Annotated in this window: 45 protein-coding genes (1 of these 45 running past the window's edge); 28 read left to right on the top strand and 17 right to left on the bottom strand. The window is 46.4% G+C overall.

The window, feature by feature from the left end; genetic code table 11:
* From Q4E40_RS12900 to Q4E40_RS12875, 6 genes are all read left to right on the top strand, one after another.
* Window positions 1-1,339 carry the 3' portion of a protein kinase domain-containing protein gene (locus Q4E40_RS12900; RefSeq protein ID WP_303412700.1) on the top strand. The gene continues 164 nt to the left of window position 1, outside the view, so the window shows 1,339 of its 1,503 coding nt (coding positions 165-1,503); the start codon falls outside the window, past its left edge; it ends in the stop codon at window positions 1,337-1,339.
* Between the two features lie 80 nt (window positions 1,340-1,419).
* The gene (locus Q4E40_RS12895; RefSeq protein ID WP_303412698.1) at window positions 1,420-2,895 is read left to right on the top strand and encodes a DUF5687 family protein; all 1,476 of its coding nucleotides are present in this window, start codon (window positions 1,420-1,422) and stop codon (window positions 2,893-2,895) included.
* Between the two features lie 57 nt (window positions 2,896-2,952).
* On the top strand, window positions 2,953-3,648 hold the full coding sequence (locus Q4E40_RS12890) for an ABC transporter ATP-binding protein (protein ID WP_303413095.1): 696 nt from the start codon (window positions 2,953-2,955) through the stop codon (window positions 3,646-3,648).
* A gap of 381 nt (window positions 3,649-4,029) precedes the next feature.
* Window positions 4,030-4,803, top strand: a complete 774-nt coding sequence (locus Q4E40_RS12885) for an MBL fold metallo-hydrolase (RefSeq protein ID WP_303412697.1) — start codon at window positions 4,030-4,032, stop codon at window positions 4,801-4,803.
* Between the two features lie 14 nt (window positions 4,804-4,817).
* On the top strand, window positions 4,818-5,210 hold the full coding sequence (locus Q4E40_RS12880; protein ID WP_303412695.1) for a DUF1622 domain-containing protein: 393 nt from the start codon (window positions 4,818-4,820) through the stop codon (window positions 5,208-5,210).
* Between the two features lie 549 nt (window positions 5,211-5,759).
* Window positions 5,760-6,443: a hypothetical protein gene (locus Q4E40_RS12875; protein WP_303412694.1), complete on the top strand. Its 684-nt coding sequence runs from the start codon at window positions 5,760-5,762 to the stop codon at window positions 6,441-6,443.
* 61 nt (window positions 6,444-6,504) lie between these two features.
* Here the strand turns inward: Q4E40_RS12875 and Q4E40_RS12870 are convergent, their stop codons facing one another.
* A complete protein-coding gene (locus Q4E40_RS12870; RefSeq protein ID WP_303412693.1) occupies window positions 6,505-6,630 on the bottom strand; it encodes a hypothetical protein in 126 nt (41 codons plus the stop codon).
* A 630-nt stretch (window positions 6,631-7,260) separates the two neighbouring features.
* Here Q4E40_RS12870 and Q4E40_RS12865 point away from each other — a divergent pair.
* From Q4E40_RS12865 to Q4E40_RS12840, 7 genes are all read left to right on the top strand, one after another.
* On the top strand, window positions 7,261-10,383 hold the full coding sequence (locus Q4E40_RS12865) for a SusC/RagA family TonB-linked outer membrane protein (protein ID WP_303412690.1): 3,123 nt from the start codon (window positions 7,261-7,263) through the stop codon (window positions 10,381-10,383).
* Between the two features lie 15 nt (window positions 10,384-10,398).
* Window positions 10,399-11,817 (top strand): SusD/RagB family nutrient-binding outer membrane lipoprotein, encoded by a 1,419-nt coding sequence (locus tag Q4E40_RS12860; RefSeq protein WP_303412689.1) that lies wholly within the window; start codon window positions 10,399-10,401, stop codon window positions 11,815-11,817.
* A gap of 328 nt (window positions 11,818-12,145) precedes the next feature.
* Window positions 12,146-12,457: a putative quinol monooxygenase gene (locus tag Q4E40_RS12855; RefSeq protein ID WP_303412688.1), complete on the top strand. Its 312-nt coding sequence runs from the start codon at window positions 12,146-12,148 to the stop codon at window positions 12,455-12,457.
* A gap of 17 nt (window positions 12,458-12,474) precedes the next feature.
* Window positions 12,475-12,831: an outer membrane beta-barrel protein gene (locus Q4E40_RS20425; RefSeq protein ID WP_368411171.1), complete on the top strand. Its 357-nt coding sequence runs from the start codon at window positions 12,475-12,477 to the stop codon at window positions 12,829-12,831.
* On the top strand, window positions 12,801-13,124 hold the full coding sequence (locus Q4E40_RS12850; protein ID WP_303412686.1) for a porin family protein: 324 nt from the start codon (window positions 12,801-12,803) through the stop codon (window positions 13,122-13,124). Before Q4E40_RS20425 ends, Q4E40_RS12850 begins: the two co-directional genes overlap by 31 nt.
* 207 nt (window positions 13,125-13,331) lie before the next feature.
* Window positions 13,332-14,177, top strand: coding sequence for a carboxypeptidase-like regulatory domain-containing protein (locus tag Q4E40_RS12845; protein WP_303412683.1), 846 nt, complete (start codon window positions 13,332-13,334; stop codon window positions 14,175-14,177).
* Window positions 14,178-14,201: 24 nt separating this feature from the next.
* Entirely contained in the window at window positions 14,202-14,816 is a 615-nt protein-coding gene (locus Q4E40_RS12840; protein ID WP_303412681.1) for a carboxypeptidase-like regulatory domain-containing protein, read from the top strand.
* Window positions 14,817-15,037: 221 nt separating this feature from the next.
* Here Q4E40_RS12840 and hemA read toward each other — a convergent pair whose 3' ends face one another.
* The 13 genes from hemA to ric all read right to left on the bottom strand — a co-directional run bounded on the left by hemA (window position 15,038) and on the right by ric (window position 28,695).
* Window positions 15,038-16,300, bottom strand: coding sequence for a glutamyl-tRNA reductase (gene hemA, locus Q4E40_RS12835; RefSeq protein ID WP_303412680.1), 1,263 nt, complete (start codon window positions 16,298-16,300; stop codon window positions 15,038-15,040).
* 95 nt (window positions 16,301-16,395) lie between these two features.
* Window positions 16,396-17,457 (bottom strand): response regulator, encoded by a 1,062-nt coding sequence (locus tag Q4E40_RS12830; RefSeq protein ID WP_303412679.1) that lies wholly within the window; start codon window positions 17,455-17,457, stop codon window positions 16,396-16,398.
* A complete protein-coding gene (locus Q4E40_RS12825) occupies window positions 17,454-18,686 on the bottom strand; it encodes a hybrid sensor histidine kinase/response regulator (protein WP_303412677.1) in 1,233 nt (410 codons plus the stop codon). The genes Q4E40_RS12830 and Q4E40_RS12825 overlap by 4 nt, the downstream gene beginning before the upstream one ends.
* 217 nt (window positions 18,687-18,903) lie before the next feature.
* Complete coding sequence (locus tag Q4E40_RS12820; protein ID WP_220624822.1) at window positions 18,904-19,350, bottom strand: response regulator; 447 nt, start codon at window positions 19,348-19,350, stop codon at window positions 18,904-18,906.
* Window positions 19,351-19,356: 6 nt separating this feature from the next.
* On the bottom strand, window positions 19,357-20,901 hold the full coding sequence (locus Q4E40_RS12815; RefSeq protein ID WP_303412676.1) for a sensor histidine kinase: 1,545 nt from the start codon (window positions 20,899-20,901) through the stop codon (window positions 19,357-19,359).
* 41 nt (window positions 20,902-20,942) lie between these two features.
* Window positions 20,943-22,553 (bottom strand): L-aspartate oxidase, encoded by a 1,611-nt coding sequence (gene nadB, locus Q4E40_RS12810; protein ID WP_303412675.1) that lies wholly within the window; start codon window positions 22,551-22,553, stop codon window positions 20,943-20,945.
* Between the two features lie 102 nt (window positions 22,554-22,655).
* Window positions 22,656-23,699: a quinolinate synthase NadA gene (nadA, locus tag Q4E40_RS12805; protein WP_303412674.1), complete on the bottom strand. Its 1,044-nt coding sequence runs from the start codon at window positions 23,697-23,699 to the stop codon at window positions 22,656-22,658.
* An 18-nt stretch (window positions 23,700-23,717) separates the two neighbouring features.
* The gene (locus tag Q4E40_RS12800) at window positions 23,718-24,191 is read right to left on the bottom strand and encodes an RrF2 family transcriptional regulator (RefSeq protein WP_303412672.1); all 474 of its coding nucleotides are present in this window, start codon (window positions 24,189-24,191) and stop codon (window positions 23,718-23,720) included.
* 30 nt (window positions 24,192-24,221) lie between these two features.
* Window positions 24,222-24,542 carry a metal-sulfur cluster assembly factor gene (locus Q4E40_RS12795; protein ID WP_303412671.1) on the bottom strand — a complete coding sequence of 107 codons (321 nt, stop codon included), beginning with the start codon at window positions 24,540-24,542 and terminating at the stop codon, window positions 24,222-24,224.
* 44 nt (window positions 24,543-24,586) lie between these two features.
* Entirely contained in the window at window positions 24,587-25,903 is a 1,317-nt protein-coding gene (locus Q4E40_RS12790; protein WP_303412670.1) for a hypothetical protein, read from the bottom strand.
* 167 nt (window positions 25,904-26,070) lie between these two features.
* A complete protein-coding gene (locus tag Q4E40_RS12785) occupies window positions 26,071-26,889 on the bottom strand; it encodes a DUF2249 domain-containing protein (protein ID WP_303412669.1) in 819 nt (272 codons plus the stop codon).
* A gap of 2 nt (window positions 26,890-26,891) precedes the next feature.
* Window positions 26,892-27,398: a hemerythrin domain-containing protein gene (locus Q4E40_RS12780; protein WP_303412667.1), complete on the bottom strand. Its 507-nt coding sequence runs from the start codon at window positions 27,396-27,398 to the stop codon at window positions 26,892-26,894.
* 340 nt (window positions 27,399-27,738) lie between these two features.
* Entirely contained in the window at window positions 27,739-28,695 is a 957-nt protein-coding gene (gene ric, locus Q4E40_RS12775; protein ID WP_303412664.1) for an iron-sulfur cluster repair di-iron protein, read from the bottom strand.
* Window positions 28,696-28,886: 191 nt separating this feature from the next.
* Here ric and Q4E40_RS12770 point away from each other — a divergent pair, with 191 nt between their 5' ends.
* From Q4E40_RS12770 to Q4E40_RS12750, 5 genes are all read left to right on the top strand, one after another.
* Window positions 28,887-32,186, top strand: a complete 3,300-nt coding sequence (locus Q4E40_RS12770) for a vitamin B12-dependent ribonucleotide reductase (protein ID WP_303412662.1) — start codon at window positions 28,887-28,889, stop codon at window positions 32,184-32,186.
* Between the two features lie 173 nt (window positions 32,187-32,359).
* Window positions 32,360-32,704, top strand: a complete 345-nt coding sequence (locus Q4E40_RS12765) for a DUF6970 domain-containing protein (protein ID WP_303412661.1) — start codon at window positions 32,360-32,362, stop codon at window positions 32,702-32,704.
* A 209-nt stretch (window positions 32,705-32,913) separates the two neighbouring features.
* The gene (locus Q4E40_RS12760; RefSeq protein ID WP_303412659.1) at window positions 32,914-33,639 is read left to right on the top strand and encodes a hypothetical protein; all 726 of its coding nucleotides are present in this window, start codon (window positions 32,914-32,916) and stop codon (window positions 33,637-33,639) included.
* 48 nt (window positions 33,640-33,687) lie between these two features.
* Entirely contained in the window at window positions 33,688-34,104 is a 417-nt protein-coding gene (locus tag Q4E40_RS12755) for a hypothetical protein (protein WP_303412657.1), read from the top strand.
* 363 nt (window positions 34,105-34,467) lie between these two features.
* Entirely contained in the window at window positions 34,468-34,983 is a 516-nt protein-coding gene (locus Q4E40_RS12750) for a hypothetical protein (protein WP_303412655.1), read from the top strand.
* Here the strand turns inward: Q4E40_RS12750 and Q4E40_RS12745 are convergent.
* Window positions 34,964-35,830, bottom strand: a complete 867-nt coding sequence (locus tag Q4E40_RS12745; RefSeq protein ID WP_303412653.1) for a hypothetical protein — start codon at window positions 35,828-35,830, stop codon at window positions 34,964-34,966. The two genes, Q4E40_RS12750 and Q4E40_RS12745, sit on opposite strands and share 20 nt — an antisense overlap.
* A gap of 527 nt (window positions 35,831-36,357) precedes the next feature.
* On the opposite strand from Q4E40_RS12745, the gene Q4E40_RS12740 reads away from it, so the two are divergent.
* The 7 genes from Q4E40_RS12740 (at window position 36,358) to Q4E40_RS12710 (ending at window position 45,595) form a co-directional block, all read left to right on the top strand.
* The gene (locus Q4E40_RS12740; protein ID WP_303412651.1) at window positions 36,358-37,137 is read left to right on the top strand and encodes a polysaccharide biosynthesis/export family protein; all 780 of its coding nucleotides are present in this window, start codon (window positions 36,358-36,360) and stop codon (window positions 37,135-37,137) included.
* A 13-nt stretch (window positions 37,138-37,150) separates the two neighbouring features.
* Window positions 37,151-39,484 (top strand): GumC family protein, encoded by a 2,334-nt coding sequence (locus Q4E40_RS12735; RefSeq protein ID WP_303412649.1) that lies wholly within the window; start codon window positions 37,151-37,153, stop codon window positions 39,482-39,484.
* Window positions 39,485-39,603: 119 nt separating this feature from the next.
* Window positions 39,604-41,073: a lipopolysaccharide biosynthesis protein gene (locus tag Q4E40_RS12730; RefSeq protein WP_303413093.1), complete on the top strand. Its 1,470-nt coding sequence runs from the start codon at window positions 39,604-39,606 to the stop codon at window positions 41,071-41,073.
* 77 nt (window positions 41,074-41,150) lie between these two features.
* Window positions 41,151-42,146 carry a glycosyltransferase family 2 protein gene (locus Q4E40_RS12725; RefSeq protein WP_303412647.1) on the top strand — a complete coding sequence of 332 codons (996 nt, stop codon included), beginning with the start codon at window positions 41,151-41,153 and terminating at the stop codon, window positions 42,144-42,146.
* A 75-nt stretch (window positions 42,147-42,221) separates the two neighbouring features.
* The gene (locus Q4E40_RS12720) at window positions 42,222-43,130 is read left to right on the top strand and encodes a glycosyltransferase family 2 protein (protein ID WP_303412646.1); all 909 of its coding nucleotides are present in this window, start codon (window positions 42,222-42,224) and stop codon (window positions 43,128-43,130) included.
* A gap of 34 nt (window positions 43,131-43,164) precedes the next feature.
* The gene (locus Q4E40_RS12715) at window positions 43,165-44,469 is read left to right on the top strand and encodes an O-antigen ligase family protein (RefSeq protein WP_303412645.1); all 1,305 of its coding nucleotides are present in this window, start codon (window positions 43,165-43,167) and stop codon (window positions 44,467-44,469) included.
* Window positions 44,470-44,488: 19 nt separating this feature from the next.
* Window positions 44,489-45,595 (top strand): glycosyltransferase, encoded by a 1,107-nt coding sequence (locus Q4E40_RS12710; RefSeq protein ID WP_303412644.1) that lies wholly within the window; start codon window positions 44,489-44,491, stop codon window positions 45,593-45,595.
* Window positions 45,596-45,851: 256 nt separating this feature from the next.
* On the opposite strand, the gene Q4E40_RS12705 is transcribed toward Q4E40_RS12710, so the two are convergent.
* Together Q4E40_RS12705 and Q4E40_RS12700 are read right to left on the bottom strand one after the other, a co-directional pair.
* Window positions 45,852-47,012: a glycosyltransferase family 4 protein gene (locus tag Q4E40_RS12705; protein ID WP_303412643.1), complete on the bottom strand. Its 1,161-nt coding sequence runs from the start codon at window positions 47,010-47,012 to the stop codon at window positions 45,852-45,854.
* A 259-nt stretch (window positions 47,013-47,271) separates the two neighbouring features.
* Window positions 47,272-48,489: an alginate lyase family protein gene (locus tag Q4E40_RS12700; protein ID WP_303412642.1), complete on the bottom strand. Its 1,218-nt coding sequence runs from the start codon at window positions 48,487-48,489 to the stop codon at window positions 47,272-47,274.
* Between the two features lie 1,247 nt (window positions 48,490-49,736).
* On the opposite strand from Q4E40_RS12700, the gene Q4E40_RS12695 reads away from it, so the two are divergent.
* The 3 genes from Q4E40_RS12695 to Q4E40_RS12685 all read left to right on the top strand — a co-directional run.
* Window positions 49,737-53,549, top strand: a complete 3,813-nt coding sequence (locus tag Q4E40_RS12695) for a malectin domain-containing carbohydrate-binding protein (protein WP_303412641.1) — start codon at window positions 49,737-49,739, stop codon at window positions 53,547-53,549.
* A gap of 167 nt (window positions 53,550-53,716) precedes the next feature.
* Window positions 53,717-56,983, top strand: a complete 3,267-nt coding sequence (locus Q4E40_RS12690) for a malectin domain-containing carbohydrate-binding protein (protein ID WP_303412639.1) — start codon at window positions 53,717-53,719, stop codon at window positions 56,981-56,983.
* Between the two features lie 230 nt (window positions 56,984-57,213).
* Window positions 57,214-57,671, top strand: a 458-nt coding sequence (locus tag Q4E40_RS12685) for a hypothetical protein (protein ID WP_303412637.1), incomplete at its 3' end; no start/stop codon positions are given.

Genomic DNA, 57,671 nt, shown 5'->3' with positions numbered 1-57,671 from the left:
TAGTCTGGAGCTGCTGCAAGGGGAGCAGGAAGAGCGGGCTTTATTGCAACACCCCCATCTGCTTATACCTACGCATTTCGGCGTACATGAAGGTATACCTTTTGATGTCGCACCCCAGCAGACACAGCATACCTTGTCGCAGGCTGCGCCGCTACCAGAGCGGGAAATTGCCCGACTGATTTCCCAGGTGGGCAGTGCCCTGGCGTACTTGCATAGTAGGCAGCCCCCTTTGCCACATCGGCAAATCAACCCTGACAATATTATACTGGATGCACAGGGGAATTACATCCTGGCTGTGCCGGCCTTTAGCAGCCAGTTGCGGACCCTCTTGCACCGCGCTACCGGCACCCCGCTGGCACAGGGCACCCCCTATGCCGCACCGGAGCTGTTTGGTCCACACCCAAAGCGCACAGCTGCGAGCGATGTATTCGCACTCGGCGTGAGTTTGTACGAGCTGTGTACCGGCGAAACACCATGGCTGGGTAATGGCGGCTTAAGCCTAAGTCAGGGGGCAGAGATTCCGATCATTCCCGATCCATACTCCCGGGTGCTGAGCAACCTGGTACGCGCCTGCCTGCATCCCGATCCTGAGAAAAGACCCTCGGCACAGGTGCTCGTTGAAGAGGCGAATTATTATCTGGAATACGGCAATTGGAAACCCTATGGCACTTTTGGAAATGTGACGGCTGAGTCGATCGTATATAAACGAAGGACCTGGCTTTGGCCGACCATACTGTTCCTATTGCTGATAGCTGCGCTGGGCGCCGCTTATTACATTTTAGTTTGGAATAAACCCGGCAAGGAAATGGCTGCCGATACCGATGTAACCACCAATCTCCCAGTCATGCCCGCCATTACTGACTCATCCGTAGCTGATAGCACGACAGAAATAACCGACAGCACACCAGAAGTGGTGAAGCCGGTCACGCCAACCAAAAGGCAGCCCAGCAAGCAACCACAGGCTGCTCCGCCACAAGCGAGTCCGGCCAAACGACAAGCCCCTCCGGTTACCAAACCCGCTCCAGCACGCCCGGCGCAGCCTGCTTATCCTCAGCCAACCAGTCTGGAAGGGTACCTGAATGGCTTGCTCAACGATGAAATACCACTTCAGGTCCGTGACCGGTGGCGAACGCCCATCAAAAAGTACTTCTCCCCGGATGCCATCATCTATGCCCGAATGTATGACGCTCCTTTAGGGAGCTTCGGTGTCGGTGAGTTTATTGACATCCTGTTAAGCACTGAAGAAGGCAACAGTATTGTCATTGACAAAATCATCTACGACCCAGAGGAAGAAGGCGCAATAGATGAGATCAACGTGAGTATTATCGCCGTCCAATAATTTCTCGTTCATAAGATTCACAGCTTTTGGCTTTTTAAGGATTTTTTATAATATTTAAAAAGCTATATATCGTGTGCCTTATGTTTGGAACTCTTCTCGATCTGCAATGGAAGCAGACCCGCCGGTCGCCGGCTTATCAGAAAAGCTTGGTAGTAAAGATTATACTCGGATTCTTCATCATCTATTTTGCGCTCATATTTATTGCGCTCGGCTTTTTTAGCCATAAAATACTCGCCGAGGTTTACCCGGACCAAAGCCCAGTTGTCTCGTTCAACAGCTTCCTGCTCTTTTACTTTCTGATAGACCTGGTTTCGCGCTTCATGCTGCAAGACCTGCCGGTGCTGGCCATCCAGCCTTTCCTGCACCTGCCTGTGAAGCGGAACAAGCTCGTGCACTTTGTGCTGCTGCGCTCCATACCTAGTGTGTTTAATCTGCTAATGCTACTGGTATTCGTACCGTTTATGCTGCGCGCGGTCGTGCCAGCGCATGGCATAGGTATAGCGCTGGTATGGCTGGCCTCCCTCCTGCTGCTCACGTTCATTAACAACTTTATTCTTATCTACTTTAAGCGGCAGCTTACCTCAAACCCAAAGATCACGCTACTGCTTGCATTAGTGGTTGGAGGCCTCATGCTGCTCGATTACTGGCAGGTGCTGTCACTGCGCCAAGTCTCTTTGGTGGCTTTTGGTGCTTTGCTGCAGCAGCCCTGGCTCATTCTCGTGCCTTTGCTGGGATTGGTGGGTGTATACCTGCTCAACTACCGGTTCCTGATGCAGCACCTTTATCCGGAAGAGATCTTCATCAAGAGAGTAGCCACAGTGGAAGGCAGCGACATGGCGTTCCTGAACAGGTTTGGCGATACCGGGAAGTTGATCGCACTGGAATTAAAACTGATCTGGCGCCATAAACGGCCAAAGTCCATGGTCATGATTTCAGCTTTTCTGCTGTTTTACGGTCTTATTTTCTATACCAACAAGGTATACCTGGAAGGCTGGGGCATGCTAATCTTTGTGGGCATTTTCGTGACGGGCGCCCCGATGTTCAACTATGGCCAGTTTGTGCCGGCGTGGCAAAGCGCGCATTACGATGCCCTGCTCACCAGGCCGATCACGACTTACCAGTATGTAAGGGCAAAGTACCTCATGTTTGTACCTTCTATCCTGCTGGTAACCGTCCTGACACTCCCTTATGCCTTGTTTGGCACGAAAGTGCTTCTCATCAACCTGGCCAGCTGCGTGTTCAACATCGGCGTGAACTCCATTGTAGTATTATACTTTGCGGCGCTCAACAAAGAGCGGCTCGACCTGAGCAACGGTTCTGCCTTTAACTGGCAAGGCGTAGGCGCCTCTAAATTTGTGATGATGTTGCCCATGGTGCTGACGCCAATTGCCATCTTTCTGCCCTTTTCTTTGATGGACATCCCGCAGTGGGGCATCTTCGCACTTGCCCTGACTGGTGCGGTGGGAATCCTTTTCCACCGCCAGCTGCTTGGCATGATGGCCAAACGACTCGAGGATAGAAAGTATACCCTGGCTGCCGGTTTCAGACAGCATTAAGCAACTCCAATACCCAAAGACGAAAACATCAGCTATACCTGAAAAGAAATGAACATGATGATTGAAGTAAGAGATCTCGTAAAAGCGTACAGCGACGCCACGGTCGTGAACATACCTGCGCTGCACGTGGCGCCCGGCGAAACCATTGGTTTGGTGGGCAACAATGGTGCAGGCAAAACCACCCTGTTCAGGATGCTGCTGGACCTGGTGCGCCCCACGGACGGCGTTGTTACCTCCAAAGGTATACCCGTGGCCCACACCGATGCCTGGAAATACTATACCGGCTCGCACCTCGACGAGGGCTTCCTGATAGACTACCTGACGCCGGAAGAGTACTTTAAATTTATTGGCGACCTGCACGGCTTGTCCACCGGCGACGTACTGGAGCGCCTGCAGCCGTTTACGGATTTGTTCAACGGCGAAATATTGCAGCAGCGCAAGTACATCCGCGACTTTTCGAAGGGCAACCAGAAAAAAGTAGGTATAGCCGCCGCCGCGCTCTCGCACCCCGAGCTCCTGATCCTCGACGAGCCCTTCGCCAACCTCGACCCCAGTTCCCAGATCAGGCTGAAGAATCTGCTGCGCAGCCTGCACGAACAGCACGGCATGACCATGCTCATCTCCAGCCACGATCTCAGCCACGTCATCGAGGTGTGCAAGCGCATCGTCATTCTGGAGAAAGGGAAGATCGTGCAGGACATGCAAACCACTGAAGACACCTTGCAGGCATTGGAAGCGTACTTTACGGTATAGCTATCCCCTGTCTTCTCCTCAGGTATAAAAGCCACCGGTACACAAGCTGGTGGCTTTTGCTTTTTAATAGAAGCAGCACCGGAAGCTCATCGACCTAACAGAAAACTTTACGTTAAAACTTACAGTAGTTGAACGCAGCTAAGTTTTAGCTTGACTAAACAGGTATACCTAAGCGATCTTCCTCCATGAAAATATACCTTATCATTCTTCTATACCTGAGTCTATATCCTGCCCTGACGCAGCAGCCAGCCCGAAACGCACATCAAGCAGGAGTTGAAAAAAATAGAGAAAGTGAAATAGAACTTCACCATAACCAAAAGCCTCCTGACCTGTTAGGAATCCGAAACTTTGAAAAAATCTAACCACATTAATTTTAAGCCTATGAAATTAAAATCCATCTTTCTGCTGGCAGGATTGCTGCTGATACTGACGGCTCAGGCACAGCAAACAAAGGGCACCGATCGAATTGAAACCAAAAAAGGGCCTCTCCTCATACAACCCGTGCTACATGGCACGCTGGCGCTTACCTGGGATGGGAAAACGATCTACGTTGATCCGTATGGCGGGGCAGCAGTATTTAAAGGTATAGCTGCGCCTGACCTGATTCTCATCACCGACATCCACCCCGACCACCTCGACCTCAAAACGCTGGAAGCCATCAACACGAACAAAGCCACCATTGTAGTACCGCAGGCTGTGGCCGACAAGCTGCCAGAAAACATGAAGAAGCGGGCTGTGGTGATCGGCAACAACGATCATACCGAGCAGTACGGCATTTCCATTACGGCGCTGCCCATGTACAACCTGCCTGAAACAGAAGACTCCCGCCACCCCAAAGGCCGTGGCAACGGCTATGTGTTGAAGTTCGCTGACAAGACCGTATACCTGTCAGGAGACACAGAAGATATACCCGAGATGCGTGCGCTGCGCAACATCGATGTGGCTTTTGTTTGCATGAACCTGCCTTATACCATGGATGTGGATCAGGCGGCCGCTGCAGTACTCGAATTCAAGCCTGCCATCGTGTACCCGTATCATTACCGGGGTCAGGAAGGCCTAAGCGATGTGGAAGCTTTCAAGCGAAAAGTAAATGAAGGAGATAAAAATATTGAGGTGCGCCTGCGCAACTGGTATCCGGAAAGCAATAAGAAGTAGCCCAAAACAACCATATGATTACCATGCACGACTTCAGGCTGTACATTGAGTATGCTGCCCGTGCCATAGAAGCGATTGGCGTCCTGATCATTGCGATCGGGACAGCCACTGCGCTCTTTCACTTTATTTTTCCGCTGCGCCACAACTCCCGCCGCTCTTACAAAGTGCTCCGCCATGAACTCGGCAAAGCCATCCTGCTAGGGCTGGAGATACTGGTCGCTGCCGACATCATTGCCACTGTGGTTACAGAGGCCACCATGGAGCGTGTGCTTACGCTTGGTTTGATCGTGGTGATCCGTACTTTTCTGAGCCTCTCGCTGCAGGTAGAACTCGAAGGTCGTTTCCCCTGGCAGCACACAAGACCTGAAGCAGAACCTCCCTTAAGCACTCCACGAGATACCCATTAACTATACCTAAAATCGTAGGTATACCCTGCCTGCCTATACCCCTCCTCTAACGCACCGCAATCCTTTATTTCTTTGAAGACAACTTCTTAGTTAACATGCCGCAAACGGACCGCACTACGATATCAGACAAAATCTTCCTTTTTATTCAGAGGATGACTATCTTCCAGATCAGCTTTGATTTTCGAGACTTACAAGCGTAGCAAGGCAAATTAAGAAAACTGTCATGTGTCCATCAAACGTCATGAAATCATCTCAGCCACGGGTGCTGGCGATGGTATCACGGACTACCTGTCACGCATTCGGCACTAGCACTCAGAACTTTAACCGGATGGCATGTGTTACCCGTGAATGAAAAGCCGATGCGTCAGCCTGATGAACAGCACAACAAGCAGATCATTTGGGGCCTGTGTTAGCAATAAAAAATAAACTTTTGAAGTTAGTGTAAAAAGGTTTGTGGATTTACAGCATAAAATCAGCTATTCGACTTTCTCAAAAAAATATTATTTTTATATTTACCGCAATTCAACTTTTACCATTATTCCAAAAAACATGAAAGCATTCTTTCTTTCCTTATTGATTGTGCTGACCACAGCGGCACCAGCAGTGCAGGCACAGGGAACGGCTAAAAATGAGAACAAGTCGGCCACTGCCCTAACCGGACAGTTTAACGATCTGAAAAGCAAGTCCAACTCCTACATGGAGGGCAGCAGAGAGTATAAGGTAGTGAATGTCGGTCTGCTTAACTCATTCTGGCAAAGTGTGCAGGCCACGATCAAAGAAGTGGAGCAAAAGCAAGTCAAAGACCTGAACGCAACTCGTCAGGATCTGGAAACGGCACAGGCACGCATCACGGAGCAGGAGAAGGAAATTGAGGCCCTGAAGCTTGACAACGCGCAAAAAGAAGCTGCTGTGCAGCAAAGCGAGGATGCCGTGAACAACCTGCATGTGCTGGGCATTCCGATTCACAAACAGGTTTATGTGATCATCAACACGGCCATTATCGCCCTGCTCCTTATCGCACTGGGTGTGGTGTACACACAGTTCAAGAGCAGTAAGAAAGTGACGGACCAGAAGCGGAAAGAGTTCGACGATATTGACCGCGAGTTCGCTGAATTCAAGAAGAATGCCCGCGAGCGCGAGATCAAGATCAAGCGTGAGCTGCAAACAGAGATGAACCTGGTGGCAGAACTGAACGATCAGGTTGCTGCCCTCCAAAAGAAAGCACACGTGTAAGCAACGTATTACGAATGCCAATATGCAGAACAGGCTGCCCTACCATGGGCGGCCTGTTTTTTTATGGCCATAAGTGATCGTAAAACTTCCTTTTGCGCTTTGTTTTTCCACCCTTGCCATACATGTAGTACACAAAGTAACCGACAGCATAAAGGATGAGCACCAATGCGATGATAATGATCTCCATGATCCTCTATACGTAAAACGTGCATAAATGACATCCAACTTTTGATCACATCTGCCCATTCCGCATCTCCCTGCTATACCTGCAGCTAATAGTTCAAATAAGCCAAAGCCGTGTGACAAACTCTTGAAATTGAACGGGGCACTCGCCATCGGCACTGTAAGTCAGCTGCATTCGGCAAATCTGATTGTAGTACCAACGTATTCTTCCTTTCAACCCTCCTTCCTGCCCGGTTACAGGCTTTCAAATCTGGTACTATACAAATATCAATTCAATCGCATCCGAACCAGCACAGAGCAAGTTCCGATTGCCAAAATTTATCGGGTTCAACTTAAATCTTGCAGTTAGCAGCATATTTTGTAGGTAGTTGCTTCCCCTTTCTGCGGCATCAACGTATATAAGACAAATTTTTTTTCATATACTCCTATAGTTGATTTTAGCTAACCTGACGGGCTTTCTTATGCTTAGCAACAGTATGCCAGATTATGACAACAACAGGCACACGTCCCGGTTGGCTATACCTTTCAGTTCAGGGTAAGCTGGCTGCGTGTGCACCTAGGCTACCCGATAGGCTGAATACCTGATTGTCATTGCGCTTTAAATAAATTCTATGATTCACCAAATGAGATCATTATGAAGAACACCTTTACACTCATTTTATTCATGCTATTTGTGCTTGGCACTTCAGGTGCCTGGGCGCAGCAGCGGCAAGTCAGCGGACGGGTAACCGCCTCTGACACAGGCCAGGGCCTGCCCGGGGTCAGTGTGACCATAAAAGGCACCACCACCGGCACGCCAACCGACACAGAAGGAAACTACCAGATTCAGGTACCCGACAACAACGCTATCCTCGTCTTTCGATTTCTGGGCTACCAGGCAAGGGAAGTGGCGGTAGGCAGTCAGGCTACGGTCGATGTCACTCTTAATGCCGACGCACAGCAGCTGGGCGAGGTGATGGTAACGGCCATGGGCATCACCCGCGAGAAAAAGGCGCTAGGTTATGCCGCACAGTCGGTACAGGCAGAGGAACTGACGCAGCACCGACAGCCCAACGTGCTCAACGCCATGCAGGGCAAGGTGGCCGGTGCTACCATATCCAGCACGGGTGGTGCACCGGGGCAAGGTACCAATATCCAGATTCGGGGCATCAACTCCATTGACCCTACACGGCCCAGCCAGCCGCTCTTCGTCATCGACGGCGTGCTGATGGACAACACCACCTCCACCTTTGGGGCGGGGGCGGAGCTCCGGGGCATGAGTAACCGCCTGGCAGATATCAACCCGGACGACATCGCGAGCATCAACGTGCTGAAAGGCGGCGCGGCCACCGCGCTCTACGGTCTCCGCGGCGCAAACGGCGTGGTGGTCATCACCACAAAAAGAGGCGAGGCAGGTGCTTTGCGGGTAAGTTTGACCAGCACGGCCGGCATAGAGGAAGTGAACAAATTCCCGAAGACGCAGGACACCTATACCCAGGGCTACACCGGTGTGTACGACCCCACCAGCTTCTGGCCTTCATGGGGGCCCACGGTGGAAGAGGCTCGGAAACTCGACCCGACCCACCCCGAAAAGCTCTACAAGCACTTTGAGGATGCCTATGAAATGGGCCATCAGTTCCGGAACTCGCTCTCTTTCTCAGGCGGCAACGAGACCATCACCTACCTCTCTTCCCTCTCCCACCTGAAACACGAGGGTGTGCTGCCTTTCACGGATTTCGAAAACTTCTCTGCCCGTCTGAACACCGACGTGAAGCTGAGCGACAAAGTACGGACAGGCGCCAACTTCAACTTCTCCAAATCAGGCGGAATGCGCTACAATGCTGACCGCTTCAATGAGATGCTCAGCTACTGGTCGCCGCGCTGGGACGTGGAGGACTACAAAAAGCCCGACGGCACCATGCAGAGCTACGGCAACGATAACGCGATCTATGCGGCCTCCACGAACAAGATGAAAGACGACGTGAACCGGTTCATCGGTAGCGTGCACCTGGGCTATGCCCCTCTCAAATGGCTGGACCTGAGCTACCGCATCGGGTTGGATAGCTATACCGATGACCGGACCCGCACCGCCCCGGGAGAGCGTGGCTTTGCCGATGAACGGGTGCTGGAGGACAACGGACTGGGCTTTGTGTATGAGTATACCACGAAATTCCGGTCCATCAACTCCAACTTCATTGCCACTGCGACTACGGGCTTCGGAGAGAATTTCAATGCGACATTCCGTCTGGGCCACGAACTCTACGATGAGCAGGTGAGAAGTTTCGGGGTGGAAGGCGATGAGCTGACCGTGTTCGACTTTTTTGACCTGCGCAACGCACGCGCCCTTACACCAAGGGATGACCAGTCAGAATATCGGCTGATGGGTGTTTTCGGGGAGGCCTCCTTCGATTACCGCGACTTCGTTTTCCTTACCCTGACAGGCCGGAACGACATCACCTCGACGCTCAGCAAGACCAACAATTCCTTCTTCTACCCGTCTGTCAGTCTGAGCTACGTGTTCTCGGAGCACTTTGAGTTGCCGTCCTTCATCAACCAAAGCAAGTTGCGCCTCTCCTACGCCCAGATTGGCAAGGATGCGCCCCGCTACGCCACCTCCTCCGGTTTCTCCCCCTACACGGGCTTCCCTACGGGCTTCACCGGCTATACGCGCAGCGCGCTGCTCGGCAATGTAGACCTCAAGCCCGAATTCACAAACACCTTCGAGGCTGGTCTGGAAATGGCGTTCCTGGACAACCGCCTAGGCTTCGACTTCACCTACTACTACTCACTGAGCAAAGACCAGATTCTGCCGATCGATGTGGCCGCGTCCACGGGCTTTGTGCGGGCCGCCGTGAACTCGGGTGAGATGCGCAACAAAGGGGTAGAGATTGTGCTGAACGCGACACCTGTCAGATCAAATGACTTCAGCTGGGACACCAAAGTGATTTTCTCCGCCAACCGTAACAAGATCCTGAGCATTCGGGAAGGTCTGGAGGAGATTCCGTACGCCTCCCAATTCGGTTACCTGAGTTCTACCGTTAGCATGAAGCTTATACCTGGGCAGCCCTACGGCAACATTTACGGCTCCAGCTGGCAGCGCTACTACGGTCCCGGAGAAGAGGAAGACCCGCTGTTCATTGACGAGGACAGGCCCTTGCTGATCGGCGAGAATGGCTTTCCAGTACGTGCGCCGCTCTCCAAGCAGAAGATTGTGGGCAACTCACAGCCTGACTGGATCGGGGGCTTCACCAACACCTTCACCTACAAAGGCCTGAGCTTGACGGCCCTGCTGGATGCCCGCGTAGGACTCGAGAAATACAACCAGATGGGCAACTTCTTCTCAGCCTTCGGCATTGCCGAGTATACCGAGAACCGCAACGAGTTCAAGGTGTTTGAGGGCGTGCTGGCCGACGGTTCGCCAAACACCAAACAGGTATGGCTGGGCCAGGGAGTGGGTCCGGATGGCGTCAACTACGGCGATGGCTATTACCGCCGCTTCCACCGGGGCGTGTCAGAGGAGTTTGTGGAGGATGCCTCGTGGGTACGCCTGCGCTCGCTCACACTCAGCTACGCCATGCCCTCCCAGTGGTTTGAAGACATCTTCATCCGCAATGCCTCCGTCTCCGTGACCGGCAATAACCTGTGGCTTTCCACTGACTATTCAGGATTTGACCCGGAAAACAGCTCCAACCCGAGCGGCAGTAACGTAGATGGGTTCGCTGGTTTTACCTACCCGGCCGTGAGAAGCTACCTGTTCACCCTGAACCTTGGGTTCTAAAAAGAGAGAAACATTATGAAAAAGATAGTTAGATACGCACTCGCCTTTACGATGCTAGGCGCTGCGATGGGTTTACAAAGCTGTGAAGACTACTTTGATCTGAATGACAACCCGAACCTGGTTCCTGTTGCGCCACTAAGCGCGCTGCTCTCCACTACGACCCACAAGACAGGTCTGAACAGCCAGCGGGTGGCTGCCACCACCTCCTTTTTTGTACAGTATCTGGCCAGCCCCACAGCCGGCAGTGGCACCGACACTTACCAGGTAACAGATTACACCGGCACCTGGGATGCGCTATACCTGGCCATGGCCGACATCTACGACATGCGGCAGAAGGGAATAGAGGAAGGCGCCTCGGATTACGTGGGCGTGTCCAACATCCTCATGTCCTATCACCTGAGCCTGGTGACTGACCTTTGGGGCGATGCCCCGTATTCAGAGGGTTTCGACAACAGCACCCTGACCCCGGGTTTCGACACGGAGGAGGAACTGTATGCGGAGTCGTTGCGCCTGCTCGACGAAGGTATAGCCGAACTCCAGAAAACCGATTCCAAGGTAGTGCTCGACGAGGATAACGACCTGATCCATGGCGGCGACAAGGAGGCATGGATTATGACAGCCAACGCCTTGAAAGCCAGGCTGCTCAACAAGGTGAGCAAGCAACCGTCCTACGACCCGGCCGCTGTGCTGAGCGCTGTTGAGAACTCATACAAGTCCAACGCCGATGATGCCGAGATGGCTGTATTCGCACTCCGCAACCCCTGGGCTGAAGTAGCACGGAGCAATGCCTCCCTCATACTAGGCGGCTGGCTGTCGGAGCAGCTGGTAAACCACCTCAACGGCACAACCTTCGGCGTAGTGGACCCCCGCATATCCCGCATCACGGACCCGACGGTGACAGGAACCTTCGTGGGCACGCCGAACGGGGTGGGCAACGTAGGCCCGGCTAACAACACGGTGAAGGATGAGGTATACATCTCCCGCAATTCCCCGCTCACCGGCGAGGCGTCTCCCATTACCATTGTCTCATATGCCGAGATGAAGTTTGTTGAAGCGGAAGCGGCTTTCCGTGCCGGTGACCGTACCCGTGCCTACGACGCTTACCTGGAAGGTATACGCGCCCATATGGATAAGCTCGAAGTGCCGGTAGCTGAGCGGGAAGCATACCTAAACAACCCTGCTGTGGGTGTAGGGGCCGCCAACCTGACCCTTGACCTGATTTTCAAGGAGAAGTATGTGGTGACGTACCTCAATCCCGAAGCCTGGAACGATGCCAGACGCTTCGACTACCAGTATGCCAGCTTCACGCTGCCTGCCAACGCGGCACTGCCTACCTACATCCGCAGACTGGCATACCCGCAGGGAGAATCCAGCAAGAACCCCAATACCCCGGATTCGCCTGTCTTGTCAGAGCCACTGTGGTGGGATCAGTAGGGCTTAGGGAATTTAAAAAGTTGAGAGGTTAGAAAGGTAGAAAGTTCGGCAGTGATGTGAGTTTTCTGACTTTAGTAGTAACAAAGGCAGCAGCTGACCGGGGTGGATCGGCTGCTGCTTTTTTTGTTCATCAACTGGCGATTAACTGAAAAATCATGAAATGCAGGTATAAAATGGAGCCAGCTAGCCTTGCGAAACATTTTAGTCGCCACTTCCTAAGTTACCGAACAACAATTACATAGATAATTTCTATATTTAATGGCTGTATCTTTTAGATTCCAGGTATAGCCGCAACAGAAACATACCTTTCACTCTTATACCTGTTTTTATGAGCAAATACGGTCTGCATGGAAAACTAGAGGCAACAGCTGGCAACGGCGCGCAACTTGCCCGGATTCTCTTGGAAGCCTCCAAGTTGGTTGCAAAGGCAAAAGGCTGCCGGCTATACCTGGTAAGCCAGGAAAACACTGGCTCTGAAGCCGTATGGGTGACCGAGGTATGGGACAGCAAAGAGGACCACGACAACTCCCTGCAGGTGCCCGGCGTGAAAGAACTGATCGCACAAGCCATGCCGCTGCTGGCCGGCAGGCCTGAGAAAGGCCAGGAACTGACGGTGCTCGGAGGGTATGTTTCTAAGTAAACTCTAGCCAATTGTTCATGAGGTTATTTTTACTATCACTTGCCTTTAATTTTATAATAACCGGCTTTTGTACTGCCCAGGTCAAGCCAACCTCTACTACTTACACAGGTGTTGGGTTGAAGGGCGGCTCCAGTTCCTCTTGGTTCAGCTTCGATCCTTCTCTAAATCAAGGTGGGGCAACTGGCTACACGGCAGGCCTGTTACTGAAGCATGCCGTACAGGTGCATGAGAATGAACCCATGATGGGGATACAGGTGGAGTTGAATTGGGTGCAGCGTGGTTGGTCAGACAAAATCGACTCTGCCACTACGTATACCCGGAGACTCCATTACATTGAGCTGCCATGTGGGGGCATAAGAATACCAAAATCATAGCCAATCTCGGTCCTTCTATCAGCTACCTTGTTTCGAACCGCGATAGCATACAAGCTATCTCAGACCTGGAGCATACTGGCTATTACCAGAAAGCGATTGAAAAGCCCTGGCTCGCAGGCCTCACCCTGGGGGCCGGCCTGCAGCACACCACTGCACTCGGCACCTTGCAATTAGAAGCAAGAATTACCCAGAGCCTGAACAGCATTATGACGGAGAGACAAAAAGTGGTTTCTGCCACTAATACCAATATCACAATTACAATGGCTTATTTGCTGGAGTTCCGCCCTAAATAGGGGAGCGTTTCCAAAGCAGTAATTTTAAAAAGCTTACTTAAAGTATAGCCTGAAGTACTGTAATTTATAGTACTAAACACCCTTCTCAAATCACTATTTGCAAAAATCGCGGCAGGCCTTGCAACTCATGTTACAGAAATTGAATCCTCTTGATAACAGCTATACCTAAATCGGGTTAGTTTTCAAAACCATCAGGAGATTCACAAGATGCCAAAAAGCAAACTGACCCGACTGCTTATCACCTTTTTCTTTCTGCTCACAAGCAGCATCTCTTTCGGACAGGGCTTTCAGCTAAGCGGCACCGTTCAGAGCGCCAGACAGCAGGAGGCTATACCTTACGTCAACATCGGCATCAAAAAGAAGAATATCGGCACGGCCACCAGGCCGGATGGCAGCTTCAGAATAACCCTGAAAGAGGAAAACCGACAGGACACGCTTACCTTTTCGGCCATTGGCTACAACGAGCTTTCATTGCCCGTTTCCTCCATCCTCTCCGGCAACATCACCCTATTTGAGCTCACCGGGAAAACCACAATCCTGCGCGAAGTAGTCATCAGCAGCAAGGCACCTAAAATCAAAAAAATCGGCACCAATTCGCGCAATCCGTTCCTTCACGGCTCCGCGGAGACCGTTCACTCAGACGATATTTCGGAACTGGGCAAGTTTATCAAACTGAACAACAAAACTTCTGAGCTTCTGTCAGCCACGGTATACCTGCGCAGCAATAAACTCGACTCTGCCACTTTCCGCATCAACCTTTATAAAAATGCAGCAGGTATGCCCGGGGAGCGGTTAGTCGAGAAGAGCATCATCCGGCGACTACCACTTACGCAAGGCTGGGTCACGATACCGCTTGAGCAGTATGGCCTGGTGGTGGACGAGGATTTCTTTTTAGGTATAGAATACCTGCCTGATTATAGCAAGCACGAGAAGTATATTTTTACTTACGGCGCCGCACTGGGTGGTAGCTTCTACTCCAGAAAAGCCAGCCTGGGAGACTGGAAAAAAGGTGTAGGCGGTCGGCTGGCGGCTTATGTAACGGTCAGGCAATAACGGATTCGGCTATACCTGCATCCTATGAAAAGAGACTCTATTTTCTACGCTGTTGTTCTTCTGCTTTTTGTGTTAACTGTCCGTGCCGGAAAAGCACAAAACCTGCCTGCTCCAAACAAACAGGTGATCCAGCTCTCCGGTATGGTCTACGCAAGCGATAATTTGACGGCATTGGAGGGCGTGGCCATCTATGTGCCGGGCACAACAAGAGGCACTCACACACGCACAAGCGGTTATTTTTCGATGCCGGTCGTGGCAGGCGACACGGTGGTTTTTGGTGCCTTGGGCTACGAAAAGCTATACCTGGCCATACCTGCTGAGACAAAAGAAAACAAGCTGACGCTCAAAATCGTGCTCGAAAGAAAAGAGAATGAACTGCCTACGGTGGATGTGATGCCCTGGGCGACGGAGTATGATCTGAAGCAAGCCGCACTGCGGACAAAACTCCCCGCGGAGCTTAAAGATCAACTCCCTGTTTTACCGCCACCTGTCGTGTACAAATCGATTACGGAAATGCCCGCTATGGATGCAAACGCCAACTTCCGCTATGGGCAAAGCATACAACAGAATCAGCGGGAGGCACGGTTTAAGGTGCCTGACATTCTGAAAATTTTCTCCATCCCGATCCGCTATTACTAAGCCTTGTCAGGTATAGCCTTAATGCCGTCAATTTAAGGAAAGATGTAATTAAAAAGCTGATTCGGACATCTTTGTCCGAATCTTAATCTGCTACGGACTTCCAAGTCCGCGTTTACCAGCGCACGGGGATGTGGACATCCCCAACAGTTAGCTTCGAGACATGGATGTCCCGAAGAGCATCTGCCTAACGACCAATGAATTTAAAGCTTTCCAGGTATAGCCTAAGCTTCCTGCTTATCAAGGTTAAAGAGTGCACTCAGGCCTTCCAACAGCGCCTCGGACTCACCACGCTGACAGGCCGCTTTCAGCTCCAGGGCAGGCAGTTTCACGATCTTGTTGAGGATGTTTTTGGTGATCGCCTCTACCAGCTCTTTCTGCTCATCGCCCAGCTTTTTGGTATAGCGGGCCAGCTCCTGCTGACGAATCTCTTCCAGGCGGCTTTTGAACTGCTGCAGGGCCGGCGACATCGCCATCTCGCGGGTCCAGGTGTTGAATTCAGTCATCGCCTCAACAATGATTTCTTTCACCTGAGGGATAGCGGCCATGCGCATGGTCAGCGCTTCGGTGGCACGGTTCCGGATATTGTCTACGTTGTATACCTTCGCGTTTGGCAAAGCTTCAATGGCAGCGTCGATGCTGCGCGGCATGGAAAGGTCCACAAAGAATTGAGGGGCATTTTCACCGAGCTGCGCTACATCAGCCTGCCCGATAAAGAAGCAGTCGCCCGGTACGGATGAGATCACCACGTCCGCATTCGCCATTTCTTCCCACACGTTTTCCCAATAGATCGCACGGGCATTTGTCTTTTGAGCCAGCTCCAGTGCTTTGTGATGCGTACGGTTGGCGATGGTGATGTTGCTGATCTTCGACTTGCCGAAGTTGTCGCACACATCAGCGCCTATCTCCCCCACTCCGATCATCAGCACGCGCGGGTCAGCCATGCCTCTGGTCAGCTCTTCTACCAATTCCACCGTGGCGTACGACACCGAAGCAGCGCCGTCAAAAAAGGCGGTCTGGTTGAACACCTGCTTGTTGGTAAAGAAAATGGTATGCATCAGCCTGTGCAGAAACGGGCCGGCCATGTTGGCATCAGCCGCCCACTGGTAGGCTTTTTTCACCTGGTTGAGTATCTGCATATCGCCTACCACCTGCGACTCCAGCCCCAGCGACACATAAAATAAGTGCTGCACGGCCTGCTGGTGGTCGGTGATGTGTTGGAAGTATGATGAGATCTCTTTTGTCGCGATAAAGCCTTTCTCAATAGCGATCAGTTTAATGATCTCGCGCGACAGGTCCTGCGCAGCGGTGTAGTACACCTCTGTGCGGTTACAGGTAGAAAGCACCATCACATCCTGCGCTTCGGTGAATTCGCTTATCTTATCGAGCAGGTTACGGCAGCCGATCTCGTTCAGCGATACGGCTTCACGAATGGCGATAGGTGCTTGCTTGTAAGATAATGTAAGGGCCTTAAACTGATTTTGCATGTCTTTCTCTCAGATACAATGCAAATTTCTTAAAAGCTGGGTTCGTAAAGTATGACATTCGTCATTTTCAGGCAGGAGAAATGTCAGTGTTTCCCCTAATTCCGCATCCGCTCTAGTTTCTGCGCATTCAGAATCGTGATCTTGCTGCCCCGGGTATCGATCAGGTTCTCCTCCTTGAAATCGGCCAGCGTGCGGATAACGGTCTCTTTAGAAGCCCCCACTATACTGGCCAGGTCCTCGCGCGTAATCGATACTTCTGACTTGTAGTTCGGGTCTTCCTTGTACTGCTTCTCCACAAAGAGCAATGCCTCTGCCACACGCTTGCGCACCGAGTTGTAGGCCAGCTTCAGCAAGCGCTCCTCCCGGTCGGCCAGGTTGTCGGACAGTATTTTGATGAACTTGCCGGCCACATCGCGGTTCTGGTAAAGCAAGGTATAGAAGTCCTCCCGCGGGATGATGTATACCTCCGAGTCCTCCAGCGCCATTGCCGACTCGCGGTAGGCTTTCTCTTCCAGCAAATCGAGGTAGCCGATAAAGTCACCGTCTTTGTAGAGGCAGGTGATGTACTCCCGGCCTTCTTCATTCGATTTGTAGGTCTTGATCTTGCCTTTGTTGAGGAAGTACAGGTTGCTTGGGTAATTGCCCTCTGAGAACAAATGCTGTTTTTTGCGGAACACCGTCACGCGGCGGTTTTCAGAGATCAGCTTGTTGAGCTCCTCGTAGCCTTTCGCCTCCTGAATGAAGTTGTCGAGCCCCTGCACATTGCGCTGAAACTCGGCCTTCACGATCTCGTTTTTCTTCAGGCGCATTTCTACCACGTCCAGCAACTCCACATCATCAAAGGGCTTGGTCAGGTAGTCGTCGGCGCCCAGGTTCATGCCTTTGCGGAAGTCGTCTTTCTCTGATTTGGCCGTCAGAAAGACAAAGGGAATACTGGCCGTTTCGGGGAACTTGCTGAGCATGTGCAGTACGCCGTAGCCATCGAGCTGGGGCATCATGATGTCGCAAATGATCAGGTCGGGGTGTTCTTTCTTGGCCAGGTCCACGCCGAGTTTGCCATTGGGCGCTTCGAGCACCTGGTAGTTGGCCAGCGTCAGGATCTCGGCTGTGTTCTCGCGGATCTCCTGGTTGTCTTCAATCAGCAATATCTTTTTCATATCTGTGCGGTATATGGCAAAGTGATGGTGAACGTGGTGCCGTGGCCCAGTTGGCTTTCATAGCGCAACTCGCCACCCATTATTTCAACGTATTTTTTTACAATATTAAGCCCCAGACCCGTTCCTTGTATATTGGTGACGTTCTGGGCTCTGAAGAAAGGCGTAAACAAATGCGTCTTGTCTTCGTCAGGTATACCAATCCCCTCGTCGCGCACTTCCAGCGTGATCACACTCCCTTCGATGGCTGTCATGAACCATATCGTGCGGTCCTCACCGGAGTATTTGCTGCCGTTGGAGAGCAGGTTGATCATCACGTTGCGCATGAGCTGCTTGTCCAGGTATACCGTCAACTGGGTGCCATCGTGCCGGTATTCAATGCGCTGCCCCTCTTTCAGGTAGCCCTGCATTTCGTCGACCACCTCTGCCGAAAAACTCTGCAGATCAAAGGTGCTCGGCACGTTGTGTATCTTGCCCTCCTCCATCCTGCTGATGGACAGAAAGTCGTTAAGGATGTTGGTCAAATTGTGAACCGCCGACTTGATGCGGCCCACATGCTTCAGGCGCTTTTCATCGTCTTCAGCCGTCTTGTACTTGGTGATAAGGGAGGCCGATGACAGCACGGTGCTAAGCGGGGTGCGAAACTCGTGCGAAGCGATGGTCACGAACCGCGACTTGAGTTCGTGCAGTTCCTTCTCTTTTTGCAGCGCCTTGTAGATTTCGGTCTGTGCCTTTTTCAGGGTGCGGTTCGCCTTCTCCAGGTTCTGTATGGCCGCGGCCAGTTCCTGTGTACGCTCCTCTACCCGTTGCTCAAGTTCCGTGTTCAGCTTCTGAATCTCGGCCAGACTCTTGGCGTGCTCAATGCTATATCGGATCGAGCGCTCCAGGTCATAGGGGTTGAAAGTGCCTTTCACCAGGTAATCCTGGGCACCGGCCCGCATGGCTTTCTCGTCAGTTTCGCGGTCGCTTTGGCCTGTCAGCAGAATGAACGGAGCGGCTATACCTTCGTTCACCGCCTGTGTGATCAATTCTAAGCCATCGTGCGCCCCCAGCCTGAAATCGACCAGGTATACATGGTGCCGCTGCTCCCGGATGATGTCGATCGCCTCTTTAAAGGACGGCGCCCACTCCAGCAAGTAGTTACGCCCGGGAATATCGTCCATAATATCCCGCGCAATGATGAAATCGTCTTCATCATCATCCACCAGCAAAACACGAATTCTGTCAGGCAAAGCTTTTCTTAGTTAAAAGTTGAGAGTTAAGAGTTAAAAGTGAGTAGAGTTCTGGGGTACGCCTGATTTTTCAACTCAACTACTGTTGAGGCGCGAGCCTACGAGAGCCAGCGAAGATGATAAAAATTCGAGGCATGTCGATTCATATTCCAGATTTCTCACTAGCGTTCGAAATGACAGGCAAGATAAAACTCATAACTTTTAACGCTTAACTAAACTACGGTTTCGGCAGTTCTACTATTTCGAACCAGTATTTGCTCAGGGTGCGCATCACGTCTACAAGTGAACTGAAAGTGACCGGTTTGGTGATGAATGAGCTCACGCCCAGGTCGTAGGTGCGCAAGATGTCCTCTTCAGCTTTGGAGGTGGTAAGCACTACCACAGGCAGCACGCGCAGGTGCTCGTCGGCCTTTATTTCCTTCAGCGCCTCGCGGCCGTCCTTTTTCGGCATGTTCAGGTCAAGCAGAATAAGGCCGGGCGTCTGGTACTTTTCCTTGTCGGTAAACCTGCCGCGGTTGTGCAGGTAGTCCATCAGCTCTTCGCCGTTTTCTACAAACTGAATGGCATTGCTCAGACGGTTCTCGTCCAGGGCCTCCTTAATGAGCATGCGGTCTTCGGCGTCGTCGTCGGCTATCAGTATCACAATAGGTCTATTCGATTTCATAGATGATTACTCGTTCAGGTGAGTTTTTGCTAAAGTAACAATAAAATGCGTACCCTCCCCCGGTTTACTTTTGGCTGTAATATCGCCCCCATGTCGGATCGCGATTTTACGGCAGATGGCCAGCCCTATACCGGAGCCTTCGTACTTCTGTCCCTCCAGTCGCTGGAAAATGTTGAAGATCCGGTCCAGGTATTTCTCCTCGAAGCCGATTCCGTTGTCCTCCACGTGCAGCTCCACCAGTTCGTCGCCCGGGGTGGAGGTCAGGTGGGCTTTCAGCTGCAATTCTTTGGCGTATACCTTTACCACGGGCTCCACGTCGTCTTTGCGGAACTTGATGGCATTGCTGATCAGGTTCTGCAATAACTGGCGCAACTGGGTAGGCTCTGCCTGAATGACGGGCAGCGGCCCCACCTCCACTTTGGCATGGGCGTTTTCGATGGCAATCTCCAGATCCGATACCACGTCGTGCGCAATCTGGTTCAGGTCCGTATCCACAAACGGCTTTGACTTGGAGGTAACCCTGGAGAAGGTGAGCAGGTCGTTGATCAGGTTCTGCATCCGAACGGCCGCGTTGAGCATGCGGTCCACGTAGTCCTTGCCCTGCTCGCTCAGGTTCTCGTACTCTTTTATCTTGAGGCGGTCGCCAAATGCCTGAATCTTGCGGAGTGGCTCCTGCAGGTCGTGCGAGGACACGTAAGCAAAATCCTGCAGCTCACGGTTGCTTCGCTCTAGCTCTGCTGCATAGCGGCGCAGGCGCTCCTCGGTTATTTTCTGGCGGGTGATGTCGTGTATGAAGCCGGTGTATACCTTGCGGTCGGCCAGCTTCACTTCGCTGATGCTCAGGTATAGCGGGAAAATGGTGCCGTCTTTTTTGAGCCCGGTTACCTCGCGGCCCACGCCTATAATGCGCTTTTCGCCGGTCTCGTGGTAGTGGTGCATGTAGTTGTCATGCAGGCTCTTATCAGGCTCGGGCATAAGCATGTTGATCTTCCGGCCAATCACCTCCGATTCGCCATAGCCGAACAGCCTGCAGGCGGAGGGGTTGATCATCTCGATGACACCACGCATATCAATGGTAATGATGCCATCCACAGCGGTCTGGATGATGGAGTTGATCCGGCTTTCGCTTTCGCGCAGTGCGACCTCCGTTTTTTTAAGATCGGTGATGTCGTGGATGATGCCGGTAAAGATCTGCTTGTCGTGCAGGTTCACCTCGCTGATGCTGAGCAGAAAAGGGAACACGGTGCCGTTTTTCTTTTTGCCCAATACTTCGCGTCCTTTGCCGATGATCTGCCCTACCCCCGTGCGATGGTAGTTGTCAAGGTATTTATCGTGCAGACTATGGTCGGGCTCCGGCATGAGCATTCTCACGTTATTACCGATAATCTCCTCTGGTTGATAGCCAAAAATATTGGCCGCAGCCGGATTTACGGTTTCTACAGTGCCTCTGCGGTCGATGGTGATGATGCCGTCGATCGCTGTTTCGATGATGGCTTTCAGTCGCGACGCATTGTCTATAAGCTGATTAGATGGCTTTTCGTACTCTTCCAAGTGTGTTTATTTTCCTAAATATAAGCAGTACGGGACTATTCTCAAAAAAGTGCCCGTATACCTGTTTCAGGAGCATCAACTAAAAACGCGTTATCCTGGCTGGGCCGCCCCTCAGGCAGTGTTTCCGTCACGGAATGCCCGCCAACGCTTTCCCGCCTGGCGAGTGCGGCTTTCGTAATTAATTCCGCTACCGTGAGTAGATTCTGTAGTTCCTGCACTTCCCGCTGTGTACCTGTCATATAGGCTATACCTTTCATCTTCCGTTGCAGAGCGTCGATTCTAGCCTGGCAACTCAGCAGACCTTTTGCGGAGCGTACAATACCGGCCTGCTCCCACAGGAGCGTCTGCAGTTTCGAACGGTTCCGCTCTATTTCTGCCCGCATGCCCAGCCACAACGTTCCTACATAGTTTTTCTCCAAAGTCATATCAGGTATAGCCTGCATTGGCATCGGAGCCAGGCCTACCACCTGCCTAGCTGCACTTTGCGCAAACACCACCCCTTCCAGCAATGAGTTGCTGGCCAGCCGGTTCGCCCCATGCACGCCCGTACAAGCGACCTCCCCGACGGCGTATAGCCTATCAATGGAAGTTCGCCCCTGCATATCCGTTTTCACACCACCGCATTGGTAATGGGCTGCCGGCACGACAGGTATGAGCTGCTTTTCCACATCAATGCCAATAGTGGCACACTTATGATAAATAGAAGGAAAGTTTTCCCGCACCTTTCCAGCAGGCAGATGGCGCACATCCAGGTATAGACAGGGACTTTGGTGATGCTGCATTTCGGTCAGCACGGCGCGGGCCACAACATCGCGCGGCGCTAGCGAACCCAGTGGATGGTAGTGGTGCACGAAGCGGCTGCCGTCCGGCAGAACCAGTTCCGCCCCTGCTCCCCGCAAGGCCTCGCTGATCAGGAAGACCTCGCCGTTTGGTTGGTACAACGCGGTCGGGTGAAACTGGAAGAACTCCATGTTTTGGATGATGGCGCCCGCTCTTGTAGCCATGGCCAGGCCGTCGCCGGTGGCTATACCTGGGTTGGTGGTATACTGGTATACCTGCCCGGAGCCGCCGGTGGCCAGCACCACCGCTTGCGCCCGTATAGACCGAACCTCCTGCGTGTGCAGATCCAGCACCTGTACGCCATAGCAAAACGTACCTGAATTGCTGGTATCCGTGAGTAGCTCTATACCCATCTGATGCTCCTGCACGGAGATGATCGGGTGGCGCCGCACAGCCGCTTCCAAAGCCTGCTGTACGCTGCGTCCCGTGTGGTCTTTTACATGCACAATGCGGTGATGGCTGTGGCCGCCTTCCAGACCAAGTGCCATATTCCCAGATTTAACTTTGTCAAAACCAACCGCCATACCTTGCAGCCAGCGGATGGCTGCCGGGGCCTCCTGCACCATATAGCGCACTGCAGCTTCGTCGCATACCCCGGCGCCCGCCTCGAGCGTGTCCTGCACGTGCTGTTCGAAGGAGTCGGTTGGGTCCAGCACAGCGGCGATGCCTCCCTGCGCGTAGGCCGTGTTGGTTTCGGAGAGGTGAGCTTTGCAAAGCACCAGTACGCGGCCATGGGCAGCGGCCTGCAGGGCAAACGTGAGCCCCGCAATGCCACTACCCAACACCACGAAATCAAAATCCGGCGCTTTCATTGTTATTTAAAAGGACAAAAGATTTTTGGCCAAAGGACCAAAGACTCTCGGGTCGCTGTAAAGTACCTTCTCAACCATACCCTATTTTCAAAACAGTGAATTCTACGAGAAGGCCAGCATCCGCTCAATCGGCAGCAAAGCTTTCTGACGAATTTCTTCTGGCAGATCCACGGTATATAGGCGCTCCGATCCGGTACCAATGGCCCGCAAAGCCTGCAGCGTACGCTGTATCGTGATCTGCTTCATGTGCGGACACTTGATGCAGGGCACGATGAATTCCTTCTCCGGGTACATGCCCCGCAGGGTTGCTCCCAGGTCGCACTCCGAACCCAGAATAAACTGACGAGACTTGCTCTCCCCCACAAAACGGAGAATATCGGATGTGCTGCCTACGACGCCACCTGCCTCGGTCAGGGCGTCGGCTACCGTATCGTCCGGCACTTCCCAATGCACGAGCACCTGCGCTTCGGGGTACATCATTTTGAGTCCGTTGATGCGCTGTGGCGTAAACTGCTCGTGTACCTCGCATTTGCCTTCCCACAAAATCAGTTCTCTGCCGGTCTCTGCTTTGATGCGGGTCTGCAGGTTGCGCCCCATGAACAGGTCCGGCAGGAAGATCAGACGGTCGGAGTCGAAAGACCGGGCGATGTCCATGGCGTTGCGGGAGGTGCAGCAGATGTCAGCTTCGGCTTTGGTCTCGGCGTAGGTGTTGATGTAGGCCACCACCGGCACGCCCGGGTACTGCGCCTTGAGTTTGCGCACATCGGCCCCCGTGATGCTCTCGGCCAGCGAGCAACCTGCCTCAAAACTCGGCAGCAGCACTTGCTTGGCGGGGTTCAGGATCTTGGCGGTCTCGGCCATGAACTTCACACCACAGAAAATGATGTTGTCGGCCTCCACGCTTTTGGCGGCCACACTCAGGCCAAGCGAGTCGCCCACAAAGTCGGCGATGCCGCCGTCGTTGTGGTGCACCTGCAACTCAGGCGACATGTAGAAGTGCGACAAAATCACCGCGTTCTTCTCGCGCTTCAGTTCCCGGATCTCTTCCACCACCTCCTGCAGGGCGGCAATCTCTTCGGTTTGGGCAAAAGGGTGCATGGCTCTGAATTTTTCAGAGAAGGCACCCCGTGTCAGGGTCGCTGTCATGGTATGTTTTAGAATGGTTTAAGCGATGCCGCGGACAGAGCCATTCAGCATTTCTTCGGGTTGGTTTTTAATGAAATATTTTCCGGTTTTCACGTCGTCAACCAAGCTCTTTATCGTTTTCTCGCGGAACACCTGCAGCAGGTGGTTGCGGTATACCTTGATTTCATCGTGGAGCGGACACGGGTGAATGTCAGAGCACTGTTTCATGCCCATACCGCATTTTCTGAAGGCCTCCAGTCCGTCGATAATGCTGATCACTTCCAGTAAGCTGATCTCGCTGGCGGGACGGTGCAGGAAGAAACCGCCATGCGGGCCTTTGATGGAGGCGATGACGCCTTTGCGCACCATATCCTGCAGGATCTTGCCTATAAAATGGGTGGGCAGTTCCAGTTCGTTGGCTATCTCTTTTATACCCACACGTTTGCCTTCTTCGTCCGCCATCGCAATGTACACGATGGACCGCAGGGCATATTCTGTTGTTTTCGAAAGCATAACCTTATCTTAAATCGGGGTGCAAAGCTATCAGGTATTTCCTAATTGTCGCATCCCTTCCTCACTTATCATATCCGGCGTCCACGGCGGAAGCCATACCAGTTCCACTTCAATATCCAGATTCGGGAAGCGCTTGTGCAGCATTTGCTCAGCCGACTTCGTGATGGTGCCACTCATGGGGCAGCCCGGCGTGGTCAGCGTCAATTCTATGTGCAGCTTCTCCTCCTCTTCCTTTAGGGTCACTTTATATACAAGTCCAAGGTCGACAATGTTTATGCCCACCTCCGGGTCGATGATGTATTTGAGCGCTTCATACGCTTCGTTGACGATCTCCTGTTCCTGCGTTTTCATAATCTATTAGCGTTCTGAGTCCCGATTTCTTAATCCTGAGTCATTTAATTTGCTCCTTTTGCTGCCTTTTCGTACCCGAATGGCTTTAAATCTTTCACTTTGTGCAGCACCACTTTAAACACGTTGCCAGCATACAGCACCGCCGCTATGCTCAACAGCACGGCCCCCAGCAAAATAACGGGTTGCTCAGCCAGCAGCACACCCACCAGCAAAGTCACCAACCCTACGATGTAGGTGATGTTCTGCCAGCGCAACAGTGCTACGCTGTACAGGTCCTTCGGCATAGGCGTTTTAAAGCGGCCCACGTAGTCTTCGTAACTGTGCATCCAGACAATGAAGGGAAGCGTCTTAAAGGTCTGCCCCAGAATCAGCGCCGACACAAAGCCAAAGAAGATAGATAAGCCATACACCAGGTATAGCGCCGACAGCAAACGTTGCGGCAGTCCGAACTGCAGCGTCACTACAAAGACCAGCACGATGGGCAGGATCAGCAGCGTCAGGGCTACAAAGGTCTGTTTCATACCCAGGTCCAGATCCGGGCGTTTGCCGAGGCACTTGGCCTGGTACAGGAAATAAAGGAAGCAAGCTATACCTGCCACAACCATCACCGCATAGAGCGCATAGAAACCGGTGTGCAGAAACAGGTGATCTGCCGCAAAAAGCACCAGTCCCCCGTTGATCAGGTAGTAGCACCAGTTCAGGCTCCGGGTATCTTCGGGGTGAGCCAGCAGGAACATCGGGATCAGTTTGGAGCCTACGCCCACGATCAGCAGCAAAAACCACCCGGCCATACCGATGTGAGCATGCAGCTGCAGATAATGCACGTGGTCCTGCGGCAGGAACGGATACTGAAAGTTGAAAACCATCAGCACGCCGACCAAGCCCGTCGCCACTAGCCATACCACGGAGGTTACCATAAAGTCGGCCTCTATACCCCATTTATTCACTTGCCGTGCGGTCTGCACGACGTTATAAGCAAAGAGCAGAAACGATATAAAGAGCAGGCAGGCCGCTATATGCATCGTGCTGCCTACCCAGAAATTCCAGAACGAGACCGTGAGCAGCACAGTACCTGTCGACAGCAAGGCAAAGGCCCAGGTTCCTAGCTTCTCACTGTAAAGCCGCACCTCCAGCACAACAGGCAGCAATTGGTAAACTGAGCCGAAGATGATCATCGTCGCCCAGCCCAGCGCCGCCACGTGGGTGAGCGTGAGCAGCTTCGGATGGAAATAGTGTCCCCCGAAAGCATCTGTTGAGAAGAAAAGCAGCAGGCACAGCACCACAAAAGACACCGCCGCGAAGGCATAGTGCGGCAGCACAAGCCATTTGGAGGGTGAGTTGGATACAGTTGCGGCGCTCATGTGTTTGATTGTTGGTTGTTGGTTGTTAATCGTTCATTTCTTTCATTGTCATCTCGAATGTAATGAGAGATCTGAAGCATCAATTTCTATTCGCAATATCCAGATTTCTCCCGATGGTCGAAATGACAATAGTCATTCGAAAAGACAGCATTAGTACAGGATAGAGTCTACCTGTATAGCAACAAATACACTTCGTTCGGCCCTACTTCTTCTATACTTACCTTAAATCCCCGCTCCGTCAATTGTGGTAGCAGGAACTGGGGTACTTTGCGGTGGTGTACATACAGCGCCTCCCCTTCAGGCAGCGTTTCGAGCGCGCTGAGAATGGACACCATCGGCTGTGGCATTTCCATCTGGCGCACGTCTATTTGCTGCAGCTTGCCGCTATACCTGGCCAACAGGTCATCAAAGTTTTCCTCGCTGGCAGCGGAAATTGCTTCTACCTTTTCCCCCACACTTTGTTTCTTGAAATAGGTCTTCACCAGGTTAGGCCCCAGCGTTTCGGTATAGTAGGCAAAGCCTTTGGGGCGCACAATGGCGATCAGCGGAATCGGCTCGAAGGTGTTCACAATGCAGAGCACCTGTTCTGTACTCAGCTTGTTCACCGCGTCCATGATCTGTAGAAAAGGATCGTCGCCCTTGGCGATGGTATCGCGAACGTCCAGCACGATAATGTTTTCCTGACTCAGGTTCGCCATGAAGGCTGGTTTTTCCAGCACGTCAGCTTCCATAGGTATAGCTCGTTTGTTGTGCGTTGGTTTTGACGCGATGCTGAAGCCCAGCGGTTCCAGCTTTTCATAGAAATCCTCCACCCGGCACTTGCCAATGCGGGCAGCGTCGGCGATGGTTACCCGCGAAGCCAGCACTTTGCGCAGCACGGGATTCCGCAGCTTCTCAAAGTGCTTGTTGATCGACACGATGGCCTCTATCGCCGCAGGGTTCTCCCGCAGAATGGTCGAGATGCGTGTGGTGGCAGACAGTTCCATGGTTAGGCAGCTTTTTTATTTTCCCAGAAAGCGGGCTCAAATTCGTCTTTCGGCTCCTGTAGGTCATGCTCCAGCAGTCTGCCCACATCGGCCAGTTCCTCCGGTTCAGCCATGATTTGCAGGTATGGGAACAGCTCGCGTTCTTCCCAGCGGATGTGGTCGGTCAGGTCCTGCTGCAAGGTTGATATCAGCGAGGTATTCAGGTTCTTTTGCTCGTTGATCAATCCGATAATGGCTTCGATCAGCTGGTGCTCTTCATGCATCCTGATGGAGTTCACATCATCCCTTGGCAAAAGTCTTTTCACGATCACTTCCTCCTCCAGGCAGTGCGCTTTCAGGATGGTTTTCCAGAAATACTCAATGTACTGGCGCATCATCTCAAAAGAGGTGCCGTTGGCCATACCTTGCTTCAGTTTCCAGCAGAACAACAGTCCGAAGTGGTGCTCCCGTGAGAGAGGCACCAGGCTCTTGTCTCGTTTCAGTGGTTTTGGTTTTGTTGCAGTTGTCATAGTGGTGGTGGGCATTGCCCGTAGTAGGTTAATTTTTCTGATAAATTTCAGGAAAAGAGTGGGGAATGTTTGACATCCCCCTACCTCCTTCTTTTTCGAGGGTCCCTACCCCAAGAGGACTTTCTCCTATCTTTTGTCATCCTGAAAGGACCCTGGTTACGAGTAGCATAGGCTTAACCTCCCTTCTACCAAGTTTCTTAACAGAAAGACAATCAATTCTAAGTGACCTTAAAAGGAGACTCTCTTTGTTGGAACAGCACTTATTTCGAACTAAATAAATCCTGTCAATCCTGGGGGTAGGGGCCCTTTTTATAATCCTGAAAATCCTGATTCAGACATATTAATTCAGCACTTCTTTCTCCAGCTCCACTGCTTTCACGAACAGCACGTTGTTCTCGAGGTGGATGTGGCGGTGCAGGTCTTCTTCGAACTCCTGTAGTTTCGAGAACATTACTCTATACGTGGCGCAGGCGTCTGCTGGCAAGGTATAGTCGTCGGTTAGTCTGCGAATGGCTTCCAGTTCGCCGCCGGCTGCCTCGTGCTCCATCTCCATCATGTTGATCGGGTTCTGGATGCTGCCGAAGGCCGGACGGTCGATCTTCACGCCGTTTTTCTTGGCTTCTGCCATTTGCTTGATGAAGGGGAACAACACGCGCTCTTCTTTCGGCATGTGGGCTTCCAATTCGTTGGCGATGTTCACAAAGTGCTTGGCTACTTCAATTACCTCCGGGTGACGGCTGCCGTGCACACGGGCTACTTTGGTGGTATATTCATATAGTGTAGGTATAGCCTCACGCACATAGCTGTGGTGCATGTTCACGATGTAGTCGCCCAGGAAGCCCAGGTCCCACTTCTCGTATTCGTTGCCACGGGCGGCTGCACTGCCTGTCTCTGGCATGGCGTTCAGTTCGCTCTCTACCACTTCTGGGTTAATGCCTTTTTCTTCGCACACCTGCTTCAGCGATTTCTTGCCCCCGCAGCAAAAGTCGATGCCGTATTTTTTGAACACTTGCGCCTTGCGGTAGTCTTTGGCCACCAGTTCGCCAACGGTCTCTCCTTCTTCTTGTGTCAGTTTTGAGATCTTCACTTCCCATATCTCCGGTCCCTGCAACAGGTATTCCCACTTAAAGGTATTGCCGCGCTCGCCTAGCAGCTGGTAGTACAGCGGCTTCGGGTCGTGGTCGTTGTGAATCACAAAAGCTTCGCCGCCATTAAGGTTATCAAACCACTGGAAAATGGTCGGGTGCTTCATGCGTGGCTCCAGTACTGTTACGTCTAATTTTTCTATGGTTTCCATGGTGTTTTTTTAGTTGAATAATGGGTTGTAGATGATTGCCGATGTAAAAGTATGCACTAGCAAAACAAAATAAAAGATAAAAAGGTCTTTTTTTCTTAAATATTTTTCTGATATATTTATGAAACCATTTATCAAGCCTTCAGACAGATAACAAACCACTGATAATCATACCATTAAAGAAAAGCCATTTTATGAAAAAAGAGAAATCAAAAAGCGGTGGACTCCCCATTCTCCGTTATTTTACCCGGCAAGGTGAGAGCGCCTATACCTTGTTTGACTATGAAAAAAGGTCTTCCACCATCCGCGATCCTACCGGAGCAATCGTGGCTGAGATAAAGGATGTGGAAGTGCCTGCCAACTGGTCTCAAATTGCCACTGACATCCTCGCTCAGAAGTACCTGCGCAGGGCGGGCGTGCCGCAGCCCGATGGCAGTACGGGATCAGAAAAATCGGTGAAGCAGGTGGTGCACCGCCTGGCGGATTGCTGGAGAAGCTGGGGCGAAGGAAATGGCTATTTTAAGGGCAAGGAAGATGCGCAGGCTTTTTATGATGAACTCGTGTACATGCTCCTCGGGCAGTATGCCGCGCCCAACTCGCCGCAGTGGTTCAACACGGGCCTTTACTCCTCTTATAATCTAACCGGCAAAGCGCAGGGACACTATTATGTAGATCATCAAACGGAAGAGTTAAAAGAATCGACTTCGGCCTACGAGCGACCGCAACCGCATGCCTGCTTCATACTCGCCGTAGACGATGACCTCGTGAACAAAGGCGGCATCATGGACCTTTGGGTGCAGGAAGCCCGCATCTTCAAGTATGGCTCGGGCGTGGGTACCAATTTCTCCAATATCCGGGGCAAGGACGAAGCCCTGGGCGGTGGCGGCAGTTCTTCGGGTTTGATGTCTTTCCTGAAGATCGGCGACCGGGCGGCAGGGGCTATCAAATCAGGGGGCACGACAAGGCGGGCGGCCAAGATGGTGTGCCTCGACCTCGACCATCCCGAGATCGTGGAGTTCATCAACTGGAAAAAAGAAGAAGAGAAAAAAGTGGCGGCCCTGATTGCGGCGGGCTACTCCTCGGACTACAACGGCGAAGCCTACCAAACCGTGTCGGGACAGAACTCGAACAACTCGGTACGGATTCCGAATGACTTTTTCAAGGCACTGCAAAACGACGAGCCGTGGCACCTGCGCGCCCGCTCCACCGGCAAGGTGATGCAGTCTATACCTGCCCGCAAACTGTGGGACCAGATAGCCGACGCCGCTTGGTCCTGCGCCGACCCGGGACTGCAGTTCGACACGACCATCAACGAGTGGCATACCTCTCCTGCCGAAGGGCCTATCCGCGCCTCGAACCCCTGCTCGGAATACATGTTCCTCGACAACACGGCCTGCAACCTTGCCTCCCTCAACCTGATCCGCTTCTTTGATGAAGCGACGCAGACATTTGATGTAGCCGCTTACCGCCACGCCTGCCGCCTCTGGACCATGGTGCTGGAGATCTCGGTGCTGATGGCGCAGTTCCCTTCCGAAGAAGTGGCCCGGCGTTCTTACGACTACCGTACCATTGGCCTCGGTTATGCCAACCTCGGCGCTTTGCTGATGGTGCAGGGCCTGGCCTACGACAGCGACGAAGCCCGCTCGGTAGCTGCCGCGCTCACCGCGATTATGACGGGCACTTCCTATGCGACCTCTGCCGAGATGGCCGCCGAACTGGGTGCTTTTCCAAAGTATATACTCAACGAAGAAGCTATGCTGCGCGTCATCCGCAACCACCGGGCGGCCGCGCACAACCAGCCTGAAGCCTACGAAGGCTTGGCTATACCTGCCGTTCCGCTTGCCCCTGACCTTTGCCCCGATTACCTCCACCAAGCCGCTTGTGCTGCGTGGGACGAGGCACTGGAACTGGGCCAGAAACACGGCTACCGCAACGCACAGGCTACGGTCATCGCCCCGACCGGCACTATCGGTTTGCTGATGGACTGCGACACGACGGGCGTGGAGCCTGACTTTGCGCTGGTGAAGTATAAGAAGCTGGCTGGTGGCGGTTATTTCAAGATCATCAACCAGTCTATACCTGCCGCGCTCCGAAAACTGGGCTATACCGAAGCCGAACAACAGGCCATTGTGAACTACGCCAAAGGCCACGCTACTTTTAAAGGTGCTCCGCACATCAACGAGACCTCGCTGGCTGCTTCCGGCTTCACGCCCGAGGAAATCCAGCAGCTGGAAGCCGGCTTGTTGACAGCCTACGATGTGGCCTCGTTGTTCAGTCTTTATAACCTGGGAGAGGCCACGATGCAGCGGCTGGGTTTTGTGCCCGAGCTCTACAACATGCCGGATTTCAACCTGCTCCGTGCCCTGGGCTATACCTATAAACAGATAGAAGAAGCCAGTGACTACATCTGCGGCACCATGACTACTGAAGGCGCGCCATACCTGCGCCAGGAGCATTACCCGGTGTTTGACTGCGCCAACAAGTGCGGGCACAAAGGCAAGCGTTTCATCAAGCCCGAGGGCCACATCCAGATGATGGCCGCGGTGCAGCCCTTCATTTCGGGGGCCATCTCCAAAACCATCAACCTGCCCAACGAAACCACCCGCGAAGAAGTGGCCCGATGCTACCACCTGTCCTGGGAACTAGGGTTGAAGGCCTGCTCGATTTACCGCGACGGCAGCAAGCTTTCGCAGCCACTCTCGTCCAGTAGCCAGAAGGCCGAAACCGACACAACACCCGTCGCGGAAGCGCCGCAGACCGACAACAGCATCAGTGCCGAACAGGTGCTGCAGGCGGCCAAAGCCATTCTGGAAGACGCAGCCAACGAGCCTTTCCGCAAGCAACTGGCCCACATGGTAGAGCGCCGCAAACTGCCCGACAAGCGTAGCGGTTTCACCCAGAAAGCCAAGATTGACGGTCACACCGTGTACATCCGCACGGGCGAGTACCCGAACGGCGAGCTCGGTGAAGTGTTCATCGACATGTACAAGGAGGGCGCTTCGTTCCGCTCCATCCTCAACTGTTTCGCCATTTCGGTGTCGCTGGGCCTGCAGTATGGTGTGCCGCTGGAGGAGTTTGTGAACCGCTTTACCTTTACCCGCTTCGAGCCGGCGGGCCGCGTGGAGCACCCCAACATCAAGTCCGCCACCTCGGTCTTCGACTACCTCTTCCGCCTCCTCGGATACGAGTACCTGAAGCGCGAAGACCTGGTGCATGTGCCAAACGAGAAAACGGAAGCTCCCGCCCCGCCCGTGGCTGCGGCTATACCTGCCGTTACAAAGCCAGCGACCCAGCCCGAGCCTGCCACCGACGTGAAAGCCAACGGCTATACCTTGGTGACGCAGAGCCGCACTGTGCTGATGGAACAGACCCAGCAAGTGCTGGCCAGCATGATGGGCGATGCCCCCATCTGCAACGTCTGCGGCCACATCACCATCCGCTCGGGCACGTGCTACAAGTGCCTGAACTGTGGAAATAGTTTGGGGTGTAGTTGAATGTATTAAGTGGAAATGAAACAGGAGCGCCTATACCTTAGCGCTCCTGTTTTATTTAATGGAGGAAGCTGTTAATCTGATAATCAATATTATATTATGAAAATTATATAGCATTGATGCAACCACTTGAGTTGCACAAGGGTCATAGGGTCAAAAGATTTAGGCAATAAGCTATGAGACAACAAGCAATCACTTCTTTTATACTGATCATTTTCGTGTTCCTCTTCAGTGCGTGTGACAAAGAAGAGGTGTCCTGCATTAATGATTGCAAGGATGATTACCTTTCAAAGCACGAGATGGTCAGCTACTCAGGACAAGAAATTGGGTGCAAGACATTTGTGAGCTTGTATGAATACAAAAACAAGCAATACTATGTATTAGGTAATCATTGCGCTGATATGGTAGTATACCCTACAGATTGTGACGGCAACAAACTCTGTGAGAGCGGAGAAGACAATGTGTGTAAAGATTTTTATAAAAACGCGAAGTATATCGGAGTAGTCGGAATTAAAGAATGAAGCACATGACTGTATAGCGAGATATTGGTTCTATAAGGCATTAAGAAAAACAGGAGCGTCTGGGGATAGGCGCTCCTGTTTTTTTGTTTGGGGTGGTGGGATTAGGAATTATAGAAAAACAGCTATATTAGCTTCATTTAATACAGCTATTTTTTTAGCAGGAAGACTAAGGAGTAGACGCTGATTAAGACAATATTATCCTTGGATTTATGATGGGTAAGCATTGTGGTGGCTCTCAAACAGAAATTATTGAAAATTTTAAAATCTCGCTCCTTAATATGAATGATATATTAAACGACTTACAAGTAGCAATAAATGCTATAGAAGAATTCTACTATGCTATGCCTTCTGTTAATGTAGTTGACAACAAATTGCATATTGATTTAGTAGAGCAAAAGCATTATGAAAGACGTTTTGCAGCACAATTAAAATCAGAATATGACCAACTTATTCGATACGGAGTTACAGGAGATTATAAAGAAGTAAGAACAGACCTTGAAGTTATCAAAAGGTACATCTATTCAAGTAACCCTGATCCATCAATTACAGCCTCTTTTGAAAAACTGTATAGGCAAGACAGCAATAAAGCATTTGACACAATTACTACCATACCTGATTTTTTTATACACAAGCAACAAGACAACTTTGAAGAGGCTTTCCAAAAATTGATAGTTGAAATTAAGACTGCCCCCAATATCGAAGAAAACGAAATGTTTTCAGATTTATTCAAACTGAATGTCTACGTTGAAAAATACAACTTTCAGAATGGGGTTTTTTTGATAACTAACAATGCTAGTGAAAGAGTTAAGATATTGGCAAAAAAATACCTGCAGCAAAGGTTATACTTAGCACCATCTAAGAGGGAAAGAATCTTTTTATTTATTAAGCCAAGTTTTGAATCACAAATTGAAATAGTAAAATTAACTGAATTATAAAAAATTTCGCATAAAGGTGCATAAGCCGCTAAGCAACTATAAAAACCCATGAACGAAATATCTATATCATTATCATACAAAGTGCAAGGCGGAGACATTTTCGATGATTTAGAAAAAGACCTAAAAGAAGAATACATAATTAATGTACAATCCAAACCTGGTACAGCAGCGATGGGAATTTGGGATTCTATGGTTGAAATCATTGTAAATGTTGAATTAAAAGACTATGTAATGATTGTGCTTGGTGGAGCAGCTTGGGACTTAGTTAAGGCAGGTAGTAGGAGCTTTTTTTTAAGGCCGCTTGTACAGGCTTTTGAAAAATTAGAAAAGCAACATGAATACTTTGATTACACTAGCTTAAGACTAAAATTTCAGGATACAGAAATTGTAGTCTATGGATTAAAAAAGCTTTTATCTAGTAGACTAGGGACAACAATGCCTTTAATTACTATAATAATATTGTAAAGTCAGGTATTACACCTCATACTATTTACGTTCCAATAAGATTTGATAGTGAACAACAAGATTACGTTGATTATGGAGAAGGAGATGACTTTGACCTAAATGAGTATAAGAAATTATGGGGTGTATTTTATGATGCTCTTGGATATGATAGAGACGTTTATGATGTGGCTCAAAATAAACTATTATCAAAAGTATTCAAGTAGACTTCTTCAATATTATATAGCTAATACTATATACTATAGGCATGGCCTGTAGATTATTCATTTTCTTTCTACCCTTTTTTTTCAGCCGCTAGATAGGAAACTGTATCATGGTCATCTACATCAGTTACATTAGTTCGTTAGAGGTAATTAGAATCATAATATGCACAACTTTGAAGAACTTATTGAGACTGGAACAGAATTTACACTCAAAGCACTAAACGATACTTTCTATAAAATCTTACAAGAACTTCAAACAAGCTCACATACCCCACTGGTCAAAGGAGTTCAAATGATACAACTGCAGAAAGTGATTTTTGCAACTGGAATGTTTTCAATATTTGAAGCAGAATTACAGAACTTTCTAGACTGTGAAAATGGATTTAAAGAAGCAAAGAAGGCTCTTGTTGAAATGGGCGAAACTGATTTAGCTGACCGCTTCAATGATTTCTATCTAGCAATAAATGTTTTGAAGCATGGCAAGGGTTCTAGCTACAATAATCTTGTAGATAATCCCAAACCTTTACCCTTTAGATTAAAGTTACCAGGTGAAGATTTCTTTAATGAAGGGGATATTTCTGAAGTCTATACACTGGTCGAAGTGGATGATAATTTTATTTTGAACTGTGCTGACTTGATAAGAAGAATTTCAGAAATACTCAAATCATACAGATCATAACACCCCCCCTCACCCTACTCACCTTCAGCCCCCGCTGCCCCAGAAAAAATAACCCCAACCCCAGCGGCATAGGTACACTCGCCCAGAACATCAGCCAGTTGAAACTCGGCAAAGCCGTTAGCCCGAGCCAGAGCAAGGTACCCTGCCCGAACAGCATTAATTCCGTCGCGAAGAAGCCAGCCAGAAAAAGCGCCAGTCCGACACCGCCATACCTGCCGAGTCGGTAGAGCCCCTGCTGCAACAGGAAGCCCAGCATGAAGAGCGACACAAAACCGAGCAGCGACAGGTGCAGGTAACCGATGATGAAGTAGCGGAGTTTGTAGGCCAGGTCGGCCACGTACGGGAAAGCGGAAGCGGTTTGCAAGGCCAGCTTCAGCACAAAAAAGAACAGCGCCATACCTACCAGCGCCCGCACCCAGGGCTTCAGCAAGAGTACGGTTTCTGCCCATACCTGCCGCACTACTTTTGCCAGGTATAGCAGCCCCGCCAGTTGCATAGCCACCGACACATACCCTATGGCGTATACCCAGTCCGCCGGTTTGGTCCAGAGCACCGAGAGCGCATAGGCGAGCAGACAGGCCAAAGCCAATAGCCAGAAAGCCCGCATGGCCCAGTGGCGGTTGAAGTCGATTTGGTTACGCTCCAGAAACCAGAACAGCAAGCCGAGCACGGCAAAGGTAAACCAACCGTTGTACTGGAAGTGCAGGTAAAAATAAATGGCCGAATAGTAGAGTTCCCCGCCAACCGTGCCTTTCGCCATAATTGGCCCCATAGCCCAGGGACCAATGGAAGATACCACCATGAACAGCAAAGCTGCCCCGATGTACTTCAACGAAGTAGCGTGCAACCCGGTGTGTTTTCTTATTCTACATGCTAACGCCAAAGTAAGCTTTACCAGATTCAAACCTAAGTCACTAAACAATAAATGGACGGACTTAACTACATGTTCCCGTAAAAGCTATTTGACTATCAAATGTAAAGAGCCATATTAAATCCAAACACTAAGCTATAAGGCTCAACTATTGACACACGTTAAAACTGCTAACAACAATCGTATACCTATCTCTGTGTGAAAACCAAAATCTTAAAAGGTAACAAGTCCAAAAGGCATAACATTTGACACCCATAATATCACTGGCAAGTAGCCTAACATCATTATAATAGTTATACTATACTACCAATCTAAAGCAATAACACACCTAAGCAAAGTTAGCTTTAAACATCTTTGTAATATTTCTAAGTTTTTTTTGACATATAGTATATACTTTTTACAAATATTACGTAAATAGATGCAAGCTACAATAAACGAATGGGTAGGTATATCATATACCTATACCTTGAGTCAATTCTCACCCTAATAGTTTTGCTAAAATTATGAGAATAAAATTTTCCTACTACTTGATTCTCTTTACTCTATTTTCATGCAGCAATAGGAACCTAGCATACTTCAGTGATTTAAAGCAAATACCTGAATATGAAGAGAAAATCGTTAACCTTCCAGAGCCTAAAATCCAGACAGATGACCTTTTAAGTGTAACGATTAGTAGTCTGAGCGCTGATGCCGGAGCACTTTTCAGCAGGGGGACTATTGCCCAGGTAAGCAACCCAAGCACTACAGGAATTCCGAGCAACAAGCCGGGTGGAGAGTTAGGCTACTTAGTAGATCAAGCAGGCTACATAGATTTCCCGGTACTTGGTAAAATCAAGCTGGGAGGGTTAACTAAGCAGGAGGCCACAGAACTAATCGTAACTAAGCTACAGGACTATGTAAAGCAACCAACTGCCAGCATCCGATTCATTAACTTCAGAGTTACTGTTGTCGGTGAGGTTAGCCGTCCATCTACTTTTGTTATCCCTTCAGAAAGGTTAAATGTATTAGAAGCATTAGGTATGGCCGGCGATATGACCCCATATGGAAGAAGGGATAATGTCCTCATAATCAGAGAAGAAAATGGTATTAGAAAGATGGCAAGGCTTGATCTAAACAGTAGAGGCACATTTAGCTCACCCTACTTTTACTTACAGCAAAATGATGTGGTGTATGTAGAGCCTAATAAATCAAAGGTGACACAATCTACCTTCGACACGCGCTTCATTTCACTGTCACTAGCAGCAATGTCCACGCTATCAATAATTCTCTGGAGACTACTTTAAGCAATTCTCTTTTATGAGCAAGAAAGATATTTTTCTAACAGAGTCAGAAAGCTTCGACTTAAGGGGGGCATTAAACAAATACCAGCGGTATTGGTATTTGTTTGTAGCGACTATTCTGTTATCCTTAGCTGGAGCCTATACATACATGCGCTATTCAACCCCACAATACCTGATCTCAAGCACACTTTTGATTCAGGACAATAATAAAGGGGCTTCCGTTTATGAAAATTCCTTTTTTAATGAGCTAGGTATATTTCAGACAAACCAGAGTATTAATGATGAAATAGAACTGCTAAAGTCAATAACCTTGCTGCAACGCGTGGTAAAGGATCTGTCTTTGTACGTTAACTACTATGTAGAAGGCAACATCAAGACTGAGGAAATATATGGCTCATCTCTACCAATAAAAGTAGTTGTAAGTGACTTAAAGCCACAGTCTTTTGCAAAGACCTTGCGGGTTCAAATAAAGGATAAAAACACTTTCATATTAAATGATGAAGAGACTGAAACGTCCCACGAGTTCGGGCAGAAGATTGTTATGCCTTACGCGACTTTTACAATCACAGCTACCCCCGGCTTCGCAGACAATGGGTATAATGAGGTTTTAGTTAAATTTAAAGATTACCGCAGAGTAGCAAATTATTATAGCAGTGCACTCAGTATATACCCTATTAGTAAGGAAACAAAAGTTATAGCAATCAATCTTGCAGATCCTGTACCGGAGAAGGGTATAGACATTGTGTATCACCTGATCGCTCTCTATAACAAGGAAAAGGCAAACGACAAGAATGCCTCTGCTGTGAACTCACTAAACTTCTTGGATGAGCGCATAAATTTTTTATCAGGTGAACTTACAGATGTCGAAGAAAATGTAGAGCGTTACAAACGCAACAATGAAGTCACAAACATCGATTCAGATGCTCGGATGTATGTAGAAAAAGCAGCAGACTATAACCGGCAAATATCAGAGTGGGAGGTTCAAATTGATGTACTTCAAACTATTGAGGATTATCTTACTAAAAGTGAGAATAAATCTATACTTGTCCCAAGTACCCTGAACATCAAAGATCCTACACTGCAAGACCTCATCAACAGGTTCAATGAGTTGCAGCTTGAGCGTCAAGGCTTACTGCGCACAATGCAACCCAACAACCCACTTGTTGCTAACCTGAGTGATCAGCTCTCGAATCTTGAGGTAAACATTCTGGAGAACATCAGAAACATAAAGCAGGGACTTATTATTACAAGGAATAATCTACAGAAAAGCTACGCGCAATTTCAAACTAAAAAGCAGCTGGTCCCTTCTATAGAGCGTGACCTTTTAGAGATTAATAGACAGCAGGGTACGAAGGAAGGACTATACTTATACCTCCTCCAAAAGCGTGAAGAATCCGCGCTTTCATTAGCAGCGGATGTTAGTAACATTAAAATCATCGACGAAGCGATGGTTAGTCTTGATCCGATAAAACCTGTTAAAAAACTCGTTTACCTTGTGGCAATTATCTTAGGCTTTGTCCTACCTGTAGCTTTCATTTTCTTGAAAGACCAGTTAAACCATAGTATTCAACACAAAAAGGATGTAGAAAATGTTACAGAAACACCGATACTAGGCGAGCTAGCTCACAATTCAAACAAGGAGTCGCTGGTAGTGACAGACATGAACAGAACATCAGTGGCTGAATCATTCCGACTAATCCGAGCTAATCTTCAATTTGCTACAGTAGGAGGTGAAAACAGGGTGATCCTCATAACTTCAAGTATGAGCGGTGAAGGTAAGACTTTCTTTAGTTTGAATTTAGCTGCCAGTTTAGTGCTAACAGGCAAGCGGGTCATTGTTTTGGATTTTGACCTTCGTAAGCCCAAGTTAATGCAGTACATGGGCATTAAACATGAAAAAGGAATTACCAATTACCTCATTTCAGAAACTCCTTCGATCGATGAGATTGTAGTTCAATTGCCACAGATACCTGATCTGTTTCTTGTTGGATCTGGACCGATACCGCCCAACCCATCAGAACTAATGCTACACCCACGAGTGGATAAGCTCATAGAAGATTTAAAGGCTGTCTTCGATTATGTCATTATTGACACTTCTCCTATTGGACAGGTATCAGACGCATTGGCTTTATCCCCTTATATTGATTCCAGCATTTACATTGTCAGATATAATTACACCGCTAAAGAGCAAATTGAAATCATCGATGACATTTACCGAAGCAGAAAGCTTAAGTTCCCTATGATTGTACTCAATGATGCCAAAAAGCAAAATGGTTATGGTTACGGGTATGGGTATGGCTATCGAAATAAAGACTGGGACGGTAAGTTTATGAAAAAAGCAAAGGTATAACGCCTTAAAATAGCTCCTTAAGCTAGTTTTTAAGATGATTAGTTAACATCGAAAGGCCAAAGTATTAACTAAATATTCATTATAAATAAAAACTTGTAAGATATTAATCAACACTTTTGATGGAATCCCTTAGTCTAAACAAGAAAATATTTAGCGGTATACTATGGAGTTCCATCCAATTGGTAATAAATAAAGTTTTTGCATTTGCCATAAAGATCCTACTAGCCAAATTGCTGTTCCCTGAACAATTTGGATTGGTAGGAATGGCTACAGTATTTATAAGTCTGGTCCAGGTATTTAATGATTTAGGTATCGGCTCTGCCTTAATTCAGAAAAAGGAAGAAACCCTAAACGAAAAACATTACTATACAGCCTTTTGTACAGGAGTGATATGGTCTGTAATAGTATATGTATTAATCTACTTTGCTGTTGCTCCTTTAGCCGCTATTTTTTTTAACGAGCCAATGCTCAGGCAAATCATTCCGGTATTAGGCCTTGGAATATTATCAGGCCCTATTAACCTGATTCATAAGGTGCGCCTAACCAAGTTAATGAATTTTAAGAAGCTGGCTTATATTGATAATGTATCTACTATTTTTTCAGGCGTCTTAGCATTAACTCTGGCTTATTTTGGTGCCGGGGTATGGGCTTTAGTATTCAATTCGGTAGCATCATTTTTAGTTGCTATGCCCCTTTATTTTAGAGCTTCATCCTGGATACCGAAACTAATTTGGGATAAAGCAGCATTTAAAGAAATCTTCGGTTTTGGCCTCTTTACCACAGGGACCAACTTTATGAATTTTTTATTATTAAATATAGATTATTTATTAATTGGTAAACTATTAAGTGCTGCTGCCTTAGGAAAGTATACGTTCGCATTTGTACTGACTGATACATTTAGGAACCAGTTAACCACCATGATTAATAAGGTCATGTATCCTGTCTATAGCCAAAAACAGTTCGACCTAATGGCCTTAAGGAGATATTACCATAAGGTAGTGATACTAAATGGGGCCTTTGTATATCCTATTATGATATTCTTTATTGTCTTAGGCGAACCTTTCATTTTAAGCTTTTTTGGTCAGAAATGGGCAGGCGCTGTTTTACCGATGAAGATATTAGCACTATCTGTTATGATTAACATGCTAGTGAGCAGCCATGCCATCCTAATTAGAGGTCTGGGGCAACCAGAAACTGAAATGAGAATGCAGTTGATTAAACTAGTCTTATATGTTCCTACTATTTCACTTGGAATATACTGGTATGGTATGGTAGGTGCCGCATGGGCCTATGTCATTAACAAAGTATTAGAGGTTGTGATTGCTCAATTTTATTTAAAAAGATTGATAAATATAACTTTACTGGACTTATTGAGGACAATTAAGCCCATCTTAATAGCAAGTGCGGCTAGTTACTGTATCACAATTCTGCTATTCAAATCAGGCTTGCATTACTTGCTTTGTGCAATAGCTTTAGGTGCAATCTATTCGGGCCTGATCTGGCTCTTTATGGGAGAAAAATTGACATCACAATTTAGGGGTTTCAGAAGTAATCAAGAAAAGAAAACGGCAGTGTCATCATTCAAGTGATGCTAAATATCATAATGGAGCACTTCAAACTCACGGACAAAAAATAGGACTAGTAAAACCCACTTAACCTTCAAAAGATGGAGATTATGATACCTGTAACAGTTATTATTCCTTGCCATAACTGCGAAAAATTTGTTACAAGAGCTATAAAAAGTGTTTTGTCTCAATCATTCAAGGTAACAGAAATCTTGCTAATTGAGAATAACTCAACTGATAGCACAAAACAGGTGCTACAGCAATTTAAGAGTGAGTACCCTGACTTAATTAAAATTTATTCAGAGGGAAAGCAAGGGGCTTGTGCCGCTAGGAACCTTGGACTCGCCAAAGCAAAAGGTGAATGGATACAATTTTTAGATGCTGATGACGAGCTTCTTCCTAAGAAAATTGAGTCTCAGCTAAGCCTTATCTCCTTAAGCAAACCAGATGTAATAGTTGGCAATTATTGTAAAGTTATAGTCACGGGTAACAAGTCTTCCCGTAGAAGTTTTGTGGTAGAGAAGGATCCATGGCTAGGTATTATTAATTCAGCCTTAGGGGTAACCAGTGCAATGTTGTGGAATAAAAGGGAACTATTGAAAGTAAAAGGCTGGAAAGAGGGATTAAGCTCATCTCAAGAGTATGACTTAATTTTTAGATTACTAAAAAACGGAGCTTCATTGCTAGCAGATCATAACGAGCATACAGTTATTTATACAAATGTGGAATCTGTGTCTAGGTCCTCAAATTCAGAAAGATTGGTACAAATTCTTTGCAATAGATATGGACTGAGATGTAAAATTTATGAATTTTTAAACACTGCCCAGCTCTTAACACCTGCATATAAGAAGAATCTTGATTGCTTTCTTTTCTACCATTTACTTTTGATTAGTGAATTCAATATGGCCTATTTTAAAGAACAGATTACAAGAATTCGTTTTCAAGATATCAGTAGATATGATAAAATAGCAATATTTATCGACTTTATTAAACACAGCTCATTCAGAAACCCATCTTATACCAATCTAATTCAGAAAATAGCTGAATTGCATTATATTCTATATAAAAAAATCAATTTTATTAAGTTCATTATTTAATGCACTATCAGATTTCCTGCCTTTGATTGAAGTAATTGATATGCATATTCAACAGTTAGATTTAAATTAATTCTAATGGAAAGTAAGAATAAGTTCTCTGTTATCGTCCCTATTCATAATAAGCTCCCCCACCTAGAAAGATCAGTGAATTCAGTTCTTAATCAAACATTTGATAATTTAGAGCTAATTCTAGTAGATGATGCATCTTCAGATGGATCATCAGGGAAAATATCAGAATTTAAAGATCCGAGAATAAAGGTATTCAGGCGTGAAATACCGGGCCCTGGTGGATATGCCGCAAGAAATTTAGGTATAACACATGCTACTGGAGAATGGATTTGCTTCTTAGATGCCGATGACGAATGGGAGTCGAGTTTATTAGAGACTATACACAGAACTATAATGAGCAATCCTAACGTGGAACTAATAAGTTGGGGCTGGTTCATAACAAGAGGTGGTATAAAAATTCTCGATAAGCACACTTTAACTTATAATAAATTAAATGCAAGATATTATACATTAATGGATTTTTTAAATGGTCCACCTCAAATTTGGACTGGAGCCGTATCAATCAAAAAAGATGTTTTGATTAAATCAGGTTGTTTTCCGGAAAATGACTTTAAAAGAGGTGGTGATATGGACACTTGGATAAGATGTCTTTGGCATAGTAGGCAGAACATTTGGCTAAACAGAACTCTATCTTACTACCATGTCGACTCAGTTAACATGGTAACTAAAAACGTAGAGAGAGATATTAGTTTTATCTTTTCACCTTTTTTGCAAACCTTACTTGAATACCAGAACCCTTTGTTAAACAAGGCAATAAAAAATTTCCAAAACAGATATTTGTATATTTTATTAAATGGCAACGTTTATAAAAATAGAAACATAAATTATGGCTTGCTAAAGAAGATGAATTTAAATTATCAGGGGATTTGGCTCATTATTAAGCTCCATTTAAACAAGTTTAGATTATCACTATAGTCAAGTATGGTTTCACTCCTTAAGATATTTTGTTATGCAGACAATGAGTGAGAGAACTATCCCATCAGAGATTCCTTCAAACTTATTAGATACAGAGGATAAAAGGAGCTGGGACTGGGGGTTAACTTTAGTACTTCTCTCTGTTGCTAGCGTTTTTTTGGGTAGTACATTGGTTGCATTAAACTTATCCTTTTTCCAACTATATCCACTGCGTTTGTTCGGGATTATTGGGTTGGTTTTCCTATTAACAAATCATAAATCGAGAGATCCCTTTTTAACTTTCATTTTTAGGTATACAGTTTTTTTTCTGCTATTCGGTTTCTTTAGCATACTTTGGGCTCCTAATACTGTTTTAGCTATTAAAGAATTTGGCATATTACAAACTGGCTTAACATTTACTTGGTTAATTTGCAGATATGTAGATACGGAGGAACGAATTGAATTAGTTATAGCTATTTGGGTTGTGGGGGCTATATTTGTTAATTTAATAGGACTTTGGGAAGTAGTAAATCAACAATTTTTAATAAAAACTGAAGTTGGAGCACAGACAGAAAGGGCAATAGCACGTATTGGTTTCCTCGCTCCAAGAGGCATATTCAATAATCAAAATAATTATGCTTTTTTTAATGGCATTACATCATTGATATTACTAGGTAGGTTAATAAAGAAGTACCAGCCTACCTATTTATATATTTTGAATGTTTTAAGCTTTGGTTTAAGCTTCTTCCTATTAGTATGTTCTTATTCAAGAGCCGCTATAGGAGGCTTTACAATAGCTTCCGCTTTCTTCTTACTTTTCATATTTTTCTCAAAAAATAGTGTTAAATCCAATTTAGTAAATATAATCCTTTTAAGCTTTGCTGCATTTATTGCTTTAATAATCATAAGCCCTTCCACTATAGAATCATTTAGTGATAAACTATTTCTAGTAGTCGAAAAGAATAACATTAGAACGGAAGAAGGCAGAAGCAACTTATATACAGCTTCACTGGCATATGCCTATGAGAGTTTAGGTATAGGTAGAGGACCAGGTGCTTCTATTAACAATTTGGGTGGATTACCTCCTCATAACTACTTTTTACAAATCCTCATCGACTATGGCATCTTGATTGTTCTTTTACAACTGTGGATACTGTGCAGAGTATTTAAAAGACTGGGTAATTATAAGCATATCATCCATAATGCTATGCCACCTATGATGCAAGCCTCGATTTTAGCTTTTCCCTTATTAAGTATCGGTCCAAGTTCTATTGTTGGTGAAGGAGTTTTCTGGTTATGGTTAGGTGTTATAATAGCATATAGCTCAATTAGTATTAGAAAATACTTTGACTTAAAATAACTAAATTTATATATAATAAATGAAAAGGATTTGCTTCTTCCCTGGTACACTTTCACTTGGTGGCATTGGTAAATTATATATAAACCTTATAGAAGATTATTCTAGCAAAGGTATTCCGGTTGATTTATTCTTAACCAAGAGAGAGGGTGTTTTCTTAGATCAAATTCCAAATAGCGTACGCGTTTTCGAAGGAAAAGGAAGGGCATCAAATAGTATATTAGAATTTATAAAATATTTAAGAAATGAAAAGCCCTGCGCAGTAATATCAGCTAGAGAATACTTAAATATAATAAATATTCTATGCTGCTTGACTACTTTAAATAGAACAAAGGCAGTGGTTTCATTGCATACTAATCAAAGCACGGAAGACAAGTATAACAAGGATATAAATGAATCGGGTTACAAAAATATTTACTTCATGACATTAGCTAGAATCCTTTATAAGATACCGTCTAAGATAATAGCTGTATCTGAAGGAGTAGCTGATGACTTTTCTTATAGAATGGGAGTAAATCGAAATAAGATTGAGGTTATCTACAATCCTGTATATAAGGCACTTTGTCCTGAGCTTGAGGTGAATGATTCAGTTTATGAAAAATTCATAGGAGAGAGTAATAGGTATATTATAGGCGTTGGTCGGCTAACACATCAAAAAGACTTTTTCACATTAATTAAATCATTTTCACTTGTCAAAAAGAAGCTTAATGTTTCTCTCCTAATCCTTGGTGAAGGTCCTTTAAGAGATGAGCTACAAGACTTAATTAATCAACTTGGCTTGAGTCAATCTGTATTACTCTTAGGCTATGTTAGTAACCCTCTCTACTATATTAAGCGTGCTTCATTGCTCGTTGTATCCTCCAAATACGAAGGTTTTGGAAATGTTTTGGTGGAGGCGTTAGGAGTTGGAACCCCTGTAGTTTCTACGGATTGCCCAAGTGGGCCTAGTGAAATACTTGAGCGAGGAAGATATGGGAAGTTAGTACCAGTCGAAGATGCAGTAGCGATGTCAAATGCGATTTTAGAAACTTTGGGAAATAAACATGATTCATCGTTGCTTATTAAACGAGCTAAAGACTTTGAAGTATCAACCATAGGCAACCAATATTGGTCTTATATTACAAGCTAAAAATTTATCATTTGGTAATGGTTGTGATTATCGATGTTTAATCAATTTGTATACATTACCCGATCTTCTAGCTCAACTATGATCTGTAGGCCTTTCAGTAAACTGTCATTCATTGAACGAAATAGGCTTTCAATCGGGATTTAATGTCTTTTTAAGAAGTTTATTGTTTGGATAACTCCTAAAGATGTAGGCATACTTATATTACCTGATAGACTTAACTCTTTATATAAACTATTTGGATTTCTTTTCTCAAATATTAAGTTTCCAGAACTTTCATATGGTTATTATTTGAGGATTCTGGGACCACGCTTTTTCCGCCAATTAGGCTTCTATTAACATTCTCTATATACTTCTTTGCGAGATATTCCCAAGTAAAATCTTTTACTGCTCCTGTAGTATTGGCGCTTATTACATTATAATTTGAGATTATATAATCAATCTTACTTTTCAGTTCAGCAACTGATAAGCCACACGAGGCTCCAACAATACCATCTTCAAAGTATCCATCGACGCCTTGTCCTTTAGAATATATAATTGGTAAACCTTGTGATAAGGCTTCAATATATACTACTCCAAAAGTTTCAGGTGAAGAAAGAAGAACAAAGACATCATTTTGCCTATATATATGCATTAGCTCTGCTTTATCCGTTACCTCACCTAAATAATTTACAGAATTGTCGTTTCTTAAAGACTTATTTAATGATTCGAAATCGTAGCCAAGTACGTTCTCACCAACGATGTTGAGATTATAACACCTATCATCATAGCGACCTATAAAATCAAGAAGAAGATTTAGATTCTTCAATCTTATAATTTTCCCCACAAACAAAATATTAACTTTACTAAAACTATAATTACTGCTTTCTGCCTTTTTTAAATTATTCAACCAGTAATCGTCAATTCCATTGGGAAGAAGTAAATGTTTAGACTTATCTAATAAAGGGAACATATCCTCTACTAATCTTTTATAAGATGGAGAAACAAAAAATACTATTCTGGCATTCCCAAGAATTTTTCCAGCAATTGATTTAAAAAATCTACTCCTCTTAATGAAATGATTTACATCTGCATTTCTGACAGTTACAACATATGGCTTTTTATTGATGTAACTCAAAAAGAACGCTGGTATGCCATCACTCATCAATGTATGGGCATGAATGTAATCGTAGCCAGTAAACATTTTCTTTTTATAGAGGAGAAATAAAACTTTAATCACCTTAGAGAAAAAGATATGCTTATCTATAGAATTATAGATGTAATCAATCTCTATGTTTTGTATAGGGCCCTTCTTAAAATGACTATAGACGGGAATAAGAAATTTGTCATTACGGTACCTCTTTATAGTTAAATAAAAATTATGATGAATTTTGTTCGTAAGAAAATAACTATTGATGTGCAGTGCTTCTGGATTTTTCATCTTATTAAAGGTTTAGATCAGGGCGCAATCTTTTCTATAAACAATCAATGTTCTAAAATTTAGAACTTAGCATATAAGAATGCTTCAGTTTATAAGTGGCTGATTCTGAATTCACACAATGCTAAATAAAAATTTGGGAAATAATATTTGTAACTAAAACACTCAGGTATATGGAAGAAACCAATCCCTTTCGCATATTGGTCATACTACCAATATGCTCGTAACTGAATACAGGTAGCTTAGCTTTAGAATTAGCTGTCTATTCAGAGGCCTCTTTCTCTGTTAATATAGTCCAGTTCTGTACATTATGAGGTCTTGCTGATGAATTCGATAAGTATGAGTGCAGATCAGAATCATTGTAAATGAAAGCGCCTGTTCGTGCAATTGGTACAAACCAATCATACCTTAAACCTGAAGAAAGTTCTTTATACTGCCACTCTTTCTCACCAGAAGCATATGGAAGCAGCCATAGAATCCCTTCTCTCAGTATCTCTTTTTCGCCCCTCTTATAATACCATAAATTAATTCCCGCCTTTTCACTTACTCTTGCTATGCTGAGCCAACCATTTAGGTTTTTAATACTATAAGTCCAGGATCTTGGTCTCTTTAGTTCGTATGGTTGACTTCCATCAGTTGAAAACTGATCATAAATCCTCTTAACAGTTTTATTTTTAATGTATGATCTAGCTAAAATCGTGTCTTGAGTAAATAATGCATAGGTTATGATCTGCAAGTCATAATATGTTCCTATGTTATTGGGTGCCTTTGCTCCTTCTTTACCTACCCTACTATTCATCATCCAAGCTAAAAAATGGCTAAACCAGCTTTCTAATAACTCCTGGTCCTTAAGTGTCCAGCATTTTGATCCATCTAATAATTGAACACCATCTAAGAGATCCACAAAATGAATAGTTTCTATCAAACCTGTTACCTGACCATCAACAATACCACGTTTAGCATGTGCATAATTCAGATTTGGATGCATACTAGTTTCCTTATTGATAAAGAACGCATTAAGTAACTCCTCAGCTTTTGCAGCATATTGCTCTTCTTCTGTAAAGAAGTATGCTAAACCTAAAACATAAACATCTCTACTCAAGCCAATTACATAATCTTTATCTTTAGTTTCATTAGCTTCAGGGTTGGTTTTTCCATCTTTATGGATGTATGGTAAACCGTCTGGCTTACTATGATCAGGCCACCAGTATGGCGCTAAACTTAAGTAATCATGCTTACTCCCGCTAGGTGGTACAACTGATTTATTAACTATTGTATAAGGTGACTTCTTTAAAATGCGATTAGCTTTTTCCTTAAGTTCTTCGACAGCTTTTTTGTGCGGCAATGAGCCTGAACTTAATTCTTTTTTACTCTTAATTAATATATTCGCATCTAACTGGATAGTTTTTGGTTTGGATTGAGAGTAGCCGTTTATCCAAACCATCAGAATAGCAAGTACTATTGGTAAAATCTTTTGCATACCTAATCCCAGTTCGAGATAGAAAGGATGAACTTTTATATCTACGAAGACAAAGTGATAACGTTTCTTTAAATAATTAATAGAAAAAGGGTTTATTTATTCCAAAATTCATTTATTTTATTACTAAAGAAATAAATTTTGATTCAAGCTGGATGGTTAGTCAATAGGTAAATACTTTCTTGCTATATATTATCACTTATATCATTTAAGATATATTATTGCTGAATAACATTATAACTGGTATGGTATTCACGGTAGTGGTAACTATCTTGTAAGTGGCCAGCCTAAGTAGCATTATTGACTAGGATTTCGCTACTCGAAGTACTACTACCTTGACAGAAAGGCAAATTCATCTGCGATGTCGCCTATCGTCTTGACATGACATCATGTACCTAATTACAACGTACTTCAATTCCCTCTACCAGTCCTCGCTAATAATGTGGAATCTAAAATAGATATGCTTTATTTAAGGCTGTCCTCGAAGTCAATATATACCATAATATTAGTAGACGAGAGTGATATGGTTTTAATCAAAATTTAGTTAAAGCAGTTATATTTATGGTGCAGGTATTATTGATAATGTTAATCATTCTAGCCAAATATTCTAGCACATATCTTCAGTTAAAATTGTATAAATCCTACCATACTCCATCACTGGAGGAAACTTGTTAAATCAAAATAATGGAAATATAATAAGATAATTAGCAGTTGATTGACCTTATACTTTCACAATAAGTTTCGTTGATTCTTTAAAAAGCAGCAAGGTCGATTATTTCTAGCATCGCATTACAGATATATTACTATATACTAGAATATAATTTATTCTAGTATCAAAAACTTGCCTTCATTCTATTCACTCCTAAACCCATCAAATCATAACCTTTACTAAAATTATCAAATTAGATAAAAAATATACAAATAAAACTGAAACTATTCCAACGTAAGACGTAAATAAAATCATGATAAGAATAATTAAAATTTAAATTATAAAAATTCATTTACATGAGGCGTGGACGATAGGGTTATAAGTCAGGGTAAGATTAATAAAATTTGAATAAATGAACTTCCATGCAGAACAAGACCATACAGGTTATAAGTACTGCAAGGCATATAATTGCAATAATCACCCTAGTTTTTGCACTTACACATCAGCCACGGAACGCAATATGGTGAGCAGGACACTTTATCTATACCACCCTTAGAATATACTAAAACTGGTTATCAGATAATGATTAAATAAGGCTAAAATGAAAAAAGTTTCTACAATAGGATTGGTCATTTTATTGACATTGCTTAACAAGCGATTAGGTATTTTGATATTAAGCATTGCCATTTGTATTGGTGCCCAAGCTTTCAGCATAAAAGCTATTGCAGCTAATTATCAATCGTCTGCCTTGATAAGCAATATCACGACAGGATCAGGCAAAAGTTACACAGCTACAGGTTTGACTACTGGAGTTAGAACCTATACTGACCGTACATACCAGGTAACAAGCCTGCCGTCCTTATTAACAGGATCTTTTATTATACAAACCGCGAACGATGATAAGCAAAACACCAGTTCGTCATTTCTGTCATTTGATTTAAGTCAAAGTTCAACAGTTTATGTAGCATATGACCCACGGGCGACTGCCCTCCCCTCTTGGCTCAGCGGTTGGCAAAAACTTAGCGACAGGATAGGGTTTGATGACTCTAAGATTAGTTACATGGAGTTGTACAGCAAAACTTTTCCTGCTGGGAGAATTAGTTTAGGGGGTAATATGGCAAGCCCAGCAGCTGGATCACAAACAAACTATTTTGTTGTAGCAAAGCAGTCTACTTCTACAACTAATAGTCTATCATTTTCACCAACCACACTAAACTATTCAGCTGTTCAAGGTGGTAGTGTATCAACCCAAGCTACAACATTATCAGCAAGCTCTGGAACACCTACCGTTACACTTAGCAAGTCAGCTGCCAATTGGCTTACATTGCCAGCTTCTTCACTTGGTACGCTTTCATTCGGTTCATCAAATATAAATACCAATCTTTCCCCAGGAACATACCAGGCTACAGTAACCGCTACGGCAAGCAACTATCAATCAGCAACCTTGCAAATCAACTTAACCGTTACGCAGTCAGGTTCAACATTCTCTGAAAAGAAAATAAACTTTCAACCCGCTTCCTCCTCTGCTCCTACCGGATACATCCAGGATAATGGGTTACCTTATGATGGCAGCAGAGGTTATGGCTGGGTAGACCCTTCAACAAAGCTTCCCCAAGACCTCACCGCAAACATGCGACTTCGCTCGGGTACTGATGAGCTACGACTCAGGACACTTACACAAATGCAGGCCTCTGACAAGGGCCAATCACCAGGGAGTTGGGAATATGCACTTCCTAATGGCCTATACAATGTCACAGTTAGCGCCGGGGACCCTAGTTATTATGATAGTAATCATCGTATTAATGTAGAAGGCGTAACAGCTATATCCAACTTTATACCTACTTCTTCACTAAAATATAGGTCTGCAATTATCACAGTGCAAGTAAATGATGGAAAGCTGACCATAGATGCAAACGGAGGTACAAACACTAAAATAAATTACGCAATCATTACGCCAGCCTCTTCCAGCGAAGACAATATTCCGCCTACAGTGGCTGTAGGTTTAAGTGGGGCTCTTGTGTCGCCAGGGGTTTATGCCAATGAAGCAACTGTTACAATTAATGCATCAGACACCGGAGGCTCTGGTCTAGCTTCAGTGCAGTATAGCCTTAATAACGGCGCATATATTTCATATACTTCCCCCTTCAAAATCAGCACAGCAGGTAGTTATACCATTAGAGCAAAAGCAGTAGATGGCAGTAACAACCAGACTATAACAGAAGCCACAAACTTCAGTATAGTTAAGTCTACTCAGAGTAATGCTTACATGGTTGTTGAGAACATGGATAAGTTTCAGGCACCAGATCGATTAACATTTTCACTAATTCAAATTCCTTGGAGGCGATTAAATACTAGTGGTACTTATACTCCTTATAATGAAAATCATAACAAGGTAACACTGAAGATAAGCAACAGAGGCTCTGGTGCTCTCACAATTAGCAACCTAACATTTTCAAATACAAGCGCCTGGAAAATAGCAACACTCAATGGAGCCGCTTTTAATGCCAGTTCCTCATTACCGATAACACTAAGTACAGGCGCCTCAATTGAGGCTGTGGTAGAATTCACAGCAAAAGACCTAGGTGGGCGGGTAAAGCTTCTAAATGACAAGCTGTTTATATCTTCAAATGACCCAAATACACCTTATAGAGAAATTAAATTACATGGTCTATGGCAATATAGGGGAGAAGACATTCATGAACCTTATGCGCAGGAGATTATAGATGCCTTTGGATTTAAAACCAGAGTAGAATTCAATGCAACTGATGGGACATCTAAAGGAAATACTGTAATATCAAATTCTGATGAGGTACTGTCAGCTTATTTCCTTCGAGCCGATGCCACAAAACCAGTATCTGTTATTCAGATGGCCGCCTACCATGGCTGCTGTTCTGATACAGAAACATTTCAATGGTATGATAAAGGAAGCACTACTAATAGAACTGTTTTCTCTCATAACCCCCTTGATGGACAGTCCCTATTGCCAAGAAAAAATGGGTCCACTACTCTACTAGCCCAAGGAACCTTTACTCCAGCAGGTACCTTTGGCTTTAAAATACAAAGATCATACTCTGACAGAACTATGAACTTTGAGGGGAAAATAGGCATGCGCATCTGGAAAGCTATTGATGCTAATGGAAATATTATACCCAACGCCTACATTATTGGCATGGACTATCTAACTTCTCCATATGTAAACTACGATTTCCAAGATAACATTTACTACGTGAGTAATGTAAAGCCGGAGACAGGTGCAGTATACTACTCTGAGTTATCCGCAGCACCATCAGCGACAGATTTTGGCACTTTACTGACAGGAGCTAGTAAGTCAATGACCGTAAGTCTCAAAAATCTAGGAAAAACATACTCCAATGGAAGCAGTGACCCTTCTGTCACAATTACGGGCATAGAGATTGTCGGCCCGGACAAGAACGAATTCACAACTGCGATGCCTTCTACAACAACACTTTCTCCTCAGGCTAGTGTGGGCATAACAGCTACGTTCCGACCTAGCAGCCTCGGAATTAAGAATGCAGCTTTGTTAGTGTATTACAATAATGCTATGTCTCCTTTGCGCATACCGCTATATGGAATTGCAAATACCTCTAACTCAACAATAAGTATAGCAAAACGCATTAAGGGTGCCGCCGACGTCAATGTAACTATTGGAGGCAAGGTATGGGAGGCAGACATAAATTATAGGCGAGGTAATATAAAACTTGACAGGCCTGGAGCAACCCCAATAGCAGGAACAGACGATGATGCACTCTATCAGACTTACTTGTCCTCCAATGCTGACTTAGATGAGATCCGATACGAAATACCTATCACGAACGGCAATTATATTTTGCGAATGCACTTTGCAGAAAACTTTTGGTCAGCCGCAGGAGCCAGAGTCTTTCATATTAATTCAGAGAACGTTACACAGTTGTATAACTTCGACATATTTAATGAAGTAGGTTTCAAAGCTGCTTTAGTTAAGGATTTTGAGGTTAGTATAACTGATGGCGTACTTAACCTGAAATTCAACCCTACCGCCAACCGACTTGCATTAGCTGGAGTTGAAATTTTCAAAGTGGCATCTGGCTCTAATGCAATGGCTAATCAGTCTGTTTCAAGCGCTTTGCTAGAAAATGAGCTAGACAATAATCTCATTAAGCTGCAGGTATACCCAAATCCAAGCTCAGGCGAGAACCTTCACATCACACTGGAAGGTCTCAGCGAACAAGAAAGTGTACAGGTTGAGCTATATGACATGGCTGGTCGGGTTCTGCAGACTGTGAATCTGATTGCAGATAATGAAGGCATCAGCAGGTCTCAAGTCACACTAAGCAAAAAACTTAGCCGAGGCATGTACATCATTAGAGCAAGCACTGCTTCAGGTGGAGCACATACTAAGCTAATCATAGAATAAGAACATCCTTTATCTCAAAAGGAATTTAAGAAAGTCCCTTTTGAGATAAAGGATGGCTCAGCTTAACATCTCAGCAGCATTTTCATTTGCTGCTCCACCTACTGCGTCTATTGTATGGCTTGGCTAAACTTGGCAGGTTTAGAACAACTCACTTAAACTAACTCCAGATGAAAAGAACTTCTACACCTAACAAAGCAGCTTTAAGAAGTCAGGTTTGCCCTCTGCTACTCACCCTGATTTTAGGATTCACTTTAAGTCTGTCAGCTTTTGCTCAGGGTTGTCCGCCTATCAGCTCCCTATCTTGCGATAAAATACAGGTTACTCTCCCCTATAGTTTGAGCTTTAGTGGATCAGTAGCGGGCACAGTAACAGACAAAAGTGGAGCGGGTACGGGCTTTACTATGGTTGATAACTATTCAGGTACCCGTCACTCGGCTGATGGACTCCCGTCCAATACGAGTTTACCTGGTTATGAACCCTCTAAACTAACAATTTTATCAGGCAGGCTACAAGTAGTAACAAATAAAGGAATTGCAGCTACTACAAGTAATAATCAGTTGAATGCGCTAGGTGTAAGAGTGGATTCACATTCAAAGCTAAGTGTAGAACTAACGGTCATAAACCCATTTAATGGAACAGCTTATCAGCAAGGGGGGCTTTGGTTTGGACTTAATGACAAGACGTATCTCAAACTTGTTGCTGTAGGCAATAAAGTAGAATTGCGAAAAGAGGTAAATGACATATCCACTACTTCTGATCAACAAATTACTCCTACAATCTCTAACCTAAACAGCTCTGTTGTACGACTGCGATTGGAAATAGACCCTATCTCGAATGCAGCAAAAGGCTATTATTCAGTTAACGGAGGCACAGAGCAGATCGTAGGAACAGAATTGAGTATCGCAGGTATGGGGATAACATCTTCTACAGCCTATGCCGGCATTTTTGCCACCCACCGCAACAGTACCAGTCCAGTTACATATACCTTCGATGACTTTCTGGTACGAAGCCAAAACGCCACGGGTAATAATCCTCCTGTCTTTGCTTCAAAAAGCTATTCCTACTCAATTTCGGATGCAGTTGCACAGGGTAGTAGCCTTGGAAATGTTAAGGCAACAGATCCGGAGGGAAGTTCTGTCTCCTATTCTATTGTAACTGGAAATACTAACGGCGCTTACTCCATTAACTCAAGCACTGGCGCCATCACGCTGGCTAAAAAGCTTAACCATCATACGCAATCTAGTTACATACTCAAGGTTAGGGCAACTGATTCAGGAGGTTTATTTGATGAAGCTACGATCAATATTTCTGTTACCGATGGATCTTCTTTGACAAACTTTACCTCCATTTCGTGGAGTACTGCTGCAAATCAACCTTACAATGTGAATGAAGCACAAGGTAAAGTAGTAAACGGAAAGCTTTATACCTTTGGTGGCTTCGACAGCCAAAAATCTTGCTGCACACCAACAAACCGTGCTTTTGTCTATGACCCATCCCTTAATAGATGGACACCAATTGCACCAATGCCAGCTATGAACGGCACAAACTTTGGGGGAGTGACCCACGCTGGTTTTACTACCGATGGCACTGATATTTACTTTGCAGGTGGCTATACATCAAACGCAACTGGAACTGGCCAGATATTCGGGACGAAAGAAGTATGGAAATACATAGTTTCTGAAAACAGGTATATTAGATTACCCGATCTCCCAGTTGTTATTTCTGCCGGGCAGTTAGAATACCTTAAGGGAAAACTGCATCATATTGCCGGTACCAATCAAGCACGCACAACTGATTTAGGAACCCATTATGTACTTGATTTAGATAACCTAAGTGCTGGCTGGAAAACGTTAGCATCCCTTCCAAATCCTAGGCAACATGCAGGCTCAGCGGTAGTTGAAGAAAAAATATACTTTATTGGAGGGCAAACCGGGCACGATAGTCAACTTATTGCTTCAAAGGAAGTGCATCAGTACGATCCTGCTTCCAATAGCTGGACAAAAGTTGCAGATTTACCAGTTCCTAGCGGAACTACTGGCCGGGGGCATATCTCATCTTCAGTAATTGTAGTTGGCAAGCGCATCCTTGTACTCGGTGGAGAAACTGTTCACAATAGTGGGCGGACAAATATGGTTTCAGCATACACGCCTGCCTTGAACAGTTGGCAAAATCTTACCGGACTGCCTGCTGCCCGCTTTTCCGGCATCGCAGCATTTCTTAACAGTAACATTTACTATACCGGAGGATCAAACTCTAGTACTACGTATAAAGGCATACCAGCGGCAGCTGGCAGTACACAAACAATAGAGAGTTATACTTTAATAAATGCAGATACCAAACAAAGTATTCAAACTCTACAAAATGGAGCAACACTTAATTTAAGTTCGTTACCAACCAAAAACCTTAACATACGAGCAAATACAAATCCAAGTACAGTAGGTAGTGTCGTGTTCGCATTAAGCGGTGTACAATCTCTGAATGTAACTGAGAATTCAGCCCCGTATGACCTGATGGGTGATGGCGGAACTTGGACTCCTGCTGTAGGTAATTATACACTTAAAGCAACACCATATGCATCATCTAACGGAAGTGGAACTGCTGGGACAGCCTTAACGGTAAATTTCACGGTTACAAATCAAACCAATACTCCCTCCACCAATGGCCTGATCAATTCGGGCGGGGGCCAGTACACCGACAGCCAGTCCAGGACCTGGGGGGCGGACGCGGGCTTCTCGGGCGGGGTGACAGGCGCCAAGTCATTTGACGTGGCCGGCACCACCGACGACGGCCTCTACCTCTCCTACCGCTACGCCACCAACGGGGCCCCCTTCAGCTACAACATCCCCGTGAGCGGCACAGGCCCCCACACCGTCCGCCTCCACTTCCTGGAGCCCTACTTCGGCGCCCCGGGCGGCAAGACCTCCGGCCTGGCCGGGGCGCGCGTCTTCCACGTCGACATCGAGGGCACCCGTGTGCTGAGCAACTACGACATCTACTCCCAGGACGGGGCCGGCAAAGCCATCGTCAAGACCTTCCAGAACGTGGCCGTCAGCGACGGGGCCCTGACCGTCAGCTTCGCCTCCGTGACCAACAACGCCATCATCTCTGCCATCGAAGTCATCTCTGCAAACGGATATTCGGGAGCAATTATAGATAGCCCACAACAAAATATTACAGAGAGCCAGCCGCTTCGGGCATACCCTAATCCAAACTCTGGTGTAAAGATTTCATTGATGCTGGCAGGTATTCCGCAGGAGGTTGTAAAAATTTCCCTCTATGATACAGCAGGCAAGCTTATCCAGTCTTTTGATACTGAGGTTAACACACAGGGAATGGTAGAAATGGTATTCACAGAACGCTTAAATAAAGGCTTGTACATACTAAGAGTTATGTCAGAGTCGAAAGATATGAGATCAAGGGTTGTCATTGAATAACCCCCTGCTATACAAATTATCGTCTCTAGCATTAGCTACTTTAATTCTTGACAAAGGCTCCACGACAGTATGGACCCAGTCATATTTCAGCAGAGACTATAAGTAATTCAGCAAACAACGGCGGGCTTTATTTGCTGAATAAAGGTTAATACAAATTGTTTATGCTAAGTGATTAGGTATTTCAATTCTGAATTCTTGTGATAGAAAATTACAAATTAATACTCTAGTTAATGAAACCAATTCTTACCCATTTTGCAATTGAGAACCAACGGCAAACCGGCTATATTAAGCATTTTGCCCTTCTATTAATCCTAATTATTGCATTCCCTCACTATGCTTTTACACAAAGTTGCCTCCCCATCAGTTCGCTTTCCTGCGACCAGGTGCAGGTGACGCTGCCCTACAGCCTGACCTTCGGCGGAGCCGTCTCGGGCACGGTGCCCGACAGGAACGGGGCCGGCACGGGCTTCACCATGGTCGACGCCTACTCCGGCACCCGCCCCGCCGAGGACGGCAGCCCCTCCAACTCCAGCCTCCCCGGCTACGAGGCCTCCAAGCTGACGCTCGCCTCGGGCAGGCTGCAGCTGGTCACCAACAAGGGCATTGCCTGGCTCACCAACAACAACCAGCTCAACGCGCTGGGCGTGCGGGTCGACTCGCGCAGCGCCCTGCAGGCGCAGGTCACGCT

Origin of the sequence: Pontibacter coccineus (assembly GCF_030546575.1) — a bacterium.
Classification (GTDB): domain Bacteria; phylum Bacteroidota; class Bacteroidia; order Cytophagales; family Hymenobacteraceae; genus Pontibacter; species Pontibacter coccineus.
This window is presented reverse-complemented; position numbering and strand designations above follow the sequence as displayed.

Bases quoted from the DNA above. Each gene is read 5' to 3' on its own strand.
- Q4E40_RS12895 (WP_303412698.1), top strand. From the start codon at position 1,420: ATGTTTGGAACTCTTCTCGATCTGCAATGGAAGCAGACCCGCCGGTCG.
- Q4E40_RS12890 (WP_303413095.1), top strand. From the start codon at position 2,953: ATGATTGAAGTAAGAGATCTCGTAAAAGCGTACAGCGACGCCACGGTC.
- Q4E40_RS12885 (WP_303412697.1), top strand. From the start codon at position 4,030: ATGAAATTAAAATCCATCTTTCTGCTGGCAGGATTGCTGCTGATACTG.
- Q4E40_RS12880 (WP_303412695.1), top strand. From the start codon at position 4,818: ATGATTACCATGCACGACTTCAGGCTGTACATTGAGTATGCTGCCCGT.
- Q4E40_RS12875 (WP_303412694.1), top strand. From the start codon at position 5,760: ATGAAAGCATTCTTTCTTTCCTTATTGATTGTGCTGACCACAGCGGCA.
- Q4E40_RS12870 (WP_303412693.1), bottom strand. From the start codon at position 6,630: ATGGAGATCATTATCATCGCATTGGTGCTCATCCTTTATGCTGTCGGT.
- Q4E40_RS12865 (WP_303412690.1), top strand. From the start codon at position 7,261: ATGAAGAACACCTTTACACTCATTTTATTCATGCTATTTGTGCTTGGC.
- Q4E40_RS12860 (WP_303412689.1), top strand. From the start codon at position 10,399: ATGAAAAAGATAGTTAGATACGCACTCGCCTTTACGATGCTAGGCGCT.
- Q4E40_RS12855 (WP_303412688.1), top strand. From the start codon at position 12,146: ATGAGCAAATACGGTCTGCATGGAAAACTAGAGGCAACAGCTGGCAAC.
- Q4E40_RS20425 (WP_368411171.1), top strand. From the start codon at position 12,475: ATGAGGTTATTTTTACTATCACTTGCCTTTAATTTTATAATAACCGGC.
- Q4E40_RS12850 (WP_303412686.1), top strand. From the start codon at position 12,801: ATGTGGGGGCATAAGAATACCAAAATCATAGCCAATCTCGGTCCTTCT.
- Q4E40_RS12845 (WP_303412683.1), top strand. From the start codon at position 13,332: ATGCCAAAAAGCAAACTGACCCGACTGCTTATCACCTTTTTCTTTCTG.
- Q4E40_RS12840 (WP_303412681.1), top strand. From the start codon at position 14,202: ATGAAAAGAGACTCTATTTTCTACGCTGTTGTTCTTCTGCTTTTTGTG.
- hemA (WP_303412680.1), bottom strand. From the start codon at position 16,300: ATGCAAAATCAGTTTAAGGCCCTTACATTATCTTACAAGCAAGCACCT.
- Q4E40_RS12830 (WP_303412679.1), bottom strand. From the start codon at position 17,457: ATGAAAAAGATATTGCTGATTGAAGACAACCAGGAGATCCGCGAGAAC.
- Q4E40_RS12820 (WP_220624822.1), bottom strand. From the start codon at position 19,350: ATGAAATCGAATAGACCTATTGTGATACTGATAGCCGACGACGACGCC.
- nadB (WP_303412675.1), bottom strand. From the start codon at position 22,553: ATGAAAGCGCCGGATTTTGATTTCGTGGTGTTGGGTAGTGGCATTGCG.
- nadA (WP_303412674.1), bottom strand. From the start codon at position 23,699: ATGACAGCGACCCTGACACGGGGTGCCTTCTCTGAAAAATTCAGAGCC.
- Q4E40_RS12800 (WP_303412672.1), bottom strand. From the start codon at position 24,191: ATGCTTTCGAAAACAACAGAATATGCCCTGCGGTCCATCGTGTACATT.
- Q4E40_RS12795 (WP_303412671.1), bottom strand. From the start codon at position 24,542: ATGAAAACGCAGGAACAGGAGATCGTCAACGAAGCGTATGAAGCGCTC.
- Q4E40_RS12790 (WP_303412670.1), bottom strand. From the start codon at position 25,903: ATGAGCGCCGCAACTGTATCCAACTCACCCTCCAAATGGCTTGTGCTG.
- Q4E40_RS12785 (WP_303412669.1), bottom strand. From the start codon at position 26,889: ATGGAACTGTCTGCCACCACACGCATCTCGACCATTCTGCGGGAGAAC.
- Q4E40_RS12780 (WP_303412667.1), bottom strand. From the start codon at position 27,398: ATGACAACTGCAACAAAACCAAAACCACTGAAACGAGACAAGAGCCTG.
- ric (WP_303412664.1), bottom strand. From the start codon at position 28,695: ATGGAAACCATAGAAAAATTAGACGTAACAGTACTGGAGCCACGCATG.
- Q4E40_RS12770 (WP_303412662.1), top strand. From the start codon at position 28,887: ATGAAAAAAGAGAAATCAAAAAGCGGTGGACTCCCCATTCTCCGTTAT.
- Q4E40_RS12765 (WP_303412661.1), top strand. From the start codon at position 32,360: ATGAGACAACAAGCAATCACTTCTTTTATACTGATCATTTTCGTGTTC.
- Q4E40_RS12760 (WP_303412659.1), top strand. From the start codon at position 32,914: ATGATGGGTAAGCATTGTGGTGGCTCTCAAACAGAAATTATTGAAAAT.
- Q4E40_RS12755 (WP_303412657.1), top strand. From the start codon at position 33,688: ATGAACGAAATATCTATATCATTATCATACAAAGTGCAAGGCGGAGAC.
- Q4E40_RS12750 (WP_303412655.1), top strand. From the start codon at position 34,468: ATGCACAACTTTGAAGAACTTATTGAGACTGGAACAGAATTTACACTC.
- Q4E40_RS12740 (WP_303412651.1), top strand. From the start codon at position 36,358: ATGAGAATAAAATTTTCCTACTACTTGATTCTCTTTACTCTATTTTCA.
- Q4E40_RS12735 (WP_303412649.1), top strand. From the start codon at position 37,151: ATGAGCAAGAAAGATATTTTTCTAACAGAGTCAGAAAGCTTCGACTTA.
- Q4E40_RS12730 (WP_303413093.1), top strand. From the start codon at position 39,604: ATGGAATCCCTTAGTCTAAACAAGAAAATATTTAGCGGTATACTATGG.
- Q4E40_RS12725 (WP_303412647.1), top strand. From the start codon at position 41,151: ATGGAGATTATGATACCTGTAACAGTTATTATTCCTTGCCATAACTGC.
- Q4E40_RS12720 (WP_303412646.1), top strand. From the start codon at position 42,222: ATGGAAAGTAAGAATAAGTTCTCTGTTATCGTCCCTATTCATAATAAG.
- Q4E40_RS12715 (WP_303412645.1), top strand. From the start codon at position 43,165: ATGCAGACAATGAGTGAGAGAACTATCCCATCAGAGATTCCTTCAAAC.
- Q4E40_RS12710 (WP_303412644.1), top strand. From the start codon at position 44,489: ATGAAAAGGATTTGCTTCTTCCCTGGTACACTTTCACTTGGTGGCATT.
- Q4E40_RS12705 (WP_303412643.1), bottom strand. From the start codon at position 47,012: ATGAAAAATCCAGAAGCACTGCACATCAATAGTTATTTTCTTACGAAC.
- Q4E40_RS12700 (WP_303412642.1), bottom strand. From the start codon at position 48,489: ATGCAAAAGATTTTACCAATAGTACTTGCTATTCTGATGGTTTGGATA.
- Q4E40_RS12695 (WP_303412641.1), top strand. From the start codon at position 49,737: ATGAAAAAAGTTTCTACAATAGGATTGGTCATTTTATTGACATTGCTT.
- Q4E40_RS12690 (WP_303412639.1), top strand. From the start codon at position 53,717: ATGAAAAGAACTTCTACACCTAACAAAGCAGCTTTAAGAAGTCAGGTT.